This window comes from Streptomyces sp. NPDC057486 (assembly GCF_042802415.1).
GTDB classification, from domain to species: domain Bacteria; phylum Actinomycetota; class Actinomycetes; order Streptomycetales; family Streptomycetaceae; genus Streptomyces; species Streptomyces yanii.
Genome location: NZ_JBHVEE010000042.1, coordinates 1 through 57,671, shown reverse-complemented (window position 1 = coordinate 57,671; position 57,671 = coordinate 1). Strand labels below are relative to the sequence as shown.

The 57,671-nt window shown below is 69.9% G+C and carries 49 protein-coding genes and 1 pseudogene (1 of these 50 running past the window's edge); 31 read left to right on the top strand and 19 right to left on the bottom strand.

Annotated elements, in window-relative coordinates; all coding sequences use genetic code 11:
* From ACFU6I_RS20820 to ACFU6I_RS20790, 7 genes are all read left to right on the top strand, one after another.
* A protein-coding gene (locus ACFU6I_RS20820) for a DNA translocase FtsK (protein ID WP_384368718.1) crosses the window boundary here: on the top strand, positions 1–2,366 show its 3' portion. 409 nt of this gene lie to the left of the window's left edge; only the last 2,366 of its 2,775 coding nucleotides appear in the window; its start codon lies beyond the left edge, outside the window; it ends in the stop codon at positions 2,364–2,366.
* Positions 2,367–2,570: 204 nt separating this feature from the next.
* Positions 2,571–3,371 carry a helix-turn-helix domain-containing protein gene (locus ACFU6I_RS20815; RefSeq protein WP_384368715.1) on the top strand — a complete coding sequence of 267 codons (801 nt, stop codon included), beginning with the start codon at positions 2,571–2,573 and terminating at the stop codon, positions 3,369–3,371.
* Positions 3,372–3,494: 123 nt separating this feature from the next.
* Positions 3,495–4,973: a 30S ribosomal protein S12 methylthiotransferase RimO gene (gene rimO / locus ACFU6I_RS20810; RefSeq protein WP_384368713.1), complete on the top strand. Its 1,479-nt coding sequence runs from the start codon at positions 3,495–3,497 to the stop codon at positions 4,971–4,973.
* A complete protein-coding gene (pgsA, locus tag ACFU6I_RS20805; protein ID WP_345514398.1) occupies positions 4,970–5,674 on the top strand; it encodes a CDP-diacylglycerol--glycerol-3-phosphate 3-phosphatidyltransferase in 705 nt (234 codons plus the stop codon). Before rimO ends, pgsA begins: the two co-directional genes overlap by 4 nt.
* Entirely contained in the window at positions 5,671–6,180 is a 510-nt protein-coding gene (locus ACFU6I_RS20800; protein WP_384368710.1) for a CinA family protein, read from the top strand. The genes pgsA and ACFU6I_RS20800 overlap by 4 nt, the downstream gene beginning before the upstream one ends.
* 109 nt (positions 6,181–6,289) lie before the next feature.
* Entirely contained in the window at positions 6,290–6,673 is a 384-nt protein-coding gene (locus ACFU6I_RS20795) for a helix-turn-helix domain-containing protein (protein ID WP_018105285.1), read from the top strand.
* A 632-nt stretch (positions 6,674–7,305) separates the two neighbouring features.
* A complete protein-coding gene (locus ACFU6I_RS20790; protein WP_384368707.1) occupies positions 7,306–7,620 on the top strand; it encodes a hypothetical protein in 315 nt (104 codons plus the stop codon).
* Here ACFU6I_RS20790 and ACFU6I_RS20785 read toward each other — a convergent pair.
* The 3 genes from ACFU6I_RS20785 to ACFU6I_RS20775 form a co-directional block, all read right to left on the bottom strand.
* Positions 7,568–8,332, bottom strand: coding sequence for an SDR family NAD(P)-dependent oxidoreductase (locus ACFU6I_RS20785; protein ID WP_384368704.1), 765 nt, complete (start codon positions 8,330–8,332; stop codon positions 7,568–7,570). The two genes, ACFU6I_RS20790 and ACFU6I_RS20785, sit on opposite strands and share 53 nt — an antisense overlap.
* A 36-nt stretch (positions 8,333–8,368) precedes the next feature.
* Positions 8,369–9,169 carry a DNA-formamidopyrimidine glycosylase family protein gene (locus ACFU6I_RS20780; protein ID WP_384368700.1) on the bottom strand — a complete coding sequence of 267 codons (801 nt, stop codon included), beginning with the start codon at positions 9,167–9,169 and terminating at the stop codon, positions 8,369–8,371.
* An 87-nt stretch (positions 9,170–9,256) separates the two neighbouring features.
* Complete coding sequence (locus tag ACFU6I_RS20775; RefSeq protein ID WP_384368697.1) at positions 9,257–13,912, bottom strand: DEAD/DEAH box helicase; 4,656 nt, start codon at positions 13,910–13,912, stop codon at positions 9,257–9,259.
* A gap of 150 nt (positions 13,913–14,062) precedes the next feature.
* Here ACFU6I_RS20775 and ACFU6I_RS20770 point away from each other — a divergent pair, with 150 nt between their 5' ends.
* The 3 genes from ACFU6I_RS20770 to ACFU6I_RS20760 are packed head-to-tail and all read left to right on the top strand — an operon-like array spanning position 14,063 to position 16,081.
* Positions 14,063–14,956, top strand: a complete 894-nt coding sequence (locus ACFU6I_RS20770; RefSeq protein WP_384368694.1) for an AraC family transcriptional regulator — start codon at positions 14,063–14,065, stop codon at positions 14,954–14,956.
* 10 nt (positions 14,957–14,966) lie between these two features.
* Positions 14,967–15,779 (top strand): AzlC family ABC transporter permease, encoded by an 813-nt coding sequence (locus ACFU6I_RS20765; protein WP_384368691.1) that lies wholly within the window; start codon positions 14,967–14,969, stop codon positions 15,777–15,779.
* Positions 15,776–16,081 (top strand): AzlD domain-containing protein, encoded by a 306-nt coding sequence (locus ACFU6I_RS20760; RefSeq protein ID WP_384368688.1) that lies wholly within the window; start codon positions 15,776–15,778, stop codon positions 16,079–16,081. Before ACFU6I_RS20765 ends, ACFU6I_RS20760 begins: the two co-directional genes overlap by 4 nt.
* A gap of 207 nt (positions 16,082–16,288) precedes the next feature.
* On the opposite strand, the gene ACFU6I_RS20755 is transcribed toward ACFU6I_RS20760, so the two are convergent.
* On the bottom strand, positions 16,289–17,203 hold the full coding sequence (locus ACFU6I_RS20755) for a hypothetical protein (protein WP_384368685.1): 915 nt from the start codon (positions 17,201–17,203) through the stop codon (positions 16,289–16,291).
* Between the two features lie 79 nt (positions 17,204–17,282).
* Here ACFU6I_RS20755 and ACFU6I_RS20750 point away from each other — a divergent pair, with 79 nt between their 5' ends.
* Together ACFU6I_RS20750 and ACFU6I_RS20745 are read left to right on the top strand one after the other, a co-directional pair.
* Positions 17,283–17,477, top strand: a complete 195-nt coding sequence (locus tag ACFU6I_RS20750; protein WP_384047829.1) for a DUF3046 domain-containing protein — start codon at positions 17,283–17,285, stop codon at positions 17,475–17,477.
* 186 nt (positions 17,478–17,663) lie between these two features.
* On the top strand, positions 17,664–18,833 hold the full coding sequence (locus ACFU6I_RS20745; RefSeq protein WP_384368731.1) for an AI-2E family transporter: 1,170 nt from the start codon (positions 17,664–17,666) through the stop codon (positions 18,831–18,833).
* Between the two features lie 105 nt (positions 18,834–18,938).
* Here the strand turns inward: ACFU6I_RS20745 and ACFU6I_RS20740 are convergent.
* Positions 18,939–19,067: pseudogene (locus tag ACFU6I_RS20740) on the bottom strand (short-chain dehydrogenase); the annotation flags it as partial.
* A 291-nt stretch (positions 19,068–19,358) separates the two neighbouring features.
* On the opposite strand from ACFU6I_RS20740, the gene recA reads away from it, so the two are divergent.
* Positions 19,359–20,489 (top strand): recombinase RecA, encoded by a 1,131-nt coding sequence (recA, locus tag ACFU6I_RS20735; protein WP_345514385.1) that lies wholly within the window; start codon positions 19,359–19,361, stop codon positions 20,487–20,489.
* A 3-nt stretch (positions 20,490–20,492) separates the two neighbouring features.
* Positions 20,493–21,215, top strand: coding sequence for a recombination regulator RecX (recX, locus tag ACFU6I_RS20730; protein WP_384368682.1), 723 nt, complete (start codon positions 20,493–20,495; stop codon positions 21,213–21,215).
* Between the two features lie 144 nt (positions 21,216–21,359).
* Here recX and ACFU6I_RS20725 read toward each other — a convergent pair whose 3' ends face one another.
* Entirely contained in the window at positions 21,360–21,998 is a 639-nt protein-coding gene (locus ACFU6I_RS20725) for a hypothetical protein (protein ID WP_384368679.1), read from the bottom strand.
* Between the two features lie 230 nt (positions 21,999–22,228).
* Here ACFU6I_RS20725 and ACFU6I_RS20720 point away from each other — a divergent pair, with 230 nt between their 5' ends.
* On the top strand, positions 22,229–22,840 hold the full coding sequence (locus ACFU6I_RS20720; RefSeq protein WP_384368676.1) for an ArsR/SmtB family transcription factor: 612 nt from the start codon (positions 22,229–22,231) through the stop codon (positions 22,838–22,840).
* Positions 22,837–25,398, top strand: a complete 2,562-nt coding sequence (locus ACFU6I_RS20715; protein ID WP_384368673.1) for an FtsX-like permease family protein — start codon at positions 22,837–22,839, stop codon at positions 25,396–25,398. Before ACFU6I_RS20720 ends, ACFU6I_RS20715 begins: the two co-directional genes overlap by 4 nt.
* 61 nt (positions 25,399–25,459) lie before the next feature.
* Here the strand turns inward: ACFU6I_RS20715 and ACFU6I_RS20710 are convergent, their stop codons facing one another.
* From ACFU6I_RS20710 to ACFU6I_RS20675, 8 genes are all read right to left on the bottom strand, one after another.
* Complete coding sequence (locus ACFU6I_RS20710; protein WP_384368670.1) at positions 25,460–25,867, bottom strand: rhodanese-like domain-containing protein; 408 nt, start codon at positions 25,865–25,867, stop codon at positions 25,460–25,462.
* On the bottom strand, positions 25,864–26,415 hold the full coding sequence (locus ACFU6I_RS20705) for a cysteine dioxygenase (protein WP_384368667.1): 552 nt from the start codon (positions 26,413–26,415) through the stop codon (positions 25,864–25,866). Before ACFU6I_RS20705 ends, ACFU6I_RS20710 begins: the two co-directional genes overlap by 4 nt.
* Before the next feature lie 73 nt (positions 26,416–26,488).
* Complete coding sequence (locus ACFU6I_RS20700; protein WP_314224548.1) at positions 26,489–26,560, bottom strand: putative leader peptide; 72 nt, start codon at positions 26,558–26,560, stop codon at positions 26,489–26,491.
* 48 nt (positions 26,561–26,608) lie between these two features.
* A complete protein-coding gene (locus tag ACFU6I_RS20695; protein WP_384368664.1) occupies positions 26,609–28,225 on the bottom strand; it encodes an FAD-dependent monooxygenase in 1,617 nt (538 codons plus the stop codon).
* A gap of 183 nt (positions 28,226–28,408) precedes the next feature.
* Entirely contained in the window at positions 28,409–29,320 is a 912-nt protein-coding gene (locus tag ACFU6I_RS20690) for an amino acid ABC transporter permease (protein ID WP_384368660.1), read from the bottom strand.
* Positions 29,317–29,982 (bottom strand): amino acid ABC transporter permease, encoded by a 666-nt coding sequence (locus ACFU6I_RS20685; RefSeq protein ID WP_384368657.1) that lies wholly within the window; start codon positions 29,980–29,982, stop codon positions 29,317–29,319. The genes ACFU6I_RS20690 and ACFU6I_RS20685 overlap by 4 nt, the downstream gene beginning before the upstream one ends.
* A 75-nt stretch (positions 29,983–30,057) precedes the next feature.
* Entirely contained in the window at positions 30,058–30,900 is an 843-nt protein-coding gene (locus ACFU6I_RS20680) for a glutamate ABC transporter substrate-binding protein (RefSeq protein ID WP_384368654.1), read from the bottom strand.
* Between the two features lie 59 nt (positions 30,901–30,959).
* Positions 30,960–31,745, bottom strand: coding sequence for an amino acid ABC transporter ATP-binding protein (locus ACFU6I_RS20675; RefSeq protein ID WP_384368651.1), 786 nt, complete (start codon positions 31,743–31,745; stop codon positions 30,960–30,962).
* A gap of 340 nt (positions 31,746–32,085) precedes the next feature.
* Between ACFU6I_RS20675 and ACFU6I_RS20670 the strand changes: the two genes are divergently transcribed.
* Positions 32,086–32,778: a response regulator transcription factor gene (locus ACFU6I_RS20670; protein ID WP_384368648.1), complete on the top strand. Its 693-nt coding sequence runs from the start codon at positions 32,086–32,088 to the stop codon at positions 32,776–32,778.
* Between the two features lie 15 nt (positions 32,779–32,793).
* Positions 32,794–34,188: an ATP-binding protein gene (locus tag ACFU6I_RS20665; protein WP_384368645.1), complete on the top strand. Its 1,395-nt coding sequence runs from the start codon at positions 32,794–32,796 to the stop codon at positions 34,186–34,188.
* 43 nt (positions 34,189–34,231) lie between these two features.
* On the opposite strand, the gene ACFU6I_RS20660 is transcribed toward ACFU6I_RS20665, so the two are convergent.
* Positions 34,232–35,230 carry a TAXI family TRAP transporter solute-binding subunit gene (locus ACFU6I_RS20660; RefSeq protein ID WP_384368643.1) on the bottom strand — a complete coding sequence of 333 codons (999 nt, stop codon included), beginning with the start codon at positions 35,228–35,230 and terminating at the stop codon, positions 34,232–34,234.
* Between the two features lie 97 nt (positions 35,231–35,327).
* Here ACFU6I_RS20660 and miaB point away from each other — a divergent pair, with 97 nt between their 5' ends.
* Positions 35,328–36,830 carry a tRNA (N6-isopentenyl adenosine(37)-C2)-methylthiotransferase MiaB gene (miaB, locus tag ACFU6I_RS20655; RefSeq protein WP_266990422.1) on the top strand — a complete coding sequence of 501 codons (1,503 nt, stop codon included), beginning with the start codon at positions 35,328–35,330 and terminating at the stop codon, positions 36,828–36,830.
* 110 nt (positions 36,831–36,940) lie between these two features.
* A complete protein-coding gene (locus ACFU6I_RS20650) occupies positions 36,941–37,660 on the top strand; it encodes a class III extradiol dioxygenase subunit B-like domain-containing protein (protein WP_384368640.1) in 720 nt (239 codons plus the stop codon).
* 119 nt (positions 37,661–37,779) lie between these two features.
* On the opposite strand, the gene ACFU6I_RS20645 is transcribed toward ACFU6I_RS20650, so the two are convergent.
* Positions 37,780–38,019 (bottom strand): antitoxin, encoded by a 240-nt coding sequence (locus ACFU6I_RS20645; RefSeq protein ID WP_266980792.1) that lies wholly within the window; start codon positions 38,017–38,019, stop codon positions 37,780–37,782.
* 23 nt (positions 38,020–38,042) lie between these two features.
* Entirely contained in the window at positions 38,043–38,252 is a 210-nt protein-coding gene (locus ACFU6I_RS20640; protein WP_384368637.1) for a hypothetical protein, read from the bottom strand.
* A 234-nt stretch (positions 38,253–38,486) separates the two neighbouring features.
* On the opposite strand from ACFU6I_RS20640, the gene miaA reads away from it, so the two are divergent.
* The 6 genes from miaA (at position 38,487) to hflX (ending at position 46,462) form a co-directional block, all read left to right on the top strand.
* Entirely contained in the window at positions 38,487–39,425 is a 939-nt protein-coding gene (gene miaA / locus ACFU6I_RS20635) for a tRNA (adenosine(37)-N6)-dimethylallyltransferase MiaA (protein ID WP_384368634.1), read from the top strand.
* Positions 39,426–39,532: 107 nt separating this feature from the next.
* Positions 39,533–39,970 carry a hypothetical protein gene (locus tag ACFU6I_RS20630; RefSeq protein ID WP_345514361.1) on the top strand — a complete coding sequence of 146 codons (438 nt, stop codon included), beginning with the start codon at positions 39,533–39,535 and terminating at the stop codon, positions 39,968–39,970.
* 104 nt (positions 39,971–40,074) lie between these two features.
* Positions 40,075–40,947, top strand: a complete 873-nt coding sequence (gene dapF / locus ACFU6I_RS20625) for a diaminopimelate epimerase (protein ID WP_345514360.1) — start codon at positions 40,075–40,077, stop codon at positions 40,945–40,947.
* Positions 40,948–41,089: 142 nt separating this feature from the next.
* Entirely contained in the window at positions 41,090–43,243 is a 2,154-nt protein-coding gene (locus ACFU6I_RS20620; RefSeq protein WP_384368629.1) for a RelA/SpoT family protein, read from the top strand.
* A 99-nt stretch (positions 43,244–43,342) separates the two neighbouring features.
* The gene (locus ACFU6I_RS20615) at positions 43,343–44,797 is read left to right on the top strand and encodes a M1 family metallopeptidase (protein WP_384368626.1); all 1,455 of its coding nucleotides are present in this window, start codon (positions 43,343–43,345) and stop codon (positions 44,795–44,797) included.
* Positions 44,798–44,941: 144 nt separating this feature from the next.
* Positions 44,942–46,462: a GTPase HflX gene (gene hflX / locus ACFU6I_RS20610; protein ID WP_384368623.1), complete on the top strand. Its 1,521-nt coding sequence runs from the start codon at positions 44,942–44,944 to the stop codon at positions 46,460–46,462.
* A 78-nt stretch (positions 46,463–46,540) separates the two neighbouring features.
* Here the strand turns inward: hflX and ACFU6I_RS20605 are convergent, their stop codons facing one another.
* On the bottom strand, positions 46,541–47,710 hold the full coding sequence (locus ACFU6I_RS20605; protein ID WP_384368620.1) for a trypsin-like serine peptidase: 1,170 nt from the start codon (positions 47,708–47,710) through the stop codon (positions 46,541–46,543).
* A 255-nt stretch (positions 47,711–47,965) separates the two neighbouring features.
* Complete coding sequence (locus tag ACFU6I_RS20600) at positions 47,966–49,189, bottom strand: trypsin-like serine peptidase (protein WP_384368617.1); 1,224 nt, start codon at positions 49,187–49,189, stop codon at positions 47,966–47,968.
* 316 nt (positions 49,190–49,505) lie between these two features.
* Between ACFU6I_RS20600 and ACFU6I_RS20595 the strand changes: the two genes are divergently transcribed.
* The 5 genes from ACFU6I_RS20595 to ACFU6I_RS20575 all read left to right on the top strand — a co-directional run bounded on the left by ACFU6I_RS20595 (position 49,506) and on the right by ACFU6I_RS20575 (position 57,569).
* Positions 49,506–50,897 carry a diaminobutyrate--2-oxoglutarate transaminase family protein gene (locus ACFU6I_RS20595; RefSeq protein ID WP_384368614.1) on the top strand — a complete coding sequence of 464 codons (1,392 nt, stop codon included), beginning with the start codon at positions 49,506–49,508 and terminating at the stop codon, positions 50,895–50,897.
* 30 nt (positions 50,898–50,927) lie between these two features.
* Complete coding sequence (locus tag ACFU6I_RS20590; protein ID WP_384368611.1) at positions 50,928–52,823, top strand: IucA/IucC family protein; 1,896 nt, start codon at positions 50,928–50,930, stop codon at positions 52,821–52,823.
* A 70-nt stretch (positions 52,824–52,893) separates the two neighbouring features.
* Positions 52,894–53,628, top strand: a complete 735-nt coding sequence (locus tag ACFU6I_RS20585; RefSeq protein ID WP_384368608.1) for a GNAT family N-acetyltransferase — start codon at positions 52,894–52,896, stop codon at positions 53,626–53,628.
* Between the two features lie 60 nt (positions 53,629–53,688).
* Positions 53,689–55,548, top strand: a complete 1,860-nt coding sequence (locus ACFU6I_RS20580; RefSeq protein WP_384368605.1) for an IucA/IucC family protein — start codon at positions 53,689–53,691, stop codon at positions 55,546–55,548.
* 50 nt (positions 55,549–55,598) lie between these two features.
* Positions 55,599–57,569 (top strand): ATP-dependent DNA helicase, encoded by a 1,971-nt coding sequence (locus tag ACFU6I_RS20575; protein WP_384047906.1) that lies wholly within the window; start codon positions 55,599–55,601, stop codon positions 57,567–57,569.
* Positions 57,570–57,671: the final 102 nt, after the last annotated feature.

The window sequence follows — 57,671 nt, the reverse complement described above, 5'->3', positions numbered from 1 at the left end:
TGCTCGTCACCGGTGCCTTCGGACGCCTCGATCTGCTCGTACCCATACTTCTCGGCGCCATCGCCGTACGGCTGATCCTCTATCCCGAGAAGCCCGAGGCCAACGGCCGCATCGTCATCGGGCTCTCCGCCCTGGTCATCGGCGTGCTCGGACAGGTCCACATCGCGTGCGGTTCGCCCGGCCGCGGGGACGGCACCGAGGCGATGCAGGACGCCGGCGGACTCATCGGCTGGGCCGCCTCCAAGCCGCTGGTCTTCACCATGGGCGAAGTCCTCGCCGTGCCGCTGCTCCTTCTCCTCACCGTCTTCGGTCTGCTCGTCGTCACCGCGACCCCGGTGAACGCGATTCCGCAGCGGCTGCGGCTGCTCGGCTCCAAACTGGGGATCGTCGACCCGGTGTACGACCCCGAGGCGGAGGGCGAGAGCGACGACGAGCGGTACGACGAGCAGTGGCGCGAGGCGCTTCCCGCCCGCTCGCGGCGCTCGTCCGTACGCCGTTCCGAGGCGCCCGAGGAGTACGCCCCCGAGCGGGCGGAGGCCGAGGCACTCTCCAAGCGCCGCAGGCCGCGCAGGCCGTCCGTGCAACCCGCGATGAACCACACCATGGACGCGGTGGATGTCGCCGCGGCCGCGGCCGCGGCGCTCGACGGCGCGGTGCTCAACGGCATGCCGCCCTCGGCGATCGTCGCCGACCTCACCCAGGGCGTCTCCGTCGAGCGTGACCGCGAGCGCTCGGGAACCCCGGTGCCCGGCGCCCGTGAGGCCGAGTCGGGCACCGGGGCGGGGAAGGGCGCGGTGACCTCCGGCGTACCCGATCTGACGAAGCCCGCCCCCGATCCGTCGCAGTCCCAGCCTCTGCCGGCCCGCGCCGAGCAGTTGCAGCTCTCCGGCGACATCACGTACGCGCTGCCCTCGCTCGACCTGCTGGAGCGCGGCGGTCCGGGCAAGACCCGGAGTGCTGCCAACGACGCGATCGTCGCCTCCCTGACCAACGTCTTCACCGAGTTCAAGGTCGACGCCGCCGTCACCGGTTTCACCCGCGGACCGACGGTGACGCGGTACGAGGTGGAGCTCGGCCCGGCCGTGAAGGTCGAGCGGATCACCGCGCTGGCCAAGAACATCGCGTACGCCGTCGCCAGCCCCGACGTCCGGATCATCTCGCCGATCCCGGGGAAGTCCGCCGTCGGCATCGAGATCCCCAACACCGACCGGGAGATGGTCAACCTCGGAGATGTGCTGCGCCTCGCGGACGCGGCCGAGGACGACCACCCGATGCTGGTCGCGCTCGGCAAGGACGTCGAGGGCGGCTATGTCATGGCCAACCTCGCGAAGATGCCGCACGTGCTGGTGGCCGGTGCGACCGGTTCCGGCAAGTCGTCCTGCATCAACTGTCTGATCACGTCGGTCATGGTGCGGGCGACCCCGGACGACGTGCGGATGGTGCTGGTCGACCCCAAGCGCGTCGAACTGACCGCGTACGAGGGCATCCCGCACCTGATCACGCCGATCATCACCAACCCGAAGCGCGCCGCCGAGGCTCTGCAATGGGTCGTACGGGAGATGGACCTCCGGTACGACGACCTCGCCGCGTTCGGTTACCGGCACATCGACGACTTCAACCAGGCCGTGCGCAACGGCAAGGTCAAGCCGCCGGAAGGCAGCGAGCGTGAGCTCTCGCCGTATCCGTATCTCCTGGTCATCGTCGACGAGCTCGCCGACCTGATGATGGTCGCTCCACGTGACGTCGAGGATGCCATCGTCCGCATCACCCAGTTGGCGCGCGCCGCCGGTATCCACTTGGTGCTCGCGACCCAGCGGCCCTCGGTCGACGTCGTCACCGGTCTGATCAAGGCGAACGTGCCCTCCCGGCTCGCCTTCGCCACCTCGTCGCTCGCGGACAGCCGCGTGATCCTGGACCAACCCGGCGCCGAGAAGCTCATCGGAAAGGGTGACGGACTGTTCCTGCCGATGGGTGCCAACAAGCCCACCCGCATGCAGGGCGCCTTCGTCACCGAGGGCGAGGTCGCGGCCATCGTCCAGCACTGCAAGGATCAGATGGCGCCGGTCTTCCGCGAGGACGTGGTGGTCGGCTCCGCCAAGAAGAAGGAGATCGACGAGGACATCGGCGACGACCTCGATCTGCTCTGCCAGGCAGCCGAACTGGTCGTCTCCACCCAGTTCGGGTCCACCTCGATGCTCCAGCGGAAGCTGCGGGTCGGCTTCGCCAAGGCAGGCCGGCTGATGGACCTGATGGAGTCGCGCAACATCGTCGGACCGAGCGAGGGGTCCAAAGCGCGCGACGTCCTGGTGAAACCCGACGAGTTGGACGGGGTGTTGGCCCAGATCCGCGGGGAAACCGCTTCGTAAGGGTGGGAAGAGCAACCGTTTCGTCGGGTCGTACGTCAATTTGACTGGAGGGACAGCAGAATGTACTTCCACGGGGCGGTCCGGCAAATAGGACAGTGTTCGAATCTGATGGCGTACAAAGTCCTCTCTCCCGGTTGCCCCACCCTTTCGTACCACCCCTAGACTGAACACCCAGCAGGTGGCTCACGCTCGAAAGGCGCCCCCGTGTCCATCGGCAACTCCCCCGAAGACGACCGGCCTTCGATCGGTCGAGTGCTCCAGCAGGCTCGAATCGCCGCAGGTCTCACGGTCGAAGAGGTCAGCTCGTCCACCCGGGTGCGCATTCCCATCGTGCACGCGATCGAAGAGGACGACTTCACCCGCTGTGGCGGCGACGTGTACGCCCGCGGTCATATCGGTACGTTGGCGCGTGCCGTCGGCATCGATCCGGAACCACTGGTTTCGCAGTACGACGGCGAGCACGGCGGCCGTCCCGCGCCCACACCGGCGGCGCCGCTGTTCGAAGCCGAACGGATCCGTTCCGATCCCCGTCGACCCAACTGGACCGCGGCCATGGTCGCGGCGATCGTCGTGGTCATCGGCTTCGTCGGCTTCACCTTCCTCAAGGGTGGCGACGACAGCGATACGACCACCCGGGTCGCCGAGGGCTCGACGCCCAACACGACCAGCCCCAAGCCCAAGCCCACCAAGTCCACCGACCCCAAGCCCGCACCCTCCGACAGCGCCATCGCGGCAGCCCCGCGGGACAAGGTGACGGTCAAGCTCAGCGCCACTCAGGGCAAGAGCTGGATCTCCGCCAAGGACCACAACGGGCGGATGCTCTTCGACGGTCTGCTGCAGAAGGGCCAGTCCAAGACCTTCCAGGACAAGGAGCGCGTCGACCTCGTCCTCGGCGACGCCGGCTCGATCGAGCTCTTCGTCAACGGCAAGAAGGTCGAGGACAAGTTCCAGCCGGGTCAGGTCGAACGGCTCACGTACACGAAGGGCGACCCCGAGGTCGGCTGACCGTCAGCACGTTGTGACACGAGCGCCCGGCCGTCCGGCCGGGCGCTCGACGCGTTGTTACTCGCTGTCACAGGGGAACCCTGCTCGGCGGGGCCAGTGCCAGGACAAAGTAGTCTTGAGCCCATGCCCGAACGCCGTACCGTCGCCCTTGTCACTCTTGGCTGCGCCCGTAACGAGGTGGACTCGGAGGAGCTCGCAGGCCGCTTGGCAGCGGACGGCTGGGAGCTCGTCGAGGATGCCTCCGACGCGGATGTCGCCGTCGTCAACACCTGTGGGTTCGTCGAGGCCGCCAAGAAGGACTCCGTCGACGCACTCCTCGAAGCCAACGATCTGAAGGACCACGGCCGGACCCAGGCCGTGGTCGCCGTCGGCTGCATGGCCGAGCGCTACGGCAAGGACCTTGCCGAAGCCCTGCCGGAAGCCGACGGAGTCCTCGGATTCGACGACTACGCCGATATCTCCGACCGCCTCCAGACCATCCTCAACGGGGGCATCCACGCTTCCCACACCCCGCGTGACCGGCGCAAGCTGCTGCCGATCAGCCCGGCCGAGCGGCAGGACGCCGCCGTCGCGCTGCCCGGACACGCGCAGGAAGCCGGCCCGGCCCCCGCGGACCTCCCCGACGGGGTTGCCCCGGTCTCCGGTCCGCGCGCCCCGCTGCGCCGCCGGCTGGGCACCAGCCCGGTCGCCTCGGTGAAGCTCGCCTCCGGCTGCGACCGCCGCTGTTCGTTCTGCGCCATTCCGTCCTTCCGCGGTTCCTTCATCTCGCGGCGCCCGTCGGACGTGCTGCAGGAGACCCGCTGGCTGGCCGAGCAGGGCGTCAAGGAGGTCATGCTGGTCTCCGAGAACAACACCTCGTACGGCAAGGACCTCGGCGACATCCGGCTGCTGGAGACACTGCTGCCGGATCTCGCCGACGTCGACGGGATCGAGCGGATCCGGGTCAGCTACCTGCAGCCCGCCGAGATGCGGCCCGGTCTGATCGACGTACTGACCTCGACGCCGAAGGTCGCCCCGTACTTCGACCTGTCCTTCCAGCATTCCGCCCCCGCTGTGCTGCGGGCGATGCGCCGCTTCGGCGACACCGACCGCTTCCTGGAGCTCCTGGAGACCATCCGGAGCAAGGCGCCGCAGGCCGGTGCACGGTCGAACTTCATCGTGGGATTCCCCGGGGAGACCGAGGCGGACCTCGCCGAGCTGGAACGCTTCCTCACGGGCGCGCGGCTCGACGCGATCGGCGTCTTCGGTTACTCCGACGAGGAGGGAACCGAGGCCGTCGGTTACGACAACAAGCTGGACCCCGACGTCATCGCTGAGCGGCTCGCGCACATCTCGCAGCTGGCCGAGGAGCTGACCTCGCAGCGCGCCGAGGAGCGGCTCGGAGAGTCCCTGCAGGTGCTGGTCGAGTCCGTCGACCCCACCGAGGACGAGCCGCGCGCGGTGGGGCGTGCTGCGCACCAGGCACCCGAAACGGACGGCCAGGTGCTCTTCACAGCACGCGAGGGTCTCGTACCGGGCCGTATGGTCGAGGCAAAGGTGGTGGGCACCGAAGGAGTGGACCTGGTGGCTGAGTGTTCCGAGCTTGCGGAGGCAGCCAGATGACGGGAGTCCCGGCATCCGCGCCGGGCGGTTCCGGCGCGAAGCCGGTCCGTGGCGGCAAGCTGGGCGCTGCGGCCGTCAACCAGGCCAGCCTGTGGAACATCGCCAATATCCTCACCATGGCGCGCCTGCTGCTGGTACCGGGTTTCGTCGTGCTGCTGCTTCACAACGGCGGCTACGACCCCGCCTGGCGGTCCTTCGCCTGGGCGGCGTTCGCCGTCGCCATGATCACCGACCTCTTCGACGGTCATCTGGCGCGTACGTACAACCTGGTCACCGACTTCGGGAAGATCGCCGACCCGATCGCCGACAAGGCGATCATGGGGGCCGCGCTGATCTGCCTGTCGTACCTCGGTGATCTGCCGTGGTGGGTCACCGGAGTGATCCTCTTCCGCGAGATCGGCATCACGCTGATGCGGTTCTGGGTGATCCGGCATGCGGTGATCCCGGCCAGTCGCGGCGGGAAGATGAAGACGCTGGCACAGGGGACAGCCGTCGGGATGTACGTCCTGGCACTGACCGGCCCGCTCGCCACACTGCGCTTCTGGGTGATGGCGGTGGCCGTCGTGCTGACGGTCGTCACCGGGCTCGACTACGTGCGACAGGCCGTCGTGCTGCGGCGCCAGGGTCTGGCGGCCGAACGGGCCGCAGCGGCGGCTGCCGAGGCGTCCGGGGTCCGTGGCCCGGCGGAGGCCGAGCGGTGACTGCCGCGGCCCGGGTGCTGCAGCAGCTCCTGCGGCGAGGGGAGACCCTCGCCGTCGCCGAGTCGCTGACCGGCGGCCTGGTTGCGGCGGAGCTCACCTCCGTACCCGGTGCCTCGCGCTCCTTCCGCGGGTCCGTGACGGCGTACGCGACGTCCCTGAAGCGGGATGTGCTGGCCGTGGACGGGGCCCTGCTGGCAGCGCGCGGTGCCGTGGATCCTGAGGTCGCCCGGCAGATGGCGATCGGTGTCCGACGGATTCTCGGTGCAGACTGGGGAGTGGCGACCACCGGCGTCGCGGGACCCGATGCACAGGACGGAAAGCCGGTCGGAACGGTCTATGTCGCCGTGGCAGGGCCGGGCCGCGCGGAGAAAGTGGCCGCTCTGCGGTTGAACGGTGACCGGGCGGACATCCGTAGAGAGAGCGTACGGAGCCTGCTTGAACTGCTCTCCGGAGAACTCGACGACAATGCGAGCGCACAGGATACGGAACAGAACGGGGGGAATTGATGTTTGCAGCCCTGAGTGAACACGACATCGCTCCCCGCACGGCCGCAGCGCGAGGCGGTACGGTGGGGCGTGAAGGATGCGGCTACGCGGTCCGAGGAGGGAGCCACCGATGATTCTGCTCCGTCGCCTGCTTGGTGACGTGCTGCGTCGGCAGCGCCAGCGCCAAGGCCGTACTCTGCGCGAAGTCTCCTCGTCCGCCCGAGTCTCGCTCGGCTATCTCTCCGAGGTGGAGCGGGGGCAGAAGGAGGCATCCTCCGAGCTGCTCTCCGCCATTTGCGACGCGCTTGACGTACGGATGTCCGAGCTCATGCGTGAAGTGAGCGACGAGCTGTCGCTGGCTGAGCTGGCCGAGTCGGCAGCAGCCAGCGATCCGGTACCAGTGCCGGTACGCCCGATGCTCAATTCCGTCTCCGTGACGTCGGTGGCAGGTGTGCCGACGGGACGGGTGACGATCAAGGCACCCGCGGAAGCGGTGGATGTCGTCGCCGCCTGACCCGCGCGGTCCGGTGTGAACCAGAGCCCCGGCCGGCCCCTTCGCGGGGGCGGCCGGGGCTCCGGTGTGTGCGGACGCCGCCGCCAGGGACTCGCGCGCGGGTCACGGATGCGTGCGCCGGTCAACGAAGCGTGTGTCTCAGGAAACCCTGTGTCCGAAGCACCGCTTCAGCTCATCCACTTCGTAGAATCAGGTGCTCTTCGGCACCGGGACACGGCCCGGCTTCTGCTTCGTGGTCGATGCAGTCGCGGTACGGCCGACAGAGGTGGACGGTGCATGAACGCAGCGTGAGGTGCGGCGCGCATCGGGGCAGTCGGAGCGGCCCGGCGATCGTTCCCCCCCGGGGCCCCGGGGCCGTACCGGAGGCTCTGGATGCGGCGCCGGTGGTCCCGGGCGAGACTGCAGAGAGGAACACCACGGTCACCGAGATCGCGCAGTGCCTGAGCGGTATCGGTTCCGGGGTGCTGTTCCATGCGCAGCTCGGGCCGTGAACCTGCGGCAACACGACTGGACGAGCCAGACGGAGGAGAGCGCGTAACGGTGTCCGCCCCGGACATGCGCGCCGGTACTGCGCCGGTGCGCCCTCCCGCTGGGCGATCGGGCCGGACTAGGTTCGGCCGGAGGAGGCAGCCATGGTACGGAGATGGGTGCCCGCGCTCGTTCTCGGCGGGGTGTGGTGGTGGGCCGTGCTCCGGCTGGTCCTTCAGCCGGAACATGCCGGGCTGATCGAGGGCGCGGTGACGGTGGGCGGATGGGGGCTCAGCCTTCTGCCCGTCCATGTGGCCGCGAGCGTCCGGCCCACGGGAACGATCAGGGCCCGTGCGGAGACGGTCGGTGCCGCCGCGGGCGCGTGGTGCGTGGCCGGGGTGCGCGGTGTCGAGGCGGCATGGCGCACTACCAGGGCATGGCGACGCCGCCGTTCGGACGGAGAATCTGACCCGTCATGAAGGCCGAAGCATCGGATGCGAGATGCAGGACCGTGTGGGCGACGTCCTCGGGCTCACCCACCCGGCCGAGCGGGGATATCCGTACCATCGCACCCTCGGCGCGGTGCTGCTGCTCTGCGTCGTGGCGGGCGGTCATCGGCGTACGGATCCAGCCGGGAGCGACGGCATTGACGCGGATGCCCTGAGGACCCAGCTCGGTCGCCAGGGTCCTGGTCAGCTGGACGACTGCCGCCTTGGCCGCGCTGTAGCAGAGAAGTCCCGGACCTGAGGCGTCGACCGCGCCCGAGGCCATGGTGATCAGCGAGCCGGGTGCGCCGCGCCCGATCATGCTGCGGGCGATCTCCTGGCAGGCGTACAGAACCCCCTTGAAATTGACGGCCATGACGCGGTCGAGGTCCTCGTCAGCCGTCTCCAGAACGCTGCTCGTATGCATGATTCCGGCGACGGCGGCCAGGATGTCGACCTCACCCGCTGCGGCGACCGCGCTCCTGAGTCGACTGCGGTCGGTGACATCGAGGGGATGGGTGTGGGCTTCGCCACCCGCGGCAGTGATCATCTCCTGGGTCTCCAGGAGGCCCTTCTCGTCGAGGTCCGCGCAGTGGACGGTGGCTCCCGCCTCCGCGAGCAGGACGGCGCAGGCTCGGCCGATGCCGCCGGCCGCTCCGGTGACGAACGCGGATCGGCCGGTGAGGTCGTACGCGGTGACAGGCATGTCCGGACCGTACGACTGGATCTGACGATGCGTCAACTATGGTGTGGGGCCTGACTGGCAGCGAGGGCACCAGTAGGCGGGGCGGTTGTCCTGTTCCGTCGCGCGAATGGGGGTGCCGCAGCGCAGACACGGGCGGTGTGTCCTGCCGTAGACCCAGAGACGCTCACGGGGGCCGTAGCCGTTGGGTTGTGCTCGGGTGGTCGTGCGGACCGTGCGGTTGCGATTGGCTTCGAGGAGCTGCTTGGCCGTGGTGACCAGACGGGCGGCGGTGGAGGCGGGCAGCTCACCGACGGGGAGCCAGGGGGTGGCACGCGCGAGGAAGCAGAGCTCGGCCTTGTAGATGTTGCCGATGCCGGCCAGGTTGCGCTGGTCGAGGAGGGCTTCGCCGAGGGGGCGGCCGGGGTCGGCCAGCAGGTTGCGCAGGGCGGTGTCGGGGTCCCAGCCGGGGCCCAGCAGATCGGGCCCGAGGTGGCCGACCGCCTTCTCCTCGTCGGCTGTGCGGAGGAGTTCGAGAACGGGGAGCCGGTAGCCGACCGCGGTGTGGTGGGCGGTGGAGAGGACCGCGCGGATCTGGTGGGCCGGGCCGCCGCGCCAGCGCTCGCCCGGAGTGTAGAGGCGCCAGGCGCCGTCCATCCCCAGATGGCTGTGCAGGGTGAGGCCACCCTCGATCCGGGTGAGGAGATGCTTGCCGCGCGGGGTGACGTCGACAACGGTCCGGCCCGTGAGGTCCGCGGTGGCGAAGCGGGGGACGCGCAGGTCGGAGTGGGTGAGGGCCTGACCGGCCAGCACGCTGTGCAGACGCGCGGCGGTCTGCAGGACGGTATCTCCTTCGGGCATACCTCCATGATGCGCGGTGCGGGGCGGGCATGCGGGCGGGAATCGGGGGTGCGTGCGGCGCTGTGCGGGCCGAGGTGCGCCGCGGGGTCACGCGCGCAGTCGGAGGCCTCTTGGAGTGGCGTGGAATCCGGCCGTCTCCAGCGTGCGGCCCAGTGGCGAGGTCAGGGACGAGGCGCCGTTGGTCCGCTCCACCGTGACCGTGCCGAGCGCCCCCGCGCGCGCCGCACCGGCCAGCGCCTCGGCCGCCGCCCGGAGCGCGGGGTCCTCCGGGTCGGTCGGCCAAGCGAGCAGCGTCTTGCCGCCGCGCTCCATGTACAGCGTCAGTTCGCCGTCGACCAGGACGACCAGGGCACCTGCCTTGCGTCCCGGTCTGTGTCCGGCGCCGTCCGGCGGTTCGGGCCAGGCCAGGGCCGCGCCGTACGCGTTGGCCGGATCGGCGGCCGCGAGAACCAGGGCGCGGGGCGCCGAACCCGGTTCCGCGCGGTCGCGGGCGGTGGAGACCGCACGGAGCCGGTCGACCGCACCGTCCATCGCGAACTGGGCCGCCCCCAGCCCCTCGACGACATAGCCGCGGCGGGCCTGCCCGTTGTCCTCGAAGGCGGCAAGGATGCGATACGTCGCGGCAAAGCCGCCCTCGACGCCCTCGGCCTGGACCGCGCCTCGGGTCACCACACCGTGCCGGTCGAGGAGGGTGCGGGCCAGGGCGTGGGCGCGGTGCGTGGGATCGGGCTCGGTTCCGGGGAGCAGGGACCAGCGGCCCGAGACGGTGGGCGGACCGGTGCGCGACGCGGGGCGGGACGTGGCGGTGAGCGAGCCGTAACGGCCGCGCGGGACGCTTCGCCTGGCGCGGTGGGCCGTCGATCCCGCCGTGCGTCCGGAGCCGAGGAGCGAGCGCAGCGGGGCCAGCGTGTCGTTGGTCAGCCGGCCGGACCAGGTCAGGTCCCAGAGAGCGTCGGCGAGTTGCGGATCGGTGCAGTCCGGGTGCGTGGTGGCGCGTACCTGATCGGCGATCTGCCGGAAGAACAGCCCGTATCCGCCGGTCAGTGCGGTGAGGACGGATTCGTGCAGCGCGCTGAGTTCGAGAGGGTGCGGAGGTGGGAGGAGCAGGGGCGCGCTGTCGGCGAGATAGAGGGACAGCCAGCCGTCCTTGCCCGGAAGCGCACCCGCACCGGCCCAGATCACCTCGCCGGTGGTGGTGAGTTCGTCGAGCAGGGCGGGGGCATATCCCGTGACGCGTCCCGGCAGGATCAGCTTCTCCAGCGCCGACGCGGGGACCGGCGCACCCTGCAACTGCTCGATGGCGCGGGCCAGTCCGTCGATTCCTCGCAGGCTGTTGTTCCCGAGATGCTGCCACTGCGGAAGGAAGCCGGCGAGTGCGGCGGGCGGGACCGGCTCCAGCTCCTGGCGCAGGGCGGCGAGCGAGCGGCGGCGGAGCCGGCGCAGCACCGCGGCGTCACACCACTCCTGGCCGATGCCGGCGGGGTGGAACTCGCCCTGCACAATCCGGCCGGAGGCGGCAAGCCGCTGCAGCGCGCCGTCCGTGACGGCGGTGCCGAGACCGAAGCGGGCAGCCGCCTGGGTGGAGGTGAAAGGACCGTGCGTGCGGGCGTAGCGGGTGAGGAGGTCGCCGAGCGGGTCCTTCACCGGCTCGGTGAACGCCTCCGGGACGCCGACCGGAAGGGCCGTGCCCAGCGCGTCCCGCAACCGGCCGGCGTCCTCGATCGCCGCCCAGTGGTCGGCTCCGCCGATCCGGACCCGGATGGCCCGGCGGGCCGAGGCGAGCTCGGCGGCCCAAGGCTGCTCGGCGCCGCGCTCGGCCAACTCGGCCTCGGTGAGCGGGCCGAGGACGCGCAGTAGATCGGCGACGCCTTCGATGTCCTTGATCCGGCGGTCCTCGGTGAGCCACTGGAGCTCCTGCTGCAGCTCGCCCAGCACCTCGGCGTCGAGCAGCTCGCGCAGTTCCGCCTGGCCGAGAAGCTCGGCGAGGAGATGGGAGTCCAGCGAGAGCGCGGCCGCCCGCCGCTCGGCCAGCGGCGAGTCGCCCTCGTACAGGAACTGTGCGACGTAGCCGAAGAGGAGCGAGCGCGCGAAGGGCGAGGGCTCCTGGGTGGTCACCTCGACCAGGCGGACGCGGCGTGCTTCGAGGTCGCCCATCAGTTCCACGAGTCCGGGGACGTCGAAGACGTCCTGAAGGCATTCGCGGACCGCTTCGAGAACGATCGGGAAGGAGCCGAACTCGGAGGCCACCTGGAGGAGCTGGGCGGCACGCTGGCGCTGCTGCCAGAGCGGGGTGCGCTTGCCGGGGCTGCGACGGGGCAGCAGCAGGGCGCGCGCCGCGCACTCGCGGAAGCGGGAGGCGAACAGGGCCGATCCGCCGACCTGGTCGGTGACGATCTGGTTGATCTCGCCCTGGTCGAAGGCGACATCGGCGGCGCCGACCGGAGGCTGGTCGCTGTCGTATGCCGCGGCCAACGGGGCAGCCGGTTCCCGGACCGGTTCCTCGGACGGATCGAAATCCAGGAGGTCCAGGCCCATCATGTCGGCGTCGGGGAGCCGTAGCACGATGCCGTCGTCGGCATGCATCACCTGGGCATCCATGCCGTACCGCTCGGCGAGACGCGCACTCAGAGCCAGCGCCCAGGGGGCGTGGACCTGCGCGCCGAAGGGGGAGTGCACGACGACCCGCCAGTCGCCCAGCTCGTCACGGAAGCGCTCGACGAGGATGGTCCGGTCGTCGGGGACATGGCCGCAGGCGGCGCGCTGCTCGTCGATGTACGACAGGACGTTGTCGGCGGCCCAGGTGTCGAGACCGGCGGCGAGCAGCCGCGATCTGGCGTCCTCGGGCGACAGGCCGCCGATCTCGCGGAGGAAAGCGCCCAGCGCGCGACCGAGCTCCAGCGGGCGGCCCAGCTGGTCGCCCTTCCAGAACGGCAGCCGTCCCGGAACGCCCGGGGCGGGCGACACCAGGACCCGGTCGCGGGTGATGTCCTCGATCCGCCAGGAGGTGGTGCCCAGGGTGAAGACATCGCCGACCCGGGACTCGTACACCATCTCCTCGTCCAGCTCGCCGACCCGGCCGCCGCCCTTCTTGGGGTCGGCCCCGGCGAGGAAGACCCCGAAGAGCCCGCGGTCGGGGATCGTGCCGCCGGAGGTGACGGCGAGCCGCTGGGCGCCGGGGCGGCCCGTGACCGTGCCGGCGACGCGGTCCCACACCACGCGCGGACGCAGCTCGGCGAAGGCATCGGACGGATAGCGGCCCGCCAGCATGTCCAGCACGGCCGTGAACGCCGACTCCGGGAGCGAGGCGAAGGGGGCCGCGCGGCGGGTCACGGCCAGCAGGTCGTCCACCTGCCAGGTGTCCAGGGCGACCATGGCCACCAGCTGCTGGGCCAGCACGTCCAGCGGGTTCGACGGGATCCGGAGCGCCTCGATCGAGCCGGTGCGCATCCGCTCGGTGACCACCGCCGCCTGCACCAGATCCCCGCGGTACTTCGGGAACACCACTCCGGTGGAGACCGCTCCGACCTGGTGGCCGGCACGGCCGACCCGCTGCAGCCCGGAGGCGACCGACGGCGGCGACTCCACCTGGACCACCAGGTCGACCGCACCCATGTCGATGCCCAGCTCCAGGCTGGAGGTGGCGACCACGGCGGGCAGCCGGCCCGCCTTGAGGTCCTCCTCGACCTGGGCGCGCTGCTCCTTGGAGACCGAACCGTGGTGGGCACGGGCGAGCAGCGCGGGGGCGCCCTTCGCCGCACCGGACTCGGCCATGATCTCGGCGGGGGAGTGGGCCTCCGGCATCGTCTCGCCGGTGACCCGCTCGTATGCGATCTCGTTGAGCCGGTTGCACAACCGCTCCGCGAGACGGCGGGAGTTGGCGAAGACGATGGTGGAGCGGTGCGCCTGGACGAGATCGGCGATCCGCTCCTCGACATGCGGCCAGATCGACGGCTTGTCCGCCTGACCCGCCTGGTCCGGGTCCGTGGCGGGGGAACCGCCGAGCTCGCCCAGGTCCTCCACCGGCACGACCACCGACAGATCGAACTGTTTGGTGGACGGCGGCTGGACGATCTCCACCTTCCGCTGCGGGGAGAGGAACCGCGCCACCTCGTCGACCGGACGGACCGTCGCCGACAGGCCGATCCGCCGCGCGGGACGCGGCAGCAGCTCGTCGAGGCGCTCCAGCGATACAGCGAGATGGGCGCCCCGCTTCGTACCGGCGACGGCGTGCACCTCGTCCAGAATCACCGTCTCGATCCCCGACAGGGCCTCGCGCGCCGACGACGTCAGCATCAGGAACAGCGACTCGGGGGTGGTGATCAGGATGTCCGGCGGGCGGGTCGCCATGGAGCGGCGCTCGGCGGGCGGGGTGTCGCCCGACCGGATACCCACCCGCACGTCGGGCTCGGGCAGGCCGAGGCGCACCGATTCCTGGCGGATGCCGGTCAGCGGTGAGCGGAGGTTGCGCTCCACATCGACCGCGAGGGCCTTGAGCGGCGACACGTACAGCACGCGGCAGCGCTTCTTCGCCTCGGCGGGCGGTGGAACGGCTGCCAGCCGGTCCAGCGCGGCGAGAAACGCGGCGAGCGTCTTGCCCGATCCGGTGGGCGCGACGACCAGCACGTCCGAGCCCTCGCCGATCGCCCGCCAGGCGCCCTCCTGCGCGGACGTCGGCGCGGTGAAGGCACCCGCGAACCAGCTGCGGGTGGCGGGGGAGAACGCATCGAGAGCAGAGCCGGCCATGTCCCCCATCGTGCACCCGACCACTGACAACGGACTGGGGCCGGAGGGTGACGAGGGTCGGCACCAAGGGGTGACGAGGGTCCGTACCGGAGGGTGGGGACGGCCGGTACCGGACGCTGACCACGGGCCGTACCTGCGAGAATTCCGGGTATGGCGGCACGATCGGTCCCGGGACCGACCCCGGATTCGGCTTCGGCCGCGGGGGAGTGGGCGAGGTACTGGCAGTACGCGGAACTGCCCGACCTCGATCTTCTGCGCGCCCGGTACGTCCGCCACACCTTCCCGCGCCACAGCCACGAGGGCTATGTCTTCGGCACCATCACCCGGGGCATCGAGGACGTCGGGCTGCCCGGCGGCACCGTGCACGCGGGTCCCGGCACCGTCGTCATGATCAATCCGGAGGTGCCGCACACCGCCCGGGCCGGGGCCCCCGAAGGCTGGGTGTACGCCACGCTGTACCCGTCCGCGCAGGTGATCAACGACATCGCGGCCGATACGACGCGGCTGCGCGGCACGGTCGGCTTCGCCGAGACCAGCGTCCTGGACCCGGAGGCGGCACGGCTCATCGGCGAGGTGCACCGGGCGGCCGAGGAGGGCAATGCGCTCGCCGCCGACAGCATGTTGCGGATCATGGTCGCGCGGCTGCTCAGCCACCACGGCAGCGCGCTGCCCGCCCGTGCCCCCCGGTCGGCCGGCGCCCGGGGCGCGGAGCGGGCGCGTGCGGTGCTGGAGAGCCGTATGGCCGCGCCGCCGACACTGGAGACGTTGGCCGCCGAGCTCGGGACCAGCCCCTTCGCCCTGCTGCGTGCGTTCAAGAAGCAGTACGGGATGCCGCCGCACACCTGGCTCACCGATGCCCGGGTGCGGCGTGCGCGACGGATGCTCGATGCGGGCATCGCGCCGGCGGACGCGGCGGCGGAGGTCGGCTTCACCGATCAGCCGCACCTCAACCGTCATTTCACCCGGATCGTGGGGGTGCCGCCCGGCGCCTACCAGCGCGAACGCGCAAAAACGTACAAGACCGGTCCTGATTCGTCCGCGTAGCGTTCCGGACGTGCCAGAACAGACAGCATCCTCAGAGAGACTCGGCGGGACGTCCGAGACCGCCGACGGCGTCACCGCCGATGGCATTGCCGCCGACGGCGAGGCGAAGCCGGACGCGGCCGTCATCCGCGACGCGCTCGGCGTCGGTGTCGCGGTGGGCCTCTCCGGCTTCGCCTTCGGTGTCACCTCGGCGGGCTCCGGCCTGAGCCTGCTCCAGACCTGCGCGCTCAGCCTCCTCGTCTTCACCGGGGCCTCGCAGTTCGCGCTGGTGGGCGCCCTTGCCGCCGGCGGAAACCCGTACACCGCCGCCGCCGGTGCGTTCTTCCTCGGCGTACGCAACGCCTTCTACGGTCTGCGGCTGTCGCAGCTGCTCGCCCTCCCGCGCGCCGTGCGACCGCTCGCCGCCCACTGGGTCATCGACGAGACGACCGCGGTGACGCTGCCGCAGCCCACCCGGCGGGCCGCCCGGATCGGCTTCACCGTCACCGGACTCACCCTGTACGTGCTGTGGAACCTGACCACACTGCTGGGGGCGCTGGGCGCCGAGGCGCTCGGCGACACCGACACCTGGGGGCTGGACGCGGCGAGCCCCGCCGTCTTCCTCGCCCTGCTCGCTCCGATGCTGAAGAGCACCACGGAGCGCATCACGGCCGCTCTCGCCGTCCTGCTTGTCCTGGGGGCGCTGCCCATGCTGCCCGCGGGCGTACCCGTGCTGCTCGCCGCGCTCGCCGCACCTGCAGTCCTCTTCCTGATGGGACGCAGGAAGGCATCGGCCACCGAGAGACCGGCCAAGGACACGACCACGGCGGAGGACGCCCGATGAACGTATGGACAGCGATCGCTCTCACCGCCGTCGGCTGCTACCTCGCGAAGCTGCTGGGACTGCTGGTCCCCGCAGGGGCACTGGAACGCCCGCTCGTGCAGCGCCTTGCCGCGCTCCTGCCGGTGGCGCTCCTGGCGGCCCTCACGGCGCAGCAGACCTTCGGGAACGGACAGCAGCTGGTGCTCGACGCCCGGGGTGCGGGGCTCGCCGCCGCCGCACTCGCCCTGGTGCTGCGCGCACCCTTCCTGGTGGTCGTGGGAGCTGCCGTCGTCGTCACGGCCGGGGTGCGCGCGCTCGGATAGACAACCTGACCGGGCGGACAGTGCGCTCGGACAGGCGACGTGCAAGGGGCACGGCCCACCGAGCCGAGCCCCTTGCGCCGTCCGTCGCGCCCCGGTCCCCCGCAGCCGCTGCGGCGCTGCCCTGCTGTTGCACGGTTCCAGCTCCCTGGGCCCGACGGCGCGTCCACTGCATGAGGACGGCGTCGGAAGCGACCGCGCCGCCCGGTCTCAGCCGATGCTGCGGCCGTGGGCCCGCAGCGTGAGCAGCGCCTTCAGCGTCACCAGCGGGCGGCCCTCCAGAGCGGTGCCCGGTGCCCACTGCCGCCAGTTCACCGGCCAGCCGCCGTCCGCCTGCTGCTCCGCCGCCAGATGGTCGAGCGAGCGTTCCAGCTCCTCGTCGGTGAACCAGCTGCGGGCGAGCGATTCGGGAGTGCGTGCGTAGTCGTACGGGAAATGCTGCTCGCCCGGTGCGTAGCCGGCCGCCACCGGGTACTCCGCACGCCGCTCCGGATCCAGTACGGCCAGCCGCTGTTCCCGTACCAGCCGCCCGAGGCGGTCCGCCGCGGCCTCCGCCCGTGCCCGGTCCGGAGCGCCGTCGAGGAAGGCGACCGCGGCTTCGATCTCGTACGGATGCGACTTCTCCAGCGCGTCGACCGCCGCCCAGCAGAAGTCCGTGGCCCGGAACAGCCAGGCGTGCCACACCGCGTTGCGGTGCAGCAGTCCGACGACGGGGCCGGTGGCCAGCAACTGGGCCGCAGGGTCGTCGACGATCGGGATGAACGGCGCGGCCGGATAGCCGCGCTGCGAGGGGAGGAGTGCGGGAAGTGCCCCCTCCTTGGCCGACACGTCGGTCAGGAAGCGGCAGATCCGCTCCACCCGCAGGCCGCTGCAGCGTCCGATGGAGTCCAGGACACTGAGCGCATGGGCCGTGTGCAGCGGCTGGCTGACGGGGCCCCGCAGATCCGGTTCGAGTGCGTGACCGTATCCGCCGTCCTCATTGAGATATGCGGCGAGCGCGGTCTCCACCGCGTCCGCGCTCCCGCCGAGGAACTGATGGGCGAACCGCCGCTGTTCGAGGACGCGGGCCGTGAGCCAGATGAACTGCTCGGCACGCTTGAGGGGGCTTGCTCCTGTTCCGGCCATGGACCGACCGTAGGCCGGTAAGCGCTCTCTGCGAGGCGTAGCGGCCCGGCTGCACTCTCAGGAGCGGGATACTGAAGTCATGCGGTTGACGATTTTCTGGGAACGGATGGCGGACCACTTCGGTGCGGGGTACGCCGACTCCTTTGCGCGCGATCATGTGATGGCCGAGCTCGGCGGGCGTACGGTGCACCAGGCGCTGGCCGACGGCTGGGAAGCGAAGGACGTCTGGCGTGGTGTCTGCATGGCGGTCGGCATTCCCGCCGACAAACGCTGACGCCGTGCCCGCCCATCGCTGGACCTCGGCTGTTCCCGGGGTGGGCGGCCGGCTGTCACAGCTGTAGGCGAGACTGGATGCGTGGCACCGACAGACGAGACAGCCCAGACCCAGCAGCCCATGACCCCGCCCGTCCCGCCGGCCGCGCCACCGACGGCCCCGCCCACCGGCAGTGGGTCGGCCCGAATGCCCGCGTGGCTGCCGCGAGCCATGGTTCTCGCCCTTGCGCTCTATGCCTGCTTCCGGCTCGGCAGCTGGGCGTTCGACCAGCTCATCGGGCTGTTGATCAATATCCTGATCGCCTTCTTCCTGGCGCTCGCCATAGAGCCTGCGGTGAGCCGGATGTCGGCGCGCGGTATGCGCCGCGGTCTGGCCACCTTCCTGGTCTTCCTCGTGGTGCTGATCGCCGGCGCCGGATTCGTCGTGCTGCTCGGCTCGATGCTCGCGGGCCAGATCGTCGAGATGGTCGATGAGTTCCCCAAGTACCTCGACTCGGTGATCAACTGGATCAACCAGAATTTCCGCACCGATCTCTCCCGGGTCGAGGTTCAGGACAGCCTGCTGCACTCCGACTGGCTGCAGAAGTACGTCCAGAACAGCGCGACCGGTGTGCTCGATGTCTCGACTACCGTGCTCGGCGGACTCTTCCGGCTGCTGACGATCTTCCTGTTCTCGTTCTACTTCGCGGCCGACGGTCCCCGGCTGCGCCGCGCCCTGTGCTCCGTGCTGCCGCCCGCCCGGCAGGCCGAAGTGCTGAGGGCCTGGGAGATCGCGGTCGACAAGACCGGCGGTTATCTCTACTCGCGCGGGCTGATGGCGCTCATCTCCGGGATTGCGCACTACATCCTGCTGGTGATCCTCGGTGTGCCGTACGCCCCGGCGCTCGCGGTCTGGGTCGGCCTCGTCTCGCAGTTCATTCCCACGATCGGTACGTATCTGGCAGGCGCCCTGCCGATGCTGATCGCGTTCACCGTCGACCCCTGGTACGCCCTGTGGGTGCTCGGATTCGTCGTGATCTACCAGCAGTTCGAGAACTATGTGCTGCAGCCCAAGCTCACCTCGAAGACTGTGGACATCCATCCGGCGGTCGCCTTCGGCTCGGTCATCGCCGGTACGGCTCTGATGGGCGCCGTGGGCGCGCTCATCGCGATCCCGGCCGTCGCCACGCTGCAGGCGTTCCTCGGTGCCTATGTGAAGCGCTACGACGTGACGGACGACCCACGGGTGCACGGCCGGCATCTGTGGCGGCGCGGGGAGTCGGTGCTCTCACGGGTGCGGCGCGCGACGACCGGGGCTGCGGGGAACGACGGTGACGCGGATGCCGAGCGGCCGAACGTCCCGGGTCCGCGGGCCTGAATCGGCAACCGGACGGCAGGTTGTGTGGCGCGTGCGGTGCGGGAGCGTGGGTCGCGGGGCGTTCGGGTGCGGTCCTCAGGTGGGCTCAGCGACAGCCCGTCACGTCGGCCGGCAGGGCCGCGTCCGTTGGGTCCCGGTCGTCCGCCCCGTCACGTGGACAGTCGCTCCGACCGCTCCCGGCTGAACGGCGACGCCTCGGCCCGCACCGCGCGTGGCGCCGGCGACCAGGGCCACTCCTTCTGTCGACGATGTCCCCGTATGGCTGGAATCCAGCATGAGGTCGACCACGTCTCCTTGACTCCCCAAATACGTGATGCTAGGGCGCTACTCTGGGGGCGGGCCGGTCCGGCGCGGTGCGCTTGACACTGAAATCGAACATCCATTCTCATGGGATTCCGGCCGGGTTTTCCCGGGCCCGACCGTGGAGTTGTCCACAGGCCGGGAGGACGTCGAGGCCCATTGTCAGTGGCAGGGGTTAGCGTCTTTGACGTGAAGCGATCGACTCAAGCAAATCGGGTGGAACCCATGGCAGGAACCGACCGCGAGAAGGCGCTGGACGCCGCACTCGCACAGATTGAACGGCAATTCGGCAAGGGCGCGGTGATGCGCCTCGGTGAGCGGCCGAACGAGCCCATCGAGGTGATCCCCACCGGGTCGACCGCACTCGACGTCGCCCTCGGCGTCGGCGGACTGCCGCGCGGCCGTGTGGTGGAGGTCTACGGGCCGGAGTCCTCCGGCAAGACGACGCTGACGCTGCACGCGGTGGCGAATGCGCAGCGGCTCGGCGGCTCGGTGGCCTTCATCGACGCGGAGCACGCCCTCGACCCCGAGTACGCGAAGAAGCTCGGCGTCGACATCGACAGCCTCATCCTGTCCCAGCCGGACAACGGTGAGCAGGCGCTCGAGATCGTGGACATGCTCGTCCGCTCGGGCGCTCTCGACCTGATCGTCATCGACTCCGTCGCGGCGCTCGTGCCGCGCGCGGAGATCGAGGGCGAGATGGGTGACTCGCACGTGGGTCTGCAGGCCCGTCTGATGAGCCAGGCGCTCCGCAAGATCACCAGCGCGCTCAACCAGTCCAAGACCACCGCGATCTTCATCAACCAGCTCCGCGAGAAGATCGGTGTGATGTTCGGCTCCCCGGAGACCACGACCGGTGGCCGGGCGCTGAAGTTCTACGCATCGGTGCGCCTCGACATCCGCCGCATCGAGACGCTGAAGGACGGCACCGACGCGGTCGGCAACCGCACCCGCGTCAAGGTCGTCAAGAACAAGGTCGCGCCGCCGTTCAAGCAGGCCGAGTTCGACATCCTCTACGGCCAGGGCATCAGCCGCGAGGGCGGTCTGATCGACATGGGCGTGGAGCACGGCTTCGTGCGCAAGGCGGGCGCCTGGTACACGTACGAGGGCGACCAGCTCGGCCAGGGCAAGGAGAACGCCCGTAACTTCCTCAAGGACAACCCCGACCTCGCCAATGAGATCGAGAAGAAGATCCTCGAAAAGCTGGGTATCGGTGTCAGGCCGGAAGCGGCTCTGAGCGCCGAGCCCGGTGCGGACGCGGCGGGCGGCGCTGCGGCTCCGGCCGACGGCGCGAAGTCGGTGCCCGCTCCGGCCGGCAAGGCCAAGCCGGCCAAGGCTGCGGCGGCCAAGAGCTAGACCGTGACGCGTCGTACGGAGTGGCCGGACAGCGCCGTCGGCGCCGGTCCCGGCCCAGGAGCCGCCGGGCGCACGGACGATTCCGCGTCCGAGTCCGCATACGGACCGGAGGCCGGTTACGGCACCGACTCGGGCGACGGATTCGGCGAGGGTGCAGGCCGTCGTGCCCGCTCCCGCTCCAGGAACAGCGGCTCCCCTTCCTCGTCGAGGGCCGAGAAGGGGGAGCCGCGAGACCCGGTCGAGCAGGCGCGCAATATCTGTCTGCGGCTGCTCACCGGGACTCCGCGCACCCGCAAGCAGCTTGCGGATGCGTTGCGTAAGCGGGAGATCCCGGACGAGGCAGCCGAAGAGGTGCTGTCGCGTTTCGAGGACGTCGGACTGATCGACGACGCGGCGTTCGCGGACGCCTGGGTGGAGTCCCGGCACCACGGCCGGGGGCTGGCCCGCCGCGCTCTCGTCCGGGAGCTGCGGACCAAGGGGGTGGACTCGACGGTGATCGACGAGGCCGTCGGGCAGCTCGACTCCGAGCAGGAGGAGGAGACAGCCCGCGAGCTCGTCGCGCGCAAACTCCGCTCCACTCGCGGACTGGACCGCGACAAGCGGCTGCGCCGCCTTGCGGGCATGCTCGCGCGCAAGGGGTACGGGGAGGGGATGGCCCTGCGAGTGGTGCGTCAGGCACTCGAAGCAGAGGGCGAGGACACGGAAGGCCTGGACGAGCCGTTCTGACGGCGTCCATGGCGGTATGTGCGGGGATGTGTGCACGGGGGGCGTGCATGCAGCGGATGCGCACGGCGCGGGCGTTGCGCGCGGGGGGCGCGCACGGTGACGGTGTGCACGCTGAGGTTGCTGCGGGTCGGGGAGGCGCGGAAGTCACTGTCCGGCATGTGAGGCGCGGCGAATAGTGGCGTCGAGCAGGGCCACAGCATCCGCCGCGGTGCGGCCGGGGTATCGGTTCCAGGGGCCGATCAGGTCGGTCCAGCCCTGCGACCGAAGTTCGGCGACGATCCAGGCGCCGGCCCGGTCCACGGTGGCGAGGGAGCCGTAGCCCAGGCGGTGTGCGGTGAGAAGGGCGCCGCAGACGCACCGGGCACCGCGGACGTTCCGCAGCCGGTACGGGGTGTTCTGCCAGCCCCACTCGGTCAGGATCCGCCGCGCGTAGGCGAGGTGGGTGGAGGGCCGCAGTTCGGGCTGCCCGATGCGGCGCCAGCTGTGGAACCGATCGGGGAGGATTGCGCCGAGGCGCCCGGGGAGGGGGCGCTCGCGCGGGGCGGCCGGGGGCACGGAGCGGACCGAGTCTGCGATCAGTTGGTCGACGGGCACGGACAGTAGATCGCGCCAGTCCGTCGGATGCCGGTCCGCCGGGTGCGGCACGGAGCCGGGGGAGGCGGAACGTACCGGTTCGGGGACGGTGATGTCCCAGCCCGTGACGATCTGCTGCCAGGCGTCCGTGTCATGGAGGCGGGCGGCCTGACGGTCGAGCTGGTCGGGGGTGAGGGCGGCGGTCGGCATCTGCGTGGCATCTCCGTCATATCGGTCCTTTGTATGAGGTGAATGTCTGCCTTGTGGTGAATGTGCTCCACCGGGGTGAGCCATTCGGGTGCGTGCCAGGTCGGATCCCGGTCGGTTCCGGAGCGGCTCCGAGGGGCGTCACGACAGCGACTGCCGGGGGAAAACCCCCGTACGAAGACGCCGACGCGCTCCAGTGCCCAGGTATCTGTGCACAGAGCAGTGTGTGACGCATGGCAGAGAGTTCCGGTGGCACCGACATCACAGAGCTGGCCGCTCTCGGAGCGCTCGCGCAGCCGAGGCGGCAGCAGATCCTTCAGCACCTCACCCTGCACGGCCCCGCGACGTCCGCGATCCTTGCCCGCGCCCTCGGGCTGAACACCGGGGCCACCAGCTACCACCTGCGTGAACTGGCCAGGTACGGCTTCGTGGAGGACGTCCCGGCCGAAGAGCCGGACGGGCGTCGGGCGAGGTGGTGGCGGGCCGTTCCCGGCGACCGACGCTTCCCGCCCCGGTCCAGCCAGAGCCCCGAGGTGCGGCTCGCCATGGACGAACTGAACCGCCACGCATACGCCGCCGACCTCGCACTCTTCGAGCAGCTTCAGCGCGACAGCGGCGAACGGGGCGAGTGGGCCGACGCGTTCCCGTACTCGCGCGGCGCCATCCGGCTCACGCTCCCCGAACTCCGCGCGTTCTTCGAGGAGTACATCGCGCTCATGAACCGCTACAAGCGGTCCGACACCGAAACTCCGCCGGGCGCCCGCACCGTCCACACCCGGCTGCTCGCCTTCCCGGCTCCGCCCTCGGCCGCCGACCACGACACGAGAGAGACGGACGCATCATGATGCTGCGCTACGCCCTGCAGACGATCCGAGACCGAAAGGGCGGGTTCCTCGGCGCCCTGCTGGCTCTGATGTGCGCCGCTGCCCTTGTCACCGCCTGCGGCACGCTCCTGGAGACCGGCCTGCGCGGACGGATCGAGACCGAGCGCTATGCCGCGGCTCCCCTCATCGTCTCCGCCGACCAGAATGTCCACCGGACCACCGTCAAGCACAAGGGCAACGGGAAGACGAAGGTCAAGCACAAGGCGAAACCCGTCGCTGAGCGCGCCTGGCTCCCCGCAGCTACCGCGGACCGGATCCGGAACGTGGACGGTGTACGCGAGGTGGTCCCCGAACTCACCTTCCTCGCCGTGCCCGTTGCCCAGTCCACCGGCAAGCCCGCCACATCCTCCACGCCCTCGTACGGACACTCCTGGGCCTCCGCCTCCCTCACTCCCTTCGCTCTCACCGCGGGCCGTCCCCCCGTCTTTGCCGACGACGTGGTGATCGACCGGGGTCTCGCCGAGCGGACCGGCCTTAAGCCCGGAGACCGGCTCACCGTGCAGTCCACCGGCGCTCCCCGCCCGTACCGCATCAGCGGTGTCGCGGCCCCGGCCCACCGCGGCGACCTCCGGCAGCAGACCTCCCTTTTCTTCTCCGGTGCCGAGGCCGCCCGTCTCTCCGCCCGTCCCGGCCAGGTCACCGCCCTCGGTGTGGTGCCCGCGCCGGGCACGGACCTCGACCGGCTGAAGCGGCAGGTGGAGCAGGCGCTCGGTGGCACCACCGCGCAGGTCTCCACAGGAGATGACCGCGGCCCCGTCGAGTTCCTGGATGCCGCGGGCGCCAGGATCAAGCTCGTTTCCATGGGGGGTGCGATGGGTGGCACCTCACTCCTCGTCGCCATCCTCGTGGTCGTCGGCACCTTTGCGCTCTCCATCCAGCAGCGCCACCGAGAACTGGCCCTGCTGCGCGCCGTCGCCGCCACACCGCGCCAGGTCCGCCGTCTTCTCGGGCGTGAGGCGCTGCTCGTCGGGGCCGTGGCCGGCGTGCTGGGCTCGCTCGCCGGACTGCCGCTCGCGGGCTGGCTCCACAGTCGATTCGTCGACATGGGTGCGATCCCACCGTCGCTGGAACGCACCGCAGGCATCTTCCCGGTCTTCGCCGCCCTCGCCGTCACCCTCCTCGGCGCCTGGGCAGCCGCGAGGATCTCCGGCCGCAGGATCGCCCGTATCCGCCCTGCCGAGGCCATGGCCGAGTCCACGGTCGAGCGCGAACGGCCGGCCGCGGTCCGGATCGCCGCAGGTCTGGTGCTGCTCGCGGGCGGTGGAGCGCTCGTCGCCGTACTCGGCAGCCTGCACACCGAGGCGGCCTCGACCCCCGTCACCTTCCTGGCCGTCGTGGTGATGGCCACGGCCGTGTCGCTGCTCGGACCGCTTCTTGTCAAGGTGGCGGCGGCACTGTTCGCAGGCCCGCTCCGGCCCGCCGGTTCCGGGGGCACGCTGGCCACCGCGAACATCCGTGGAAACTCCACCCGGATGGCCGCCGTCGTCACCCCGCTCACTCTTCTCATCGCGATGACCTGCACGGTTCTCTTCGTCCAGCCGACCCTCGGTGACGCCGCCCGCGCCCAGGCCCGTGAAGGAACCCGTGCAACTTGGGTCCTCTCCTCCCAGGGGCCCGGAGTCCCGTCCGCCGCCGCCGAGACCGTGCGCAGGACGCAGGGCGTGACGGCCGTCACCGAGGTCGTACGGACCACGGTCAGGGTCGGCCTCGAGAAGTTCACGGCTCAGGGCGTCACCCAGGCCGACCTCTCCCGCACCTGGGACCCCGAGGTGACCAGCGGATCGCTCGCCGGTTTCGCCGCCCGTCCCGGCACCGCCGCGATCAGTGAACTCGCCGCCGACAGGCTGGGGCTGCACGCCGGCAGCGAGCTGACCGTGCACCTCGGCGACGGCACACCCACCACCGTCACCGTCGCCGCGGTCTACACCCGCGGCCTCGGTTTCGGCGATCTGACCCTGCCCCACGATCTGGTCGCCCGTCACATGGACAACCCTCTCGCCGCCACGGTCCTGGTCGCCGGAGACAGCGACCGCAGTCGGCTCACCGCCGCACTGCAGAAGTTCCCCGGCATCGCCGTGCTCGCCCCTGCCACCGCCGACCGGCTCCGGGCGGACCGACAGCAGCAGAACGCAGAGGTCAACTATCTGGCCATGGGCCTGGTCCTCGCCTTCACCGCGATCGCGGTCGTCAACACCCTCGCCATGTCGGTGTCCGAGCGGATCCGGGAGTTCGCCATGCTCCGGCTGGCCGGTGCCACTCGACGCCAGGTTCTGCGGATGCTCCGTATCGAAGCCCTGTCGCTTCTGCTGATCGCCGCCGTCGTCGGTACCGGCATCGCCCTCGCCGTGCTGACCGCCTTCAGCATCGGCATGACCGGCAGTGCGGCGCCCACCGTCCTGCCGTCGGTGTACGCGACGGTGGTGGGCGCAGCCGCACTGCTGGCACTCGTTGCGTCGACGCTGCCCGGCCGGCTGGCACTCAAGGTCAGCCCGGTGCAGGTGGCGACGTCCAGGCAGTGACACCACCGGCCGGTGGCGGGCGGAACAGCGCAGGGCGCAGCGCGCCCGTGCCCGCCACCGGTCAGGCGCCGACCGGCAGGCCCGCCGCCCGCCAGGCCTGGAATCCTCCGATCAGATCCGTCGCCCGGTGCAGCCCCAGCTGCCTCAGGGACGCGACCGCGAGACTCGACGCGTACCCCTCGTTGCAGACCACCACCACCTGCAGATCGTGGCTGACGGCCTCCGGCGCGCGATGGCTGCCCTGCGGGTCGAGCCGCCACTCCAGCTCATTGCGCTCGACGACCAGCGCCCCCGGAATCAGCCCGTCCCGCTCGCGCAGCGCCGCGTAGCGGATGTCCACCAGCAGGGCGCCGTCCGCTGCGGCGGCGATCGCCTCGTGCGGGCCGATGCGGTCGTACCCGGCACGGACCCGCTCCAGCAGTTCGTCGATCCCCGCCCGCGCCGCACCGTTGTTGCGCCCGTCGCTCACTGCCAGTCCTCCGGGCGTTCGATGTGCTCGAGACGGAGTAGCGCACCGGTACGGCTGTAGCGCCTGATCTGCGGCAGCGGCGGATAGTACGCGTGCACCGAGACCGCGTGCTCGGTGCCGGATTCGTTCAGCACCTCGTGCACATGGTGCCGGCCGAACGCCCTGCCCCGGCCGGCCGTCAACTGCCGGGACCGGTCGACGCCTTCGGCCAGTTCGAGGGTCTTCCAGCCGTCGGCGGGCAGCCTGGCCGCGAGCGAATGTTCCGTGAGCGTGCCGGCCGCGGTGGTGAAGGCGCCGATCGAGTCGGCGTGGTCGTGCCAGCCGGTGCCGGTGCGCGGCGGCCAGCCGATCAGCCAGGCCTCGCTGCCGCCGGGTCCGTCGAGCCGGATCCAGGTACGGCCCTCGGGATCGAGGGGGAGCGAGGCGAGCAGACCGGCGTCCGCCGCCGTGCGACGGACGAAGTCGAGCAGTTCCGCAGCCGTGGGACCGGCACCGGAATCCGGGCCGGCGGATGGCGTGCGTACAGAAGGTGGGGGCGAGGCAGACACAGTGACCGTCCTGAGAGTTCGCGAGCGATGCCCGGCGTGCGACAGAGCGCGCGCCGCGGCAGGGAGAGGCGATTCAGCAGGACGAGCGACACACGCAGCCCGCATAGCGGACGAGGTCCATGTGGACCCTCCGCCACAGGCGCACATCGGTGTCGGTCACATTTCGGAGTACACCATGTGCTGCCCGTGGGGGTCAATTGATGTCCGCGGTCCGGTCGGAGCGTACGGAGGCATGTGGCGCACCCCCGCGCACCGCGTTCGCCGCCTCGAAAATCTCCGCGGGCCGGACCCCGCCGAACGATGCCACCAGATGCCCGTCCGGCCTGATCAGCAGCACGGTATGGGCCGGTGCACCCGGGTAGGCCTCGGTCACCAGCAGCTCTCCCCTCATCGGCAGGGCGTCGACCGTCTCGACGAGCCGGGGCATCACGCCCGCGGTCAACCAGTGGCGCCGGTCCCACACCCCGGTTCCCGGAGCGACCAGCACGACCAGCAGACGGCCCCGCCCCAGCCGCTCGCGCAGCCGTACGGTCGTGCCGTCGGGCGCCGTCACCCGTACATCGTCGGCCGGCGCGCCCGGGGGCGTACCCACCGATGTGTGCGCCTCCGCGTACGCAGGCGCAAGGGGGGAGTGCGAGTACGAGGGGGGCGCACCCAGTGGGCCGCACCCCAGGTGACCGTCGGCCAGCAGTGAATCGTGCCCCCGTGCGCTCCCTGGGACGATGGTCCGCAGTCCGCCGCCGCCGCGCAGTATCGGCAGCGACTGGTCCGCCGCGCGCAGCCGGGAGGCGACCGCGGCCCGGCGCTCTGCCTGGTAGCTGTCGAGCAGCACGTCGGAGGCGCCGTGATGCCAGGCCTGCGCCAGCTTCCAGGCCAGGTTCTCGGCGTCCCGCAGCCCTTCGTCGAGCCCCTGCGTACCGAGTGCACCGAGGAGATGGGCGGCGTCCCCGGCAAGGAACGCCCGCTGCACCCGCCATCGCCTGGCCAGCCGGTGATGCAGCGTGTACACGCCCGTGTCCAGCAGTTCGTACGGCGGGGTCTCGCCGCCGCACCAGCCCGCGAGAGTGTCCCGCACCCGGGTGATCAAAGCGTCGGGGGTGACGAGCTCCCCGCGTGGCGGGAGCAGCCAGTCCAGCCGCCACGCACTGTCCGGCAGCGGGCGCGCGGTGACCTCGGCGCCCCCGGTACGCCACGGTGGCAGCCGGTGCAGCACGGCCTCGCCGGGCCAGGGCAGATCGGTGCGCAGCGCGGCGACGGCATGCCGCTCCACCGCTGTGCGCCCCGGGAACCTGATGTCCAGGAGCTTGCGGACGGTGGATCTGGCGCCGTCGCAGCCGACCAGGTAACTCCCGCGCCACCAGGTCGAATCGGGTTTCCTGGTGTGCACCGTGACCCCGGCCGGATCCTGTTCAAGGGTGTCGATCCGGCTGAGCGGCGCCATGTGCACCAGCTCCTGCCCGGCGACCGCGGCCCGCAGCCCGCGCATGAGGGCGTGCTGGGGCAGATGGAGCGGGGCCGGGAGCGGATCACTGTGCGGGGAGTCCTCGCCGAGGCGCAGTTCGCGCACCAGCTGCTTGCGGCGCATGGAGCGCCAGCCCGTCCAGTGGGCGCCCTCGTCCCGGAGAGCCTTGCACCCGAGCCGCTCCACCAGGGCCGCGGTGTCCTCGCGCAGCACCACCGTCCGGGCGGGACGGGTCTCGTCCCTCCCCGGATCCTCGTCGAGGACGAGGGAGGGAACGCCCTGCGCGGCGAGGGCGAGCGACAGCGTCAGGCCGACGGGCCCGGCGCCGACGACGATCACCGGGTCCACGGCGCGACTCCCTGGGCCCGTGCGGTCGGGTGAGCGGTGGCGGAAGCGGAAGCGGGGGCTCGGTCGGCGATCACAGAACGTATGCAACCCACTGCCGGTGCTTGCGTCAAGTGACACCCGAGCGCGGCGAAGGGCGCCGGTGCATGCACCGGCGCCCTTCTCGCAGTCCTTGCCGACGAACCGTCAGACGGCGCTTCCGTCATCGACTTTGAGCGCCGGCGCGCCGATGGTCTCCAGTCCGCCCTCAGGGGCGGCGCCGACCACGGCGCCCGTGCTCTTCTTCCCGCGCCGCAGCCGGCCCTCCAGCCAGCCCGCGAACGAGGTGAGCGCGAAGTTCACCACGATGTACAGCACGGCGACGATCGTGAAGCACGCGATGGTGTTCGCGCCGTAGTTCGCGCTCATCGGGCGGACCGATGCCAGCAGCTCGGGGAAGGTCAGCACCGCACCACCGAGCGCGGTGTCCTTCACGATCACGACGAGCTGGCTGACGATGGCGGGCAGCATCGCGGTCACCGCCTGCGGCAGCAGCACGAACACCATGATCTGGCCCTTGCGCATGCCGATCGCCTTGGCCGCGTCCGTCTGGCCCTGCGGAAGGGAGTGGATACCGGCCCGCACGATTTCGGCGAGCACCGAGGCGTTGTAGAGGACCAGGCCGGTCACCACGGCGTACAGCGGGCGCACATCGGTGCTGATGTTCGTGTACTCGGAGTACGCCGCGTTTGAGGTGATCATCAGAATCAGCACCGGGATGGCACGGAAGAACTCCACGACCACGCCGGCCGGCATCCGTACCCACCGGTGTTCCGAGAGTCTGCCGATCCCGAACAGGGCGCCGAGCGGCAGTGCGATGATCAGTGCGAAGAACGCCGCCTTGAGCGTGTTCTGCAGGCCCGGCCAGAGGTACGTCTCCCAGGGCTGGGAGCTGGTGAAGAAGGGCTTCCACTTGATCCAGTCGAGCTGGTGCTTGGCAGCGAGGCTGTCGTACACCCACCACGCCGCGGCCGCGGCGCACAGGACGAACAGCACCGTGTACAGGACGTTGCGCTGCTTGGCGCGCGGCCCCTGGGCGTCGTAGAGGACGGAAGTCATCGCTTCACCGCCACCTTCTTGCTCACCCAGCCGAGGATCAGGCCGGTCGGGAGGGTCAGAACGATGAAGCCGAACGCGAAGACCGCGGAGATCAGGATCAGTTGGGCCTCGGCCTCGATCATGCCCTTCATCAGGTACGAGGCTTCGGCGACCCCGATCGCGGAGGCGACCGTGGTGTTCTTCGTCAGAGCGATCAGCACGTTGGACAGCGGGTTGACGACCGAACGGAAGGCCTGCGGGAGGATGATCAGCCGCAGCACCTGGGTGAAGCTCAGTCCGAGGGCGCGCGCCGCCTCCGCCTGGCCGACCGGCACGGTGTTGATGCCCGACCGGAGCGCCTCACAGACGAACGCGGAGGTGTAGACGACCAGCGCGAGCACCGCGAGCCGGAAGTTGATGTCCTTGAAATCGCTGGCTCCGAGGCTGATGGTGAGCGTCTGGAAGAGGCCCAGCGACGAGAAGACGATGATGACGGTCAGAGGGATGTTCCGGATGATGTTCACGTAGGCGGTGGCGAAACCGCGCATCAGCGGGACCGGGCTGACCTTCATGCCGGCCAGCAGCGTTCCCCATATGAGGGAGCCGAGGGCGGAGTAGACGGTGAGTTGCACCGTCACCCAGAAGGCCCCCAACAGGTCGTAACCTTCAAGAAAGTCGAACACGATCTCCCGCGCTTCCGCGTGTAGGAGGGCATGGCGCGCCGCCGTTCACGGACGGCGCGCCGGGTCAGCCCTGCTTCACTTGACGATGTTGCCGATCTTCGGGGCCTGCTCGTTCTTGTAGTTCGCCGGACCGAAGTTGGCCTGCACCGCCTTGTCCCAGGAACCGTCCGAGACCATCTTGGTGAGTGCGTCGTTGATCTTCTTCTTGAGGTCGGCGTCGCCCTTCTTCAGGCCGATGCCGTAGTTCTCGTTGCTCATCTTGAAGCCGGCCAGCTTGAACTTCCCCTGGAAGTCCTTCTGCGAGGCGAAACCGGCCAGGATGGAGTCGTCGGTGGTCAGTGCGTCGACAGCCTTGTTCTCCAGGCCGGTGAGGCACTCGGAGTAGCCGCCGTACTCCTGCAGCTGGGCCTTCGGCGCCAGCTTGTCCTTGACATTCTGCGCCGAGGTCGAGCCGGTCACCGAGCACAGCTTCTTGCTGTTCAGGTCGGCCGGGGACTTGATCGAGTCGTCGTCGGCACGGACCAGGATGTCCTGGTGCGCCAGCAGGTACGGGCCGGCGAAGTCGACCTTCTGCAGGCGCTCGTCGTTGATCGAGTAGGAGGCGGCGATGAACTTGACGTCCCCGCGCTCGATCGCCGTCTCGCGGTCGGCGCTCTTGGTCTCCTTGAAGGTGATGTCCTTGGCGTCGTAACCGAGCTCCTTGGCGACGTACGTGGCGACATCGACGTCGAAACCGGTGTACTTGCCGTCGGGCGTCTTCAGACCGATACCGGGCTGGTCGATCTTGATGCCGATGGTGATCTTCTTGCCGCCGCCGGCCGAGTCGCCGCCCTTGTCGTCGGAGGAGCCACAGGCGGTGGCGGTGAGGGCGAGCGCGAGCACGGCGGCCGATGCGGCGGTGACCTTACGAAGCTGCATGGTGAACTTCCCTAGTGTTGACGCGATGACGCGATGTGAGTGAACAGCTGATCCGGAAATCAGTGGTGCAGGATCTTCGAAAGGAAGTCCTTGGCCCGGTCACTGCGGGGGTTGCTGAAGAACTGGTCGGGCGACGCCTCTTCGACGATCTTCCCGTCCGCCATGAAGACGACACGGTTCGCCGCCGACCGCGCGAAGCCCATTTCGTGGGTGACGACGACCATGGTCATGCCGTCCCGGGCGAGCTGCTGCATGACTTCCAGCACCTCATTGATCATCTCCGGGTCGAGCGCGGACGTCGGCTCGTCGAAGAGCATGACCTTGGGGTCCATCGCCAACGCCCTTGCGATGGCCACACGTTGCTGCTGGCCTCCGGAGAGCTGCGAGGGGTACTTGTCGGCCTGCGTCGCCACGCCCACCCGCTCGAGCAGCGAACGCGCCTTTTCCTCGGCAGCCGTCTTGTCCGCCTTGCGGACCTTGAGCTGCCCCAGCATCACGTTTTCGAGCACCGTCTTGTGCGCGAAGAGATTGAACGACTGGAAGACCATGCCGACATCGGCACGCAGCCTGGCCAGCTCCTTGCCCTCCTGGGGCAACGGCTTGCCGTCGATCGATATCGCGCCCGAGTCGATCGTCTCCAAGCGGTTGATCGTGCGGCACAGCGTGGACTTTCCGGACCCGGAAGGCCCGATCACAACCACGACCTCGCCCCGTGCGATGGTCAGGTCGATGTCCTGGAGCACATGCAGCGCGCCGAAGTGCTTGTTGACGTTGCTCAGTACGACAAGGTCGTTCGCCGCGGGCACGGCATCCTCGGCGGCCTTGGTCACTGAAACTCCGCTCATCGGCTTTTTGCTCCGTCCTCCTCGGTTGGGAAGGACCTTAGTGACGCAGTGCGACCATCGTCATCACATCTGAGCGGAAATTGAGCATAACGATCCGGCGGCAACCGGACACTCCGTGTGAACGGGACGGCGGGAGAGGTACCGGGGGCGTACCGGGTGCATAACGGAAACCCCGTTGTAATAGGTGGGCCCTTGACTGGCGTACCGGTCATCGGAGTGGATGCCCTGGTACGTGATGACGTGAAACACCTCGGTACGGGGAAGTACCGGGAAGATGGACAGTCACCGGGGAGTGCGGGAAGCCTGCACCACGATGCGGAAGCGGAGAGGAAGGAGGGCCATGAGGCTGCTGCTCGTCGAGGACGACAACCACGTGGCGGCCGCCCTGTCCGCGGTGCTCGCCCGGCACGGCATCCAGGTCGTGCACGCGCGCAGCGGTGAGGAGGCCCTGAAGGCCCTGCTGCCGGCGGAGGCAGAGCCCTTCGGCGTCGTACTCCTCGACCTGGGACTGCCCGACCAGGACGGTTACGAGGTCTGCGGGAAGATCCGCAAGCGCTGCTCCATCCCCGTGATCATGGTGACCGCGCGGGCCGATGTCCGGTCGCGGATCCACGGCCTCAACCTCGGAGCGGACGACTACGTCGTCAAGCCGTACGACACCGGTGAACTCCTCGCCCGTATCCATGCGGTCAGCAGACGCAAGCCGGCCGGGGAGGACACGGTGCAGACGCCCGTCGACGCCCTGCGCCTCGGTCATGTCCACATCGAGCTGCCGACCCGCAGGGTCAGTGTCGACGGCGCCGAAGTCCAGCTCACCCGCAAGGAGTTCGATCTGCTCGCGCTGCTCGCCCAGCGCCCCGGCGTGGTGTTCCGCCGGGAGCAGATCATCAGCGAGGTGTGGCGCACGAGTTGGGAGGGAACAGGGCGCACGCTCGAAGTGCATGTCGCGTCCCTGCGTTCCAAGCTGCGACTGCCCGCACTGATCGAGACCGTGCGCGGGGTCGGCTACCGGCTCGTCGCCCCGTCCGCGTAAAGGCGTACGTCCCCGGTGCGTACCCGTCTTCTCCCTCTGCTCATCGTCCTCATGGCGGCCGTGCTGCTCGCGCTCGGCTTTCCGCTGGCCGTGAGTGTGGCCGCCGCCCAGCAGCAGAGCGTGGTGATCGACCGCATTGACGACACGGCACGCTTCGCCGCACTGGCCCAGTTCGTCACGGAACCGGCCGGCAGCAACGACGAACGGCGCCGCGTGCTCCAGTCGGAGCTGGAGATGTACGACTCGGTGTACGGAATCCGGGCCGGCGTCTTCTACCGCGACGACACCGCCATGGCGAAGGCACCGGCCGACTGGCGGCTCCCTTTCGAGGGGGAGGGCCGCGAGGCGTTCAGGGAGGCGCTCCTCGGGCGCCGCAGTCATGATCCGCCGCAGGTCTGGCCCTGGCAGCGCGGCCGGGTCGTCGTCGCCTCGCCCGTCGTACGGGACGGCGATGTGGTCGCCGTCGTCGTCCTCGACTCGCCCACCGGCGAGATGCGCACCCGCACGCTGCGCGGCTGGCTGCTGATCGCGGTGGGCGAGGTGGTCGCCATGCTGGTGGCCGTCGGCGCCGCCATCCGGCTCACCGGCTGGGTCCTGCTGCCCGTCCAGACCCTGGACGCGGCGACCCACGACATCGCCAGCGGCCGGATGCGGTCCAGGGTGGCGGCATCGGGAGGGCCGCCGGAACTCAGACGCCTGGCCCGTTCGTTCAACGAGATGGCCGACAACGTCGAGGAAGTGCTGGAGCAGCAGCGCGCTTTCGTCGCCGACGCCTCGCACCAACTGCGCAACCCGCTCGCCGCGCTGCTGCTGCGTATCGAGCTCCTCGCCCTCGAACTCCCCGAGGGGAACGAGGAGATCGCCTCCGTCCGCACGGAGGGAAAGCGCCTCGGGCAGGTCCTGGACGACCTGCTGGACCTGGCGCTGGCCGAGCACGCCGCGGCCGACCTCCAGCTCACCGACATAGGCGCGCTCACCGCGGAACGGGTGGCTTCCTGGCGCCCGTTCGCGGAGGAGAACGGTGTGCGGCTGACGGCCGACGGGGCATCCGCCGTGACAGCCTGGGCGGACCCCATCGCGCTGTCCAGCGCCCTCGACGCCGTCATCGACAACGCGTGCAAGTTCACCCCCGCCGGTGAAGAGGTCCGTGTCACCGTCGCGGCCGACCGCGACACCGTCACCGTGGCCGTCGCCGACCGCGGCCCGGGGCTGACCGACGAGGAGCTGGAGCGGATCGGCGACCGCTTCTGGCGCAGCGCCCAGCACCAGAACGTGCAGGGGTCCGGTCTCGGGCTCTCAATCTCCCACGCACTGCTCGCCGCGGGCGGCGGCTCTCTCTCCTACGCCCCGCACGAGCCGCACGGACTGCGGGTGACGGTGGCGGTTCCGCGCAACGGCCCGAGCGACTGACTGCGGTACCGGGTGCCGCGACGGCGCATCCCGACGGAGCGCGTCAGGGTTTGACCGACCGGTAGTAGCGTCTGGCCCCGTCGTGCAGCTCCAGCGGATCGGTGTAGATCGCCGTCCGCAGATCCACCAGTTGCGCCGCATGCACCTCGCTTCCGATGCGGTCCCGGCTGTCGATCACCGTCCGGGTGAACGCCTCGGTCATCGCCGGATCCGTGCGGTCCGTGGTGACCAGCACGTTGGCGACGGCCACCGTCGTGATGGCCGATCCCTGCTGGGCGCTCCGGTACGCGTCGGCGGGCATGACGGCCGAGCGGTAGTAGCGGGTGGGGCCGCCCCCGGCCCGCAGCCGCTTGATCAGCGATGCCTCCAGGGGCACCAGTTTGATCGGGAAGCGGTCCGACAGCTCCTGCACAGCGGTGGTCGGCAGCCCGCCGGACCAGAAGAAGGCATCGAGAAGACCGTTCTGCAACTGCGTCGGCATCGTGTCGATCCCGGCCGGGACCGGAGTGATGTCGTGCGTCGGATCAAGACCCGCGGCGGTCATCAGCCGGTCGGCGACCAATCGCACGCCCGACCCCTTCTGACCCACCCCGATCCGTTTGCCGGCGAGATCCGAGACGGTCCGCACGTCCGAGTCCTGGGGCACCACCAGCTGGATGTAGTCGTCGTACAGCCGGACACAGCTGCGCAGCCGGTCGGCCCCTGCCTTGCCGTCCCGTAGATATGTGGCGAGGGCATCGGTCGTGGCGATGGTGAAGTCGGCCTTCCCGGTCGCCACCCGCTCGATGTTCTGCTGGGAGCCCTCGCTGGTCTGCAGCCGTATCGAGACCATGGGCAGGTCCTTGGCGAGCGCTCCCCTGAGTCGCTCGCCGTAGCGGTGGTAGACCCCGCTGCGCACTCCCGTGCTGAAGGTCAGCGATCCGCTCGGCGGCGGATCCCCGAGCGGCAGTACCCACCACAGCAGCAGCCCGAGAACCACGGCAACGACGGCGCCCCCCTGAAGAGTGCGTCGGCGGCCGATACGGGACAGTGCGTGGAGCATGGCGCGATCCTGCCAGCTCACTCCTCGTGATGGCCAGGGCCGGTCCTGTGGAAGGGGGCCCGGGGTGCCCGTACGACCTCGTACCCTGGTGGACGAGATGAGCGAGGTAGAGGGTTTGAAAACGTACGAGGTGCGCACCTACGGGTGCCAGATGAACGTCCACGACTCCGAGCGGCTGTCGGGGCTGCTGGAGGGCGCGGGGTACGTACGTGCGCCCGAGGGCGCCGACGGTGACGCCGATGTCGTCGTCTTCAACACCTGCGCGGTGCGGGAGAACGCGGACAACAAGCTCTACGGCAATCTCGGCCGGCTTGCCCCGATGAAGACGAAGCGGCCCGGGATGCAGATCGCGGTCGGCGGCTGTCTGGCGCAGAAGGACCGCGACACGATCGTCCAGCGGGCCCCATGGGTCGACGTCGTCTTCGGAACGCACAACATCGGCAAGCTGCCGGTGCTTCTGGAGCGCGCCCGTATCCAGGAGGAGGCGCAGATCGAGATCGCCGAATCCCTGGAGGCCTTCCCCTCCACCCTCCCCACCCGCCGCGAGTCCGCCTACGCCGCGTGGGTCTCCATCTCCGTCGGCTGCAACAACACCTGCACCTTCTGTATCGTCCCGGCGCTGCGCGGCAAGGAGAAGGACCGCCGCACCGGCGACATCCTGGCCGAGATCGAGGCACTGGTCGCCGAGGGAGTCTCCGAGATCACCCTGCTCGGCCAGAACGTGAACGCGTACGGCTCCGACATCGGCGACCGCGAGGCCTTCTCCAAGCTGCTGCGCGCCTGCGGGAAGATCGAGGGCCTGGAGCGGGTCCGCTTCACTTCGCCGCACCCCCGCGACTTCACCGACGACGTGATCGCGGCGATGGCCGAGACACCGAACGTCATGCCGCAGCTGCACATGCCGATGCAGTCGGGTTCGGACACGATCCTCAAGGCGATGCGGCGCTCCTACCGGCAGGAGCGGTTCCTCGGCATCATCGAGAAGGTACGCGCCGCGATGCCGGACGCCGCCATCTCCACCGACATCATCGTGGGCTTCCCCGGTGAGACGGAGGAGGACTTCGAGCAGACCATGCACGCGGTCCGTCAGGCGCGCTTCGCCAACGCCTTCACCTTCCAGTACTCCAAGCGGCCCGGAACCCCGGCTGCCGACATGGAGGGGCAGATCCCGAAGGAGGTCGTCCAGGAGCGGTACATGCGCCTGTCCGCCCTCCAGGAGGAGATCTCCTGGGACGAGAACAAGAAGCAGGTCGGCCGCACCCTGGAGATCATGGTCGCCGAGGGCGAGGGCCGTAAGGACGGCGCCACACACCGTCTCTCCGGCCGTGCTCCCGACAACCGTCTGGTCCACTTCACCAAGCCGGAGGAGGACGTGCGCCCCGGCGATGTGGTGACGGTGGAGATCACCTACGCCGCCCCGCACCACCTGCTCGCCGAAGGCGCGCCGCTCGGCGTGAGGCGGACCCGGTCCGGGGACGCCTGGGAGAGGCGCACCGTCGCCGAGGCCGCCAAGCCGGCCGGAGTGATGCTGGGGTTGCCCGGCATCGGCGCCCCGGCGCCGCTGCCGCCCGCGGCGGCTCCCGGCTGCGGGTGCGACTGACCTCGCAGGAAATGTCGGCACGAGCCCGCGGCCGGTACGCCGGGTCGCGGACCCGTGGCCGGAAGGGACGGGAAACAGGCGGAATCGGCTGACGCAGTACGCTGCCCAGCATGCTTGTCGCCGCAGCTGTCTGCCCCTGTCCACCCATGCTGGTACCCGAGGTCGCCGCCGGAGCCGCGCCCGAGCTCCGAGCCGCGAGGACCGCGTGCATCGACGCCCTTGGTGTGCTCGCCGCGGCCCGTCCCGACCTGCTGATCGTGATCGGGCCCGCGGATCCCGATGGCCGGGGGCCGCATCCCGAGGGGGCCCCGGGCTCCTTCAAGGGATTCGGCGTCGATCTCGACGTCCGGCTCGGGCTCGGGGGAGCCCCCGGGGCTACGGCGGAGCGCCCGCTTCCGCCGTCCCTCTCCGTCGGTGCCTGGCTCCTTGCCCGTGCGAAGTGGGCGGACGCGCCGATCGAGGGTCTCGGCGTGGGGGAGACGCTCGAAGCCGGGCTCTGCGCGAGCACCGGACGGGAGCTGGCGGCCAGGGCCCGCCGCGTGGCCATGCTGGTGATGGGCGACGGCAGCGCCTGCCGCACAGTCAAGGCCCCCGGCTATCTGGACGAGCGCGCCCTCTCGTTCGACACGGAGGTGTCACGGGCCCTCGGCGCCGCGGACCTCGCCGTGCTGCGTGCGCTGGACGAGTCGCTCGCGTACGAACTGAAGGTGGCGGGCCGGGCTCCGTGGCAGGTGCTGGCGGGTGCGGCGGAAGGAACCGGGCTGAGCGGGCGGCTGCTTTACGAGGACGCTCCGTACGGCGTCGAGTACATGGCCGCCACCTGGTCCTGAGACCGGACCCGGTCGGTTCCGGACCTGGTCCGGAGAGTTTCCGGGCGGCGCAGCACGTGACGGCCGTGGAACGAAGCCGCTCCACGGCCGTCCACCGTGATCAGGTCGAGGTGCCGAGGTCAGGAAGCCGGCGGCGGCGTACCGCCCTCCCCCATGTGGGACAGACGGTCAATCGCATCCTTGGCCTTCTGCGAGCCGGACTCGATCTTGTCGCTGTACTTGCCTTTTGTCTTTTGATCGACCGTCCGTGCGGCCTTGTCGATCCCATGGTCGATCTTGTCCCCGTGCTGCTGCGCGAGGCCGCCGACCTTGTCCTTCGCCGGACTCAGCTTGGCCTTCAGACTGTCCATGAAGCCCATCGGACACCTTCCCTGCTGGGGGACTATGTGTGGGCGTTCTCTCCGGTCCCGTTGTCCGCCGCTTCGTCGGCCGACTGCTGCTTCGGGATCTCCACGCCCTCGGAGGACTCCGACCCGGTGGACCTCACCGACTCGCCCACCGTCGCCCCGGACGAGGCCGACGCGGCGGCTTTCTCGGCCGACGCCTCGACCGCTCCGGAGGAGGAACGGCGAAACCATGAAAAAACACCCATATTTGCTCCATATTTTACTCGTGCGATCGACATTCCGCGCCGCCCGGAGCGTCTCCTTGTGCCACTCGGGCTCTCGTCCGCCGGCCCTCGTCGAGCCTTCGGTCGTCCGACCGTCTGCCGGACGGGGGCCGGTCCGAACCGGCGCGCGAAACCTCGGAACAGCAAACGACCCCGGCTCCGTGCCGTCACGTAACTCGTTCGGGGAGAGGTCCGGAGATTTGCGAGACTGGGGCGGTGAGTAGTCCATCTCCCGCACCGCGGGTCATCGCCGTCGTCGGTCCCACTGCAGCCGGAAAGTCCGATCTGGGGGTATTCCTGGCCCAGCAGCTCGGTGGCGAAGTGGTCAATGCCGACTCCATGCAGCTCTACCGGGGGATGGACATCGGCACCGCGAAGCTGACGCTCGCCGAGCGCGGATCCGTACCCCACCGTCTGCTGGACATCTGGGACGTGACCGAGACGGCCAGCGTCGCCGAGTACCAGCGGCTGGCCCGCGCCGAGATCGACCGGCTGCTCGCCGAGGGCCGGACCCCGGTTCTGGTCGGCGGCTCCGGGCTGTACGTGAAGGGTGCGATCGACGCACTGGAGTTCCCCGGCACGGACCCCGGCGTACGCGCCAGACTGGAACAGGAACTGGCGGATCACGGTTCAGGGGCACTGCACGGCAGGCTCGCCGCCGCAGACCCCGAGGCGGGCCGCGCCATCCTGCCGAGCAACGGCCGCCGCATCGTCCGGGCCCTCGAAGTCATCGAGATCACCGGCAAGCCCTTCACGGCCAACCTCCCGGGTCACGAAGCGGTCTACGACGCGATCCAGATCGGCGTCGACGTGGCCCGCCCCGAACTCGACGAACGCATCGCCGTCCGGGTCGACCGGATGTGGGAGGCAGGACTCGTGGACGAGGTGCGGACTCTGGAGGCCCGCGGTCTGCGCGAGGGGCGCACCGCCTCCCGTGCGCTCGGCTACCAGCAGGTGCTTGCCGCACTGGCCAACGAGTGCACGGAGGACGAGGCCCGCGCCGAGACGGTCCGCGCCACCAAACGCTTCGCGCGGCGTCAGGACTCCTGGTTCCGCCGCGACCCCCGCGTCCAGTGGCTGAGCGGCGCCGCGGAGCACCGCGGGGAACTCCCGGACCGGGCGCTGGCGTTGGTCGAACGAGCGGTTACAGCCTGATCACGTGATGGCATCGGGAAGCCCTGCCCGTCATTAAGGCGACCGGGAGCGTGCCATCATCGAGCATCGATCGACCAGTGGAGTCCGAGTTGGGAGGGCGCGTGGCGATGGAGGCCGGCCCTCGCGACACAGAACAAGACGCACCGAACGCGCAGCACGAGGCGGGACGCCTGAGCCCTGACGGGCCTGACGAGCCCCAGGTGACCCCCGAGGTCGAGGTCGAGCTGCGGCCCGCGCGCCGTCTGAGGATCTGGCAGCTCGCCCCGATCGTCATGCTTGCCGCGGTCGGTTCGCTGATGTTTGCCTTCCCGCTCGCCTTCGAGTTCGGCGACGGGGGCGCGGTCGTCGCCATGCTCGGTCTGCTGATCAGCTGCTGCGCGGCGGGCTGGGGGATGATGGCCGCCCGCCGTGTCGGCCACACCTGGCCGGGCCTGCCGCCCCGGGGCTCGGGGGAGCGCCCCGACTGGCGCGTGATCGCCCTGTACGTGGCCGTGTCCGGCGCACTGGTCGCGCTGGCCATCTGGCGCGTGGCGCGACTGCGCTGAGTCCGGACTCGCGCCCGGCCCGTCCCTCGTCCGGTCCCCGCCGCGCCCGTCCACCGTTCGGCCCGGCTTCGTCCGCTGTCGGTGCGGCCTCGTACAGTTGCCCTGTGAGCACCTCGCAGATCGCCTTCCTCAAGGGTCATGGCACCGAGAACGACTTCGTGATCGTTCCCGACCCGGACAACGCCGTCGACCTGCCCGCATCCGTCGTCGCCCGGCTCTGCGACCGGCGGGCCGGTATCGGCGGTGACGGGCTGCTGCACGTCGTCCGGTCCGCCGCACACCCCGAGGCGCGGACCATGGCGGCCGACGCCGAGTGGTTCATGGACTACCGCAATGCCGACGGCTCGATCGCCGAGATGTGCGGCAACGGCGTGCGGGTCTTCGCCCACTATCTGCAGCGCGCCGGCCTGGTCGAGGAGGGTGACCTCGCGGTCGCGACCCGCGGCGGCGTGAAGAAGGTCCACCTCGCCAAGGGCGGCGACATCACGGTCTCCATGGGGCGCGCCCTGCTCCCCGAGGACGGCGTCACGGTCACCGTGGACGGCCGCAGCTGGGACGCGCGCAACGTCAATATGGGCAACCCGCACGCGGTGGCCTTCGTCGACGACCTGGCACACGCGGGCGAGCTGCGCTCCGTACCGCCGTTCAGCCCTGCCGCCGTCTACCCCGACGGCGTCAACATCGAGTTCGTCGTGGACCGCGGACCGCGCCATGTGGCGATGCGGGTCCACGAGCGTGGTTCGGGCGAGACCCGCTCCTGTGGCACCGGCGCCTGCGCCGTGGCCGTCGCCGCCGCCCGTAGGGACGGCGCGGACCCCGCCGAGACCGGTACCCCGGTCACGTACACCGTCGACCTGCCGGGCGGCACCCTCGTGATCACCGAGCGGCCGGACGGCGAGATCGAGATGACCGGAGCCGCTGTCATCGTGGCCGAGGGCAAGATCGATCCGGCCTGGCTCGAAACGGTGACCGGCTAGAGCATCGCTCGAATGGGTGATCCGGTTCACGCTGAGCGAGAGCCGGACTCCCCCACGTGGTGGGGTCGGTAGCATCAAGCACCGGCCCGGAGGCGCGTCCGCACCTCCCCACCGCCGGTCGACGTTTGCCGGAGGTGCCCCCATGAGCGCAGAGGCCACCAATCCAGGTGCTCCCATCCGCAGACGAGGCCGCCCCCGGATCGATCTCCGCAGGCTCGGCCGCGTCGCCGTGCTCGGACCGGTCTCCCGCGACCGGCTGCCCGACGCGATCGGCCACGTCGCCGAGGCCCACCGGGCCCACTACCCGGACGCCGATCTCAGCATCCTCCACAAGGCCTACGTCCTGGCAGAGTCCTCCCATCGGGGGCAGATGCGCAAGAGCGGCGAGCCCTACATCACGCACCCGCTCGCGGTCACGCTGATCCTCGCCGAACTAGGGGCCGAGACCACGACACTGACGGCTTCGCTGCTCCACGACACGGTCGAGGACACCGAGGTGACCCTCGATCAGGTGCGGGAGCAGTTCGGCGACGAGGTCTGCTACCTCGTCGACGGCGTCACCAAACTGGAGAAGGTCGACTACGGGGCGGCGGCCGAACCCGAGACGTTCCGCAAGATGCTGGTCGCCACCGGGGACGACGTCCGGGTCATGTCGATCAAGCTTGCCGACCGGCTGCACAACATGCGCACCCTCGGGGTCATGCGCCCGGAAAAACAGGCGAGGATCGCCAGGGTCACCCGCGACGTGCTGATCCCGCTCGCCGAACGGCTCGGGGTGCAGGCACTCAAGACCGAGCTGGAGGATCTTGTCTTCGCGATCCTCCATCCCGCGGAGTACGCACACACTCGGGCACTGATCGCCGCGGCCTCGGTACCGGAATCCGGCTCCCCGGGAGCGACCGGCGACCCCCTCTCCGCCATCGCCGAGAACGTCAGAACCGTGCTGCGGGACGCCGACATCCCCGCAGAAGTCCTCATCAGGCCCCGCCATTACGTCTCCGTGCACCGCGTCAGGATCAAACGCGGAGAGCTGCGCGGCACCGACTTCGGGCGGCTGCTCGTGCTCGTCGGCGAGGACGCCGACTGCTATGCCGTCCTCGGCGAGCTCCACACCTGCTTCACGCCCGTGATCTCCGAGTTCAAGGATTTCATCGCGGCTCCCAAATTCAACCTGTACCAGTCACTGCACACGGCTGTCGTGGGCGCGGAGGGCGCGGTCGCGGAAGTCCTCATCCGTACCCATCGGATGCACAAGGTCGCCGAGGCGGGCGTGATCGCCCTCGGCAACCCCTACACCGCGGACGGCACCTCCGCGCTGCCGCAGGCCGAACCCGCGGACGGGGAGCGCGCCGACCCGACCCGGCCCGGCTGGCTCTCCCGGCTCCTCGCCTGGCAGCAGTCCGCCCCCGACCCGGACACCTTCTGGACCACCCTCCGCGCCGACCTCGCCGAGGACCGCGAGATCACGGTCTTCCGCACCGATGGCGGCACGCTCGGACTCCCCGCCGGCGCCAGTTGCGTCGACGCCGCCTACGCGCAGTACGGCGACGAGGCCCACAGCTGTATCGGGGCCAGGGTCAACGGTCGGCTCGCCACGCTCTCCACCGTGCTCAGTGACGGGGACACCGTGCAGCTGCTGCTCGCAGGGGACGCCGCCTCCGGTCCCTCACCGGACTGGCTCGACCACGCCCGTACGGCCGCTGCGCGCATCGCCATCACCGGGTGGCTCGACGCCCACCCGGAGGGTGCCCAGGGGACGTACGGCAGCCAGCCCGTGGGCCGCAGGCCCGAGCGGCAGCCGGCGGACCCGTCGGAAGCCGGAGTCAACCGGGCCGCACGCCGCGCCGCGACCGTCGTCGTGGGCATGCCGGACGCCACCGTACGGCTCGCAGGCTGCTGCACCCCCGTACCGCCCGACGACGTCATCGGATTCACCGTGCGCGGCGGAGCCGTCACGGTGCACCGGCGAGAGTGTCCCGGGGTGGCCCGGATGCAGGCAGGAGGCCGGACGCCCGTCACGGTGGGCTGGGGCGACGCGGCGGAATGCCGGGTCACGCTGGTCGCCGAGTCCTTCGGCCGGCCAGGGCTGCTCGCCGATCTCACCGAGGCCATCGCGTCGGCGGATGCGGCGATCATCTCCGCCACCGTGGAACCGCCCAGCGAACAACGTGTTCGGCACACCTACACCCTGCAGCTCCCGGACGCAGCCGGACTGCCTGCACTGATGCGCGCGATGCGGGACGTACCGGGGGTGTACGACGTGAACCGCGCCCAGCACCCGGCCGCCGCCGTCTGAACCAGTCGTCCGCGGCGCCCAGCTGTCCCGGCGACCTCGTTCGAGTGGCGCGGCGCGTGCCGCGCCCGTACCCGCGCGGGTCGCTGATAGCCGTAGTCCATGCCGTTCATCCCCCGCCGCCTGCGGGCCGCCCTGCTGGCCACCGCATCGGCCACCCTCGTTGCCGCCACCCTGCCCTCACCCATGCCGCTCGGCATCGGGGATTCACTCTTCCCCACCCTCGGCAACCCGGGGTACGACGTCCTCTCGTACGACATCGGATTCACCTACCACGGCAACAACAGCAAACCCCTGGACGCCGTCACCACGATCGACGCGCGGACCACCGAACCGCTGGACCGGATCAACCTCGACTTCACCCGCGGTACCGTCCGTTCCGTCGCGGTCAACGGCCTGCGCGCCGACTTCGCCGTCACGGGCGAGGACCTTGTCGTCGAGCCCCTCGGCAGGCTGCCCGCCGGAGTGCCGCTCCGGATCACCGTCCGGCACACCAGCGACCCCAGAGGCGACCAGGACAGTGGCGGTTGGCTGCGCACCTCCGACGGCCTGGCCATGGCCAACCAGGCCGACGCCGCGCACCGCGTCTTCCCCAGCAATGACCACCCCTCCGACAAGGCCTACTTCACCTTCCGGGTGACCGCTCCCAAGGACCTGACGGTGGTGGCCAACGGCCTGCCCGCCGGCACGGTCCGGCACGGCGCCTCGACCACCTGGACGTATCGGACCGAGCACCCCATGGCGACCGAACTGGCCCAGGTCTCCATCGGGCACTCGACCGTCCGGAAGCGGACGGGGCCGCACGGGCTGCCGGTTCGTGATGTGGTGCCGGCCGCGGACGCCGCCCGCCTGGAGCCCTGGCTCAAGAAGACGCCCGGACAGCTGGAGTGGATGGAGCGCCAGGTCGGCCGCTATCCCTTCGAGACGTACGGACTGCTGGTCGCCGACACGGAGACCGGTTTCGAGCTGGAGACCCAGACACTGACGCTCTTCGAACGGACCCTGTTCACCACCAAGGCATATCCCCAGTGGTACGTCGACTCGCTCATGGTCCATGAGCTGGCCCACCACTGGTTCGGCGACAGTGTCTCCCCGCAGGCCTGGTCCGATCTCTGGCTCAGCGAAGGACATGCCAGCTGGTACGAGGCCCGCTACGCGGAGGAGCACGCCAAGAAGTCGCTGGTGAAGCGAATGCGTGATGCCTACACCCAGTCCGACGGCTGGCGCGCAGTCGGAGGACCGCCGGCCCGCCCCTCCGCGCCCTCGCCGGGACAGAAGATCAGCCTCTTCCGGCCCGTGGTGTACGACGGCAGCGCGCTGGTCCTCTACGCGCTGCGACAGGAAATCGGCAAGAGTGCCTTCGGCCGGCTGGAACGCCGCTGGGTGAGGAAGCACCGGGACTCCACCGCCACCACGGCGGACTTCGTCCGGCTGTCGTCGGAAATTGCGGGACGCGACCTGACCGCATTCTTCGACGGCTGGCTGTACAGCGAGAAGACCCCGCCGATGCCCGGGCACCCGGACTGGCACAGCACCCAGCCCGCCGGACACCGGTAAACCCGGGTGACGGGGCCGTCCGGGCCGTGCCACTATCGACGGGTCGCCGCGGCAGCCGGACCGGAGATTCTCCCGAGCGGGAATCTTCCGGACAGGTCACGCGTTGTGACTGACGTAACGGAATTCCATCGACGTAAGGATCCAATGACCTCCTCTTCTTCCTTTCCCCAGGACGCGCAGAATGCGCAGAGTGCCACGGAGAACGTCACCGAGAGCCTCACCGAAAGCCTTCGGGCCCACGCCCTGATGGAAGAGGACGTCGCCTGGAGCCACGAGATCGACGGAGAGCGGGACGGCGAGCAGTTCGACCGCTCCGAGCGTGCGGCGCTGCGGCGTGTGGCGGGCCTCTCCACAGAGCTTGAGGACGTCACCGAGGTCGAGTACCGGCAGCTGCGCCTGGAGCGTGTGGTGCTGGTCGGCGTCTGGACCTCGGGGACCGTGCAGGACGCCGAGAACTCCCTCGCGGAGCTGGCGGCGCTGGCCGAGACGGCGGGTGCTCAGGTGCTTGACGCCGTCTTCCAGCGGCGCGACAAGCCCGACCCGGCCACCTACATCGGCTCGGGCAAGGCGATGGAGCTGCGTGACATCGTCCTCGAATCAGGGGCCGACACCGTCGTCTGCGACGGTGAGCTCAGCCCCGGCCAGCTGATCCATCTGGAGGACGTCGTCAAGGTCAAGGTGGTCGACAGGACCGCCCTGATCCTCGACATCTTCGCCCAGCACGCCAAGTCCCGTGAGGGCAAGGCACAGGTCTCGCTGGCACAGATGCAGTACATGCTGCCGCGCCTGCGTGGTTGGGGGCAGTCGCTCTCCCGCCAGATGGGCGGCGGCGGTTCCAGCGGCGGTGGCGGCATGGCCACCCGTGGCCCCGGTGAGACCAAGATCGAAACGGACCGGCGCCGGATCCGCGAGAAGATGGCGAAGATGCGCCGGGAGATCGCGGAGATGAAGACCGGCCGCGAGATCAAGCGGCAGGAGCGCAAGCGCAACAAGGTGCCCTCGGTCGCCATTGCCGGTTACACGAACGCAGGCAAGTCGTCGCTGCTCAACCGGCTGACCGGGGCGGGCGTCCTGGTGGAGAACGCACTCTTCGCCACACTCGACCCGACCGTGCGCCGGGCCGAGACGCCGACCGGCCGGCTCTACACGCTGGCCGACACCGTCGGGTTCGTTCGGCACCTTCCGCACCACCTCGTCGAGGCGTTCCGCTCCACCATGGAGGAGGTCGGCGAGTCCGACCTGATCCTGCACGTGGTGGACGGCTCGCACCCGGTACCCGAGGAGCAGCTCGCCGCGGTGCGCGAAGTGATCCGCGAAGTGGGTGCGCTGGACGTACCCGAGGTCGTGGTGATCAACAAGGCGGATGCGACCGACCCGCTGGTCCTCCAGCGTCTGCTGCGGAACGAGAAGCACGCCATCGCCGTCTCGGCGCGGACCGGGGCCGGAATCGACGAGCTGCTCGCGCTCATCGATGCCGAACTGCCCCGGCCGTCGGTCGAGATCGAGGCACTCGTCCCGTACACGCACGGCGGACTCATCTCCCGGGCGCACGCCGACGGCGAAGTGATCTCCGAGGAACACACCTCGGAGGGCACCCTCCTCAAGGCGCGGGTGCACGAGGAACTGGCCGCGGACCTTGCGCCGTTCGTGCCCGTGGCGCACTGACAGCACAGCACAGTACGGACCGAAGGCCCGCCCCCTCGTCGTGAGGGAGCGGGCCTTCGGGCGTCCACCGGACCGTGACTACCGGCCGGCGAACTTGTCGCTCATCATGGTGAAGATCTCCTGTGCGCCCCGGCCCAGGTGGGGTCCTGCGAGCCAGCCCCCAGTCGCCGGGCCGATGGAGGTGTTGGAGACCAGTGCCAGCTTGCCGCCGGAGCCCTCACTGAACCAGCCGCCACCGGAGGAGCCGCCGGTCATGGTGCAGCCGATGCGATACATCGTCGGAGTGCTGGGGCTGATGGAGAGCCGGCCGGGACGGTCGATGCACTTGTGCATGATCAGACCGTCGTACGGGGCGGCGGCGGGGTAGCCCCAGGCGCCCATGGCGCTGATCTGCGAGATCTCGGGGGCGTCGAAGTTGACCGGCAGAGCGTTCCCCACGGTCTCCTCAAGCGACTTGGTGCCGCTTTCCGGCTTCACGTGCAGCACGGAGTAGTCGTACGGAGCGCCCTCGCCGCCTGTGGGGCCGCCATCGGCGATCCACTCACCGGAGGTCGTGGCCCAGTCGGCCCAGAACGCGCCGTACGGGGCGATCTCCTCGGGCCGGGCGTTCTCCAGCGCCGCGGCGGACTTGCCCTTGTCGTTGTAGGCGGGAACGAAGACGATGTTGCGGTACCAGCCACCCTTCGAACCGGCGTGAACACAGTGTCCGGCCGTCCACACCAGGTTGGATCTGCCCGGGTTCTTCGGGTCCTTGACGACCGTGCCCGAGCAGACCATGGACCCCTCGGGGGAGTCGAAGAACACCTTGCCGACCGGGGCGGCATGTTCGTGGTACGGGAGGTTCTCGGGCTCTGCCTTGACCGGCGCGGGCTCCGGGTCCGTGACGCCCTGGTCGCCGGAGAAGTCACTGGCCGCCATCGTCCTCGCCGGGTCCTTGGCGGACTTCATCCGCTCGGGCTTCCACAGCCCGTCGATCACCGGGTTGACGAAGTCCTTTGCCTCACGCAGCCACTTGTCCTTGTCCCAGTTCTTCCACTCGCCGTTCTTCCATTTCTCCGGGTCGACGCCGTGCTTCTTGAGCGTCTCGGCCAGATCGGCGGATATGCCGCCGCCGGTGCCGTTGCCACCGGCGGATTCGGCGGCGGGCTTGTCGGCCGTCTTGTCCTCGCTCGGGCCACATGCTGTGGCCGTCAGCGCGAGAGCGGCGACGAGGCCGGTCGCGACGAGCAGCGGACGTATGGATCGCATGGAAAACTTCCCCCTGAAACACTCAGAAAATGCCATGAACGTGTCATGTTAGGGGTCGGGCCGATGGCCACCCCGAGATGCAGGCCCACCCTATGACGGTCCGGCGGATGCTTTCCGCCACCGAGCACCGGCGCATGAGGGGGGTGCCCGGGGGTCGGATGCCCGGCCACCGGGCACCCCCGACGGACTGCTGTCGTGCCGAGGGTTCCCTGAACAACTGTCACCGACAAGGCTGTCGGTGACAGTTCGTGCGCGTCACTGTCCTGCGTACTTCTTGCTGACCGCGTCGTAGACGCCCTTGGCCTCCTTGCCGAGGCGCGGCCCTGCCAGCCAGCCGGCTGTCACCGGGCCGATGGACGTGTTCGACACCAGTGCGGGCTTGCCGTCCTGGCCCGCCGCGACCCAGCCACCGCCGGAGGAGCCGCCGGTCATGGAGCACCCGATGCGGTACATCGTCGGGTCTGCCTCGGTGAGCGAGAGGCGGCCCGGCTTGTCCTTGCACTGGAGCATCTTCTGGCCGTCGTACGGCGGAGCAGCCGGGAACCCGGTTGCCGTCATGTTGTCGACCTTCGGCACGGCCGGGGCGTTGAACTCGACGGGCAGCGCCGAACCGATCGTCTCCTCAAGGGATTTCCCGGTCGAACCCTTCTCCGGGGCCACATGCAGGACCGCGAAGTCGTACGCGGCTCCCTGGCCACCGGTGGGGCCGCCGTCGGCGATCCACTGGTCGGAGGTCTGCGCCCACTGCCCCCACCACACGCCATAGGGAGCGATCTTCTCCTTGGGCGCGTCCTTCAGTTCGGCCAGCGACAGGCCGCCGTTGTTGTACGACGGCACGAAGGCGATGTTGCGGTACCAGCCGCCCTTCTTGCCCGCGTGTACACAGTGTCCGGCGGTCCACACCATGTTGGACTTTCCGGGATTTGCCGGGTCCTCCACCACGGTTGCGGAGCAGACCATGGAACCCTCGGGGCCGTCGAAGAAGAGCTTCCCCGACTCTGCGGCACTGCCGTGGTACGGCGACTGCACATTCGTGGCCCGCACCGGCACGGGCGTCGGGTCCGTCACACCCTTGTCACCCGAGATGTCGTTGTCGACCGGCTGCTCGGGCGCTTTGTCGGCATCCCGCATGCGGTCCGGGTCCCAGAGTCCCTCGATGATCGGGTTGATGAAGTCCTTGGCCTCACGCAGCCACGTGTCCTTGTCCCAGTTCTTCCACTCGCCGTTCTTCCACTTGTCGAGGTCGACTCCGTGTTCCTTGAGACGGTCCCGCAGATCATCCGGAATAGTGATCTTGTCATCCGAGGTCTGCCCGACGGAGTTGCTCGGCTCGGCATTCGCACCGTCCTCGCTCGGCCCGCAGGCGGTGGCCGTGAGCGCGAGAACGGCGGTGACCGCGGCCACCGCGAGCACCGAGGAGGGTGTGCGACGTCCGCTCCTCCCCGGACGCGTGGTGAGAACTGGTCGAATCGGTCGCATGCGGTGATCCCCCTGGGACTTCGTAACTCAGCACTTCTGTAGTGCATTTGGGCACTCTTCCGAACGCGCCGCGCACTCCGGTGATGGTGCCCGGAGTGTCGGCACGGCCCCCCACTATGCCGGTGCCGATGGGGACGGTACGCAGCAGGTCCACGGTTCCGTCTCCGCAAGGATCTTCCGATTTACCCGTGATCCCCTGCGACCGGCGTCGTTGGTACGTACGAGGGACTTACGGGCAGCGTTCATCGCCGCAGTCCGTTCTTGCGGAAACGTACGGACGTGCAACGCAACTGTGACAGCGGGAGGACCAGAAGCCGTGGCCGTGACCGAACCAGCTCCGGTGGCACCACCCGCGGTGCACGAGGGAATCCTGCGCCGCCAGTCGCTGCGCGAATCGGCCGCTCGCACCTATGCGCGGTCACTGCCGATCGTGCCGGTGCGGGCCCGCGGGCTGACCATCGAAGGTGCGGACGGACGGCGCTATCTCGACTGTCTCTCCGGAGCTGGCACGCTGGCGCTCGGGCACAACCATCCGGTGGTGCTGGAGGCGATCAAGAAGGTCATCGACTCGGGTGCACCCCTCCATGTCCTCGACCTCGCGACCCCGGTCAAGGACGCCTTCACCACGGAACTGTTCGCCACACTGCCACGGCAGTTCGCCGACAACGCCCGCATCCAGTTCTGTGGACCGGCCGGAACGGACGCCGTCGAGGCGGCCTTCAAACTGGTCCGTGCCGCGACCGGGCGCAGCGGACTCCTGGCCTTCGCCGGCGCCTACCACGGGATGACGGAGGGAGCCCTTGCGGCCTCGGGCGGAGCCGAGGATGTCCGCGTGACCCGACTCCCCTTCCCGCTGCAGTACCGGTGTCCGTTCGGTATCGGTGGCGAACGCGGTGCCGACATCGCCGCCCGGTGGACCGAGAGCCTGCTGGACGATCCCAAGGGCGGAGTACCCGCGCCGGCCGGAATGATCCTCGAACCGGTGCAGGGGGAGGGCGGAGTGAACCCCGCCCCCGACGGCTGGATGCGTCGGATGCGTGCGATCACCGCCTCCCGGTCCATCCCCCTGATCGCCGACGAGGTCCAGACCGGCGTCGGCCGGACCGGCGCCTTCTGGGCGGTTGAGCACAGCGGGATCACCCCTGATGTGATGGTGCTCTCGAAGGCCATCGGTGGTTCCCTCCCGCTTGCAGTGATCATTTACCGCTCCGAACTGGACACCTGGCAACCGGGCGCCCACGCGGGGACATTCCGCGGCAACCAACTGGCGATGGCCGCCGGCACGGCCACCCTCGCCTACGTGCGCGAGAACCGGCTCGCCGAGCACGCCTCGTCGCTCGGCGCCCGTATGCTCGCCCGCCTCCGCACGCTGGCCACCGACCACCCCTGCATCGGAGACGTCCGCGGACGGGGGCTGATGATCGGGGTCGAACTCGTCGACCCCGAGTCCGCCCCGCTCACGTGCGGTACCGGAGGCGCCACCGAGGCACCGCCCGCCCCGGTCCTCGCCGCCGCTGTCCAACAGGAATGCCTCCGGCGCGGCCTCATCGTCGAACTCGGCGGACGCCACTCCAGCGTTGTACGCCTACTCCCTCCGCTCACACTCACCGACGAACAGGCCACGGCGGTCGTCGACCGCCTCGCCGACGCCCTGGCAGCCGCTGAGCGCTTGCCGCATCGCCGAATCACGACCGGGTCGACCCATTGACCCCGGACACCCTCCACAAGAAAGACCGCCGTGAACCCCACCCCCGCGCCCGCGCCCGAGGCCGACGGCGCCCCCGTCGGCCAGCAACGAGGCCAGTCCGTGCTCGTCGGCCGAGTGGCAGTCGAGCAGACGACGGTGCCGCGCCAGATGGCAGCCCTGTATGGCGAGCGGTGTACTCCGCAGGCCCCCCCTGCCAACGCAGGAACGGCCGATCCTCTCGACCACCCGGACCCGCTCCGGGCGGCAGACGCATCAGGCGTCGAGAACCTGCTGCGCTGCTGGGTCCGCGAGAACGATCTGCCTCGACCCGACGGCAACACTCTCCGCATCCCGCTTCCCGCCAGCGGCACCGACCTGCTCGTCCCCATCCTCTATTGGTCCGCCACGGGATGGCACCGCTTCGGCCCGCCCGTCCTGGAGCACGCACCCGACGAGGCTCCGACCACCGATGCCGTCACCGTCGCCGCCCTCCTGGGGCGCGAGGCGGACCGCAACGAAGGCGCCGACATGGTGGCCAGGGTCGCCGACTCCGTACGCCGTACAGCCGGTTTCATCGCCGAGCGACGCCGCACACCCGCGCCCCCCGCCGACTCGGACCTCTTCCTCACCGCCGAGCAGTCGCTCCTGCTGGGCCACCCCCTGCACCCCAGCCCCAAGAGCCGCGAAGGCATCTCCGAGGCCGAATCCCGGCTCTACTCACCGGAGTTGCACGGCTCCTTCCCGCTGCACTGGATGGCTGTGGACCGCTCCTTGCTGGCCACCGATTCCTCCTGGACGGACGGAGGCCGCCCCGTCCCCGCCGAAGACCTCGTCGCCTCCCACACCGACGGACTGCACCTCCCCGCCAACACGACACCGATTCCGCTCCACCCCTGGCAGGCACGGGAACTGGGCAGCCGTCCGGACGTCGCGGCCCTGCTCGAAGCCGGTCTTCTCCATGACCTGGGACCGCACGGCGAGCCCTGGCACCCCACCTCGTCCGTCCGTACCGTCCATCGGTCCGGCGCCGACGTCATGCTCAAGCTCTCCCTCGGCGTACGCATCACCAACTCCCGTCGTGAGAATCTCCGCAAGGAACTTCACCGGGGTGTGGAGGTCCACCGGCTGCTCCGCAGTGGACTCGCTGCGCAGTGGCACGCCGTCCACCCCGGCTTCGACATCGTTCGCGACCCGGCCTGGCTCGCCGTCGACACACCGGGTGGCGAACCCGTCCCCGGCCTCGATGTCATGCTGCGTCACAACCCCTTCGGCCCGCACGACGATGCCGTGTGCATTGCCGGGCTGACTTCCCCGCGCCCCTGGTCCGACCGGCCAGGCATGCAATCGCGCCTCGCCGACATCGTCTTCCGCCTCGCTGCCTCCACCGGCAGAACTCAGGGAGCGGTCGCCGCCGAGTGGTTCCTGCGCTACCTCGACCGGGTCGTGCGCCCCGTGCTCTGGCTCGATGCCACAGCAGGCGTCGCCCTGGAAGCCCACCAGCAGAACACGCTGGTGCTGCTCGACGCCTCCGGCTGGCCCATCGGGGGCCGGTATCGGGACAACCAGGGCTACTATTTCCGCGAATCGCATCGCCCAGCACTTGAGCAGAGGCTTTCCGGCATCGGAACCGTCAGCGACACCTTCGTCTCCGATGCGGTCACCGACGAGCGCTTCGCCTACTACCTGGGCATCAACAACATCTTCGGTCTGATCGGAGCCTTCGGCGCCGAGCATCTCGCCGATGAACGAGTGCTCATCGCCGGCCTCCGGCGATTCCTCGGCGGTGTCACCGGCCTCGGCTCCCCGCTTCCCGCGCAGCTGCTGCAGAACTCGCACCTGCGGTGCAAGGCCAACATGCTGACCCGACTGCACGGTCTCGACGAACTCGTCGGACCGGTCGACACTCAGTCCGTCTATGTCACCATCGCCAACCCCCTGTATGCCTGAAGGAACATGACCAGCGCCTGAACCCCTGAACTGCAGGAACTGCAGGAACTGCTGAGAGGAGAGCGTCACCGTGCCTCCCGAAGATGCGCACGCCGATGCAGGAGCCGGCCCCGTCCCACGGGCGGGTACGGGCGTGGAGGACACCCTGGACCTGAAGCTCTCCGACGAGTTCCTCGCGCTGTTCAGGGAAGACGCACCGGCAACAACACCGGCCACCGACCTGTCCAGCACCTTCGACCTGCTCGACAACCCGGCCGAATGGCGCCCCGTCACCACCACCGCCGGAGTGTTCCAACTCGTCCCCGTGCGACTGGACCGCGACCTGTCCGTGATCAGCCGTTGGATGAACGACCCCGCAGTCGCCGCCTTCTGGGAACTCGCAGGGGCCGAAGCAGTCACCGCCACCCATCTACTCCCGCAGCTCGAGGGTGATGGACGCAGCGTCCCCTGCCTGGGCGTGCTCTCCGGCATTCCCATGAGCTACTGGGAGATCTATCGTGCGGACCTCGACCCATTGGCGCGCCGCTATCCCGCCCGACCGCATGACACCGGAATCCACCTCCTCATCGGCGGCGTGAACAACCGCGGGCGCGGCGTCGGTACCACCCTGCTCCGGGCCGTCTCCGACCTCGTACTCGACAACCGTCCTCTCTGCGCACGCGTCGTAGCGGAACCCGACCTGCGCAACACCCCCTCCGTCTCCGCCTTCCTGAGCGCCGGCTTCCGGTTCTCCGCGGAAGTTGAACTCCCCGACAAGCGAGCCGCCCTGATGGTCCGCGACCGGGCCCACCGTGCCCAGCTGTGAACGACCTGTTGCATTACTTACACCGCTCGAAGCCCATCGGTTCCCTCCCGAGGAGTCCCCGTGCCGAACAATCCTGCGAGCCATGAACCAGCGGAGTCTCCCGCGCTGCTCAGCACTCCAGAACTGAACCGGACGGTCTGGGAACGGGCCGCCGCCCGCCTGCTCGCGAAAATGCTCGGAGAGTTCGCCTACGAGGAAATCATCGAGCCGATTCCCAGGGCCGCCGGGAGCGACACCTACACCCTTGCGCTGGACGACGGCGAAACCCTGAACTTCTGCGCCGGCCGGGGCGTCTACGGCGGCTGGCACGTCGCCCCCGACTCGATACGCGTCACCGACCGGAACGCGCCCGCGGGTACCGGCCAGGACGAGAGCACCGGGACCATCCCGTTCGGCGACCCGCTCCAGTTCCTCGCCCGCGCCCACCGTCTTCTCGAACTCGACGGCGCCACGCTCGGCCACCTCATCCGCGAGATCACCACCACACTCGCCGCCGACGCCCGGCTGGACCACACAGCGTTCACCGCCGCCCGGCTGGCCGAACTCGACTACGCCGAGCTCGAGGGACACCAGACCGGCCATCCGTGGCTCGTCGCCAACAAGGGGCGCCTCGGATTCTCCGCCGCCGACGCCTCCCGCTTCACGCCCGAGGCCCGCAGACCGGTCAGGCTGCCGTGGATCGCTGTGAGCACCCGGATCGCCGGCTACCGAGGTGTGACCCGCCTCGCCACTCCCGAGCAGCTGTACGCGCAGGAACTCGACGCCCCGGTCCGCGCATCATTCGCAGCCGGACTCCGCGCCCGCGGCCTCGACCCGGACTCCTACCTCTTTCTTCCCGTGCACCCCTGGCAGTGGGACGAATGGATCGTTCCGCTGTTCGCCCCGGCCATCGCCGACGGCGACATCGTTCCGCTGCACACCGACGAGGACCCGCGGTTGCCGCAGCAGTCCATCCGTACCTTCGCCAACCTCGGACACCCCGACCGGCACACCGTCAAACTGCCGCTGTCGATCCTCAACACGCTGGTCTGGCGGGGTCTGCCGACCGAGCGGACCCTCGCTGCGCCCGCCGTCACCACCTGGGTGCAGGGACTGCGCGACCGCGACCCCTTTCTGCGTGACACCTGTGGGGTCATCCTGCTCGGAGAGGTTGCCTCCGTAACGGTTGCGCACCCGCACTACGACCACCTCCCCGAGACCCCGTACCAGTTCAAGGAGATCCTCGGCGCGATCTGGCGAGAACCGCTCCACCCCCGGCTCGCGCCCGGGGAGCGCGCCCGCACCCTTGCGTCGCTGCTCCACACGGATCCGCACGGCCGCGCCTTCACCGCCGAGCTCGTCGCCCGCTCGGGTCTGACCCCCTCCGTCTGGCTGACCCGGCTCTTCGCCGCACTGCTCCCGCCGCTGCTGCACTTCCTCTACCAGTACGGCACGGTCTTCTCCCCGCACGGCGAGAACGCCATCGTGGTCTTCGACGGCCAGGACGTGCCCGTACGGTTGGCGATCAAGGACTTCGTCGACGATGTGAACATCAGCGCCCGGCCGCTGCCGGAGCACGCGACCATGCCGGACGACGTACGCAGCATCCTTCTCACCGAGGAGCCCGGCTTCCTCACCCAGTTCATCCACTCAGGGCTCTTCGTCGGTGTCTTCCGATTTCTGTCCAGGCTGTGCGAGGAGCAGCTGGGTGTCCCGGAGGACGAATTCTGGTCACTCGTCCGAGCCGAGATCCTGCGCCACCACGCCCGCTTTCCCGAGCTCAAGGACCGCTTCGAGATGTTCGACATGCTGACGCCGCGCATAGAACGCCTCTGCCTCAACCGCAACCGCCTGTATCGCGACGGCTACCGCGACCGGCCCGAGCGCCCCCACGCCGCCGTCCACGGCACGGTTCCCAACCCACTCCACCTCTCCGCGTGAGTCCTGGAGTGATCCCCGTTGTCAGTGGTGCACCGTAGGCTGGTCACGCTATGACAAAGCCATCCCTCCCCGAGCTTCTGCACGCCGCCGTGACCGCCGTCGGCGGTACGGAGCGGCCTGGTCAGGCCTCCATGGCCGAGGCCGTTGCCGAGGCCGTCGACGACAATTCCCATCTGCTGGTCCAGGCCGGTACCGGCACGGGCAAGTCTCTCGGTTACCTGGTGCCCGCGCTGGCGCACGGGGAGCGCGTCGTGGTCGCCACGGCCACCCTGGCGCTGCAGCGCCAGCTCGTGGAGCGAGACCTTCCGCGTACGGTCGACGCCCTGCATCCGCTGCTGCGCCGTCGACCCCAGTTCGCGATGCTCAAGGGGCGCTCGAACTATCTTTGTCTGCACCGGCTCCACGAAGGTGTCCCGCAGGAAGAGGAAGAGGGACTCTTCGACCAGTTCGAGGCCGCGGCGCCGTCGAGCAAGCTCGGCCAGGACCTGCTGCGGCTGCGGGACTGGTCGGACGAGACCGAGACCGGAGACCGCGACGACCTCACCCCCGGCGTCTCCGACCGGGCCTGGGCGCAGGTCTCCGTCTCCTCCCGGGAGTGCCTGGGCGCCAGCAAGTGCGCGTACGGCGCGGAGTGCTTCGCGGAGATGGCCCGCGAGCGCGCGAAGCTCGCCGATGTCGTCGTCACCAACCACGCGCTCCTCGCCATCGACGCGATCGAGGGGGCCCCGGTGCTCCCGCAGCATGAAGTGCTGATCGTCGACGAGGCCCATGAGCTGGTTTCCCGGGTCACCGGAGTGGCCACCGGAGAACTCACCCCCGGGCAGGTGAACCGGGCCGTGCGCCGTGCGGCGAAGCTGGTCAACGAGAAGGCCGCCGACGCCCTGCAGACCGCGGCGGAGGGCTTCGAGCGGGTGATGGAGCTGGCGCTCCCCGGCCGTCTGGAAGAGATTCCGGAGGACCTCGGCTACGCGTTGATGGCGCTCCGCGACGCTGCTCGCACCGTGATCACGGCCCTGGGGTCCACCCGCGACAAGTCCGTCCAGGACGAGGACGCCGTCCGCAAGCAGGCAATGGCCTCCGTGGAGACCATCCACGGCGTTGCCGAGCGCATCACCCAGGGGTCCGAGTACGACGTCGTCTGGTACGAGCGCCATGACCGCTTCGGCGCGTCCGTGCGTGTCGCCCCGCTCTCCGTCTCGGGCCTCCTGCGCGAGAAGCTCTTCGCGGAACGCTCCGTCGTCCTCACCTCCGCCACGCTCAAGCTCGGCGGAGACTTCAACGGTGTGGGCGCGTCCTTGGGCCTGGCCCCCGAGGGCACCGCGGGCGACGACCTCCCGCAGTGGAAGGGGCTCGACGTCGGCTCGCCCTTCGACTACCCGAAGCAGGGCATCCTGTACGTCGCCAAGCACCTGGCCACGCCCGGCCGGGAGGGTTCGCGCACCGACATGCTGGACGAGCTCACCGAACTGGTGGAGGCCGCCGGCGGGCGCACGCTCGGGCTTTTCTCGTCGATGAGGGCAGCCCAGGCCGCTGCGGAGGAACTGCGTGGCCGACTCGACAAGCCGATCCTGCTGCAGGGTGAGGAGACGCTGGGTGAGCTGATCAAGAACTTCGCGGCCGACCCCGAGACCTGCCTCTTCGGCACACTCTCGCTCTGGCAGGGCGTCGATGTCCCGGGGGCGAGCTGCCAGTTGGTGATCATGGACCGGATCCCGTTCCCGCGTCCCGACGATCCGCTGATGAGTGCGCGCCAGAAGGCCGTCGAGGAGGCGGGGGGCAATGGGTTCATGGCTGTCGCGGCGACCCATGCCGCACTGCTGATGGCCCAGGGCGCCGGTCGTCTGGTCAGAGCCACAGGCGACAAGGGTGTGGTCGCGGTGCTCGACCCGAGGCTGGCCAATGCCCGGTACGGCAGCTATCTCCGGGCCTCGCTTCCCGACTTCTGGTACACGACGGACCGCAACCAGGCCCGCCGCTCACTCGCGGCCATCGACGCTGCCGCCAAGGCCGACGGGCGGTGATCCGTAAGCCTGCCCGGGCTCCTGCTCATCCTTGAGCGGTCGTCGGCGTCACCTGCACGGGCAGGGCCCCGGGACCGGCGCAGCGGATCCCGGGGCCCTGCC

Bases quoted from the DNA above. Each gene is read 5' to 3' on its own strand.
- rimO (WP_384368713.1), top strand. From the start codon at position 3,495: ATGCCCGAACGCCGTACCGTCGCCCTTGTCACTCTTGGCTGCGCCCGT.
- pgsA (WP_345514398.1), top strand. From the start codon at position 4,970: ATGACGGGAGTCCCGGCATCCGCGCCGGGCGGTTCCGGCGCGAAGCCG.
- ACFU6I_RS20795 (WP_018105285.1), top strand. From the start codon at position 6,290: ATGATTCTGCTCCGTCGCCTGCTTGGTGACGTGCTGCGTCGGCAGCGC.
- ACFU6I_RS20790 (WP_384368707.1), top strand. From the start codon at position 7,306: ATGGTACGGAGATGGGTGCCCGCGCTCGTTCTCGGCGGGGTGTGGTGG.
- ACFU6I_RS20785 (WP_384368704.1), bottom strand. From the start codon at position 8,332: ATGCCTGTCACCGCGTACGACCTCACCGGCCGATCCGCGTTCGTCACC.
- ACFU6I_RS20780 (WP_384368700.1), bottom strand. From the start codon at position 9,169: ATGCCCGAAGGAGATACCGTCCTGCAGACCGCCGCGCGTCTGCACAGC.
- ACFU6I_RS20775 (WP_384368697.1), bottom strand. From the start codon at position 13,912: ATGGCCGGCTCTGCTCTCGATGCGTTCTCCCCCGCCACCCGCAGCTGG.
- ACFU6I_RS20770 (WP_384368694.1), top strand. From the start codon at position 14,063: ATGGCGGCACGATCGGTCCCGGGACCGACCCCGGATTCGGCTTCGGCC.
- ACFU6I_RS20760 (WP_384368688.1), top strand. From the start codon at position 15,776: ATGAACGTATGGACAGCGATCGCTCTCACCGCCGTCGGCTGCTACCTC.
- ACFU6I_RS20755 (WP_384368685.1), bottom strand. From the start codon at position 17,203: ATGGCCGGAACAGGAGCAAGCCCCCTCAAGCGTGCCGAGCAGTTCATC.
- ACFU6I_RS20750 (WP_384047829.1), top strand. From the start codon at position 17,283: ATGCGGTTGACGATTTTCTGGGAACGGATGGCGGACCACTTCGGTGCG.
- ACFU6I_RS20745 (WP_384368731.1), top strand. From the start codon at position 17,664: ATGCCCGCGTGGCTGCCGCGAGCCATGGTTCTCGCCCTTGCGCTCTAT.
- recA (WP_345514385.1), top strand. From the start codon at position 19,359: ATGGCAGGAACCGACCGCGAGAAGGCGCTGGACGCCGCACTCGCACAG.
- ACFU6I_RS20725 (WP_384368679.1), bottom strand. From the start codon at position 21,998: ATGCCGACCGCCGCCCTCACCCCCGACCAGCTCGACCGTCAGGCCGCC.
- ACFU6I_RS20720 (WP_384368676.1), top strand. From the start codon at position 22,229: ATGGCAGAGAGTTCCGGTGGCACCGACATCACAGAGCTGGCCGCTCTC.
- ACFU6I_RS20715 (WP_384368673.1), top strand. From the start codon at position 22,837: ATGATGCTGCGCTACGCCCTGCAGACGATCCGAGACCGAAAGGGCGGG.
- ACFU6I_RS20690 (WP_384368660.1), bottom strand. From the start codon at position 29,320: ATGACTTCCGTCCTCTACGACGCCCAGGGGCCGCGCGCCAAGCAGCGC.
- ACFU6I_RS20680 (WP_384368654.1), bottom strand. From the start codon at position 30,900: ATGCAGCTTCGTAAGGTCACCGCCGCATCGGCCGCCGTGCTCGCGCTC.
- ACFU6I_RS20675 (WP_384368651.1), bottom strand. From the start codon at position 31,745: ATGAGCGGAGTTTCAGTGACCAAGGCCGCCGAGGATGCCGTGCCCGCG.
- ACFU6I_RS20670 (WP_384368648.1), top strand. From the start codon at position 32,086: ATGAGGCTGCTGCTCGTCGAGGACGACAACCACGTGGCGGCCGCCCTG.
- ACFU6I_RS20660 (WP_384368643.1), bottom strand. From the start codon at position 35,230: ATGCTCCACGCACTGTCCCGTATCGGCCGCCGACGCACTCTTCAGGGG.
- miaB (WP_266990422.1), top strand. From the start codon at position 35,328: ATGAGCGAGGTAGAGGGTTTGAAAACGTACGAGGTGCGCACCTACGGG.
- ACFU6I_RS20650 (WP_384368640.1), top strand. From the start codon at position 36,941: ATGCTTGTCGCCGCAGCTGTCTGCCCCTGTCCACCCATGCTGGTACCC.
- ACFU6I_RS20645 (WP_266980792.1), bottom strand. From the start codon at position 38,019: ATGGGCTTCATGGACAGTCTGAAGGCCAAGCTGAGTCCGGCGAAGGAC.
- ACFU6I_RS20640 (WP_384368637.1), bottom strand. From the start codon at position 38,252: ATGGGTGTTTTTTCATGGTTTCGCCGTTCCTCCTCCGGAGCGGTCGAG.
- ACFU6I_RS20630 (WP_345514361.1), top strand. From the start codon at position 39,533: ATGGAGGCCGGCCCTCGCGACACAGAACAAGACGCACCGAACGCGCAG.
- ACFU6I_RS20620 (WP_384368629.1), top strand. From the start codon at position 41,090: ATGAGCGCAGAGGCCACCAATCCAGGTGCTCCCATCCGCAGACGAGGC.
- ACFU6I_RS20615 (WP_384368626.1), top strand. From the start codon at position 43,343: ATGCCGTTCATCCCCCGCCGCCTGCGGGCCGCCCTGCTGGCCACCGCA.
- hflX (WP_384368623.1), top strand. From the start codon at position 44,942: ATGACCTCCTCTTCTTCCTTTCCCCAGGACGCGCAGAATGCGCAGAGT.
- ACFU6I_RS20605 (WP_384368620.1), bottom strand. From the start codon at position 47,710: ATGCGATCCATACGTCCGCTGCTCGTCGCGACCGGCCTCGTCGCCGCT.
- ACFU6I_RS20600 (WP_384368617.1), bottom strand. From the start codon at position 49,189: ATGCGACCGATTCGACCAGTTCTCACCACGCGTCCGGGGAGGAGCGGA.
- ACFU6I_RS20575 (WP_384047906.1), top strand. From the start codon at position 55,599: ATGACAAAGCCATCCCTCCCCGAGCTTCTGCACGCCGCCGTGACCGCC.